Origin of the sequence: Planktothrix sp. PCC 11201 (genome assembly GCF_900009135.1) — a bacterium.
GTDB lineage: Bacteria > Cyanobacteriota > Cyanobacteriia > Cyanobacteriales > Microcoleaceae > Planktothrix.
On sequence record NZ_LT797709.1, the window covers coordinates 114,717 to 155,359 of the forward strand.

General features: G+C 40.7%; 37 protein-coding genes and 1 riboswitch (1 of these 38 only partly in view). Of the genes, 17 read left to right on the forward strand and 20 right to left on the reverse strand.

Features of this window, described 5'->3' with window-relative positions; translation table 11 throughout:
* Positions 1–407, reverse strand: the 5' portion of a protein-coding gene (locus tag PL11201_RS19125; protein ID WP_079680522.1) for an EF-hand domain-containing protein. The gene continues 157 nt to the left of window position 1, outside the view; only the first 407 of its 564 coding nucleotides appear in the window; its start codon is at positions 405–407; the stop codon falls past the left edge of the window.
* Positions 408–490: 83 nt separating this feature from the next.
* Here PL11201_RS19125 and PL11201_RS19130 point away from each other — a divergent pair, with 83 nt between their 5' ends.
* Positions 491–790, forward strand: a complete 300-nt coding sequence (locus PL11201_RS19130; protein ID WP_079680484.1) for a PepSY domain-containing protein — start codon at positions 491–493, stop codon at positions 788–790.
* Positions 791–950: 160 nt separating this feature from the next.
* Here the strand turns inward: PL11201_RS19130 and PL11201_RS26200 are convergent, their stop codons facing one another.
* Together PL11201_RS26200 and PL11201_RS19135 are read right to left on the reverse strand one after the other, a co-directional pair.
* Positions 951–1,061, reverse strand: a complete 111-nt coding sequence (locus tag PL11201_RS26200; protein ID WP_144017827.1) for a type II toxin-antitoxin system HicA family toxin — start codon at positions 1,059–1,061, stop codon at positions 951–953.
* Positions 1,058–1,297, reverse strand: a complete 240-nt coding sequence (locus PL11201_RS19135) for a type II toxin-antitoxin system HicB family antitoxin (RefSeq protein ID WP_079680485.1) — start codon at positions 1,295–1,297, stop codon at positions 1,058–1,060. Before PL11201_RS19135 ends, PL11201_RS26200 begins: the two co-directional genes overlap by 4 nt.
* Before the next feature lie 397 nt (positions 1,298–1,694).
* Between PL11201_RS19135 and gltB the strand changes: the two genes are divergently transcribed.
* Positions 1,695–6,293 (forward strand): glutamate synthase large subunit, encoded by a 4,599-nt coding sequence (gene gltB / locus PL11201_RS19140; RefSeq protein WP_079680486.1) that lies wholly within the window; start codon positions 1,695–1,697, stop codon positions 6,291–6,293.
* Between the two features lie 247 nt (positions 6,294–6,540).
* Here gltB and PL11201_RS26205 read toward each other — a convergent pair whose 3' ends face one another.
* The 6 genes from PL11201_RS26205 to cax form a co-directional block, all read right to left on the reverse strand.
* Positions 6,541–6,699, reverse strand: a complete 159-nt coding sequence (locus PL11201_RS26205; protein WP_144017828.1) for a type II toxin-antitoxin system Phd/YefM family antitoxin — start codon at positions 6,697–6,699, stop codon at positions 6,541–6,543.
* Positions 6,700–7,234: 535 nt separating this feature from the next.
* On the reverse strand, positions 7,235–8,128 hold the full coding sequence (gene argB, locus PL11201_RS19150) for an acetylglutamate kinase (protein WP_079680487.1): 894 nt from the start codon (positions 8,126–8,128) through the stop codon (positions 7,235–7,237).
* Between the two features lie 79 nt (positions 8,129–8,207).
* Complete coding sequence (gene mreD / locus PL11201_RS19155; RefSeq protein ID WP_079680488.1) at positions 8,208–8,747, reverse strand: rod shape-determining protein MreD; 540 nt, start codon at positions 8,745–8,747, stop codon at positions 8,208–8,210.
* A 49-nt stretch (positions 8,748–8,796) separates the two neighbouring features.
* A complete protein-coding gene (gene mreC, locus PL11201_RS19160) occupies positions 8,797–9,570 on the reverse strand; it encodes a rod shape-determining protein MreC (protein WP_079680523.1) in 774 nt (257 codons plus the stop codon).
* Positions 9,571–9,654: 84 nt separating this feature from the next.
* Positions 9,655–10,695, reverse strand: coding sequence for a rod shape-determining protein (locus PL11201_RS19165; RefSeq protein ID WP_079680489.1), 1,041 nt, complete (start codon positions 10,693–10,695; stop codon positions 9,655–9,657).
* Positions 10,696–10,996: 301 nt separating this feature from the next.
* On the reverse strand, positions 10,997–12,112 hold the full coding sequence (cax, locus tag PL11201_RS19170) for a calcium/proton exchanger (protein WP_079680490.1): 1,116 nt from the start codon (positions 12,110–12,112) through the stop codon (positions 10,997–10,999).
* Between the two features lie 150 nt (positions 12,113–12,262).
* Between cax and PL11201_RS19175 the strand changes: the two genes are divergently transcribed.
* Complete coding sequence (locus tag PL11201_RS19175; protein ID WP_079680491.1) at positions 12,263–13,726, forward strand: bifunctional orotidine-5'-phosphate decarboxylase/orotate phosphoribosyltransferase; 1,464 nt, start codon at positions 12,263–12,265, stop codon at positions 13,724–13,726.
* 169 nt (positions 13,727–13,895) lie between these two features.
* On the opposite strand, the gene PL11201_RS19180 is transcribed toward PL11201_RS19175, so the two are convergent.
* The gene (locus tag PL11201_RS19180; protein ID WP_079680492.1) at positions 13,896–14,282 is read right to left on the reverse strand and encodes a response regulator transcription factor; all 387 of its coding nucleotides are present in this window, start codon (positions 14,280–14,282) and stop codon (positions 13,896–13,898) included.
* Positions 14,283–14,980: 698 nt separating this feature from the next.
* Between PL11201_RS19180 and PL11201_RS19185 the strand changes: the two genes are divergently transcribed.
* From PL11201_RS19185 to PL11201_RS19195, 3 genes are all read left to right on the forward strand, one after another.
* Complete coding sequence (locus tag PL11201_RS19185; RefSeq protein ID WP_079680524.1) at positions 14,981–18,679, forward strand: PAS domain S-box protein; 3,699 nt, start codon at positions 14,981–14,983, stop codon at positions 18,677–18,679.
* 294 nt (positions 18,680–18,973) lie between these two features.
* Entirely contained in the window at positions 18,974–20,458 is a 1,485-nt protein-coding gene (locus PL11201_RS19190; protein WP_079680493.1) for a HEAT repeat domain-containing protein, read from the forward strand.
* 152 nt (positions 20,459–20,610) lie between these two features.
* Complete coding sequence (locus PL11201_RS19195) at positions 20,611–20,973, forward strand: hypothetical protein (RefSeq protein ID WP_079680494.1); 363 nt, start codon at positions 20,611–20,613, stop codon at positions 20,971–20,973.
* 107 nt (positions 20,974–21,080) lie between these two features.
* On the opposite strand, the gene PL11201_RS19200 is transcribed toward PL11201_RS19195, so the two are convergent.
* Positions 21,081–22,931 (reverse strand): DnaJ domain-containing protein, encoded by a 1,851-nt coding sequence (locus PL11201_RS19200; protein WP_079680495.1) that lies wholly within the window; start codon positions 22,929–22,931, stop codon positions 21,081–21,083.
* Positions 22,932–22,967: 36 nt separating this feature from the next.
* On the opposite strand from PL11201_RS19200, the gene hypE reads away from it, so the two are divergent.
* Complete coding sequence (gene hypE, locus PL11201_RS19205) at positions 22,968–24,014, forward strand: hydrogenase expression/formation protein HypE (protein WP_079680496.1); 1,047 nt, start codon at positions 22,968–22,970, stop codon at positions 24,012–24,014.
* A gap of 27 nt (positions 24,015–24,041) precedes the next feature.
* Positions 24,042–24,266 (forward strand): type II toxin-antitoxin system HicB family antitoxin, encoded by a 225-nt coding sequence (locus tag PL11201_RS19210; RefSeq protein ID WP_079680497.1) that lies wholly within the window; start codon positions 24,042–24,044, stop codon positions 24,264–24,266.
* A 47-nt stretch (positions 24,267–24,313) separates the two neighbouring features.
* Here the strand turns inward: PL11201_RS19210 and PL11201_RS19215 are convergent, their stop codons facing one another.
* Together PL11201_RS19215 and PL11201_RS19220 are read right to left on the reverse strand one after the other, a co-directional pair.
* Positions 24,314–24,793: an NC domain-containing protein gene (locus tag PL11201_RS19215; RefSeq protein WP_079680498.1), complete on the reverse strand. Its 480-nt coding sequence runs from the start codon at positions 24,791–24,793 to the stop codon at positions 24,314–24,316.
* Positions 24,794–24,914: 121 nt separating this feature from the next.
* Complete coding sequence (locus tag PL11201_RS19220) at positions 24,915–26,096, reverse strand: 5-(carboxyamino)imidazole ribonucleotide synthase (protein ID WP_079680499.1); 1,182 nt, start codon at positions 26,094–26,096, stop codon at positions 24,915–24,917.
* Positions 26,097–26,262: 166 nt separating this feature from the next.
* On the opposite strand from PL11201_RS19220, the gene PL11201_RS19225 reads away from it, so the two are divergent.
* The 6 genes from PL11201_RS19225 (at position 26,263) to PL11201_RS19250 (ending at position 33,231) form a co-directional block, all read left to right on the forward strand.
* Positions 26,263–26,832 (forward strand): Uma2 family endonuclease, encoded by a 570-nt coding sequence (locus PL11201_RS19225; RefSeq protein WP_079680500.1) that lies wholly within the window; start codon positions 26,263–26,265, stop codon positions 26,830–26,832.
* A gap of 100 nt (positions 26,833–26,932) precedes the next feature.
* Positions 26,933–27,097, forward strand: a riboswitch (cobalamin riboswitch).
* 79 nt (positions 27,098–27,176) lie between these two features.
* Positions 27,177–28,604 (forward strand): precorrin-3B synthase, encoded by a 1,428-nt coding sequence (gene cobG, locus PL11201_RS19230; RefSeq protein ID WP_079680501.1) that lies wholly within the window; start codon positions 27,177–27,179, stop codon positions 28,602–28,604.
* Between the two features lie 24 nt (positions 28,605–28,628).
* Positions 28,629–29,258, forward strand: a complete 630-nt coding sequence (locus tag PL11201_RS19235; protein ID WP_079680502.1) for a precorrin-8X methylmutase — start codon at positions 28,629–28,631, stop codon at positions 29,256–29,258.
* Positions 29,255–29,959 (forward strand): precorrin-2 C(20)-methyltransferase, encoded by a 705-nt coding sequence (gene cobI / locus PL11201_RS19240; RefSeq protein ID WP_079680503.1) that lies wholly within the window; start codon positions 29,255–29,257, stop codon positions 29,957–29,959. The genes PL11201_RS19235 and cobI overlap by 4 nt, the downstream gene beginning before the upstream one ends.
* Positions 29,956–31,440: a precorrin-3B C(17)-methyltransferase gene (gene cobJ / locus PL11201_RS19245; RefSeq protein WP_079680504.1), complete on the forward strand. Its 1,485-nt coding sequence runs from the start codon at positions 29,956–29,958 to the stop codon at positions 31,438–31,440. Before cobI ends, cobJ begins: the two co-directional genes overlap by 4 nt.
* A 78-nt stretch (positions 31,441–31,518) precedes the next feature.
* Positions 31,519–33,231: an EAL domain-containing protein gene (locus PL11201_RS19250; protein WP_159451564.1), complete on the forward strand. Its 1,713-nt coding sequence runs from the start codon at positions 31,519–31,521 to the stop codon at positions 33,229–33,231.
* Here PL11201_RS19250 and PL11201_RS19255 read toward each other — a convergent pair.
* Positions 33,228–33,827 carry a chorismate lyase gene (locus PL11201_RS19255; protein ID WP_234996778.1) on the reverse strand — a complete coding sequence of 200 codons (600 nt, stop codon included), beginning with the start codon at positions 33,825–33,827 and terminating at the stop codon, positions 33,228–33,230. The genes PL11201_RS19250 and PL11201_RS19255 overlap by 4 nt on opposite strands.
* A 93-nt stretch (positions 33,828–33,920) precedes the next feature.
* Here PL11201_RS19255 and rnhA point away from each other — a divergent pair, with 93 nt between their 5' ends.
* Positions 33,921–34,409, forward strand: a complete 489-nt coding sequence (gene rnhA / locus PL11201_RS19260; protein WP_079680507.1) for a ribonuclease HI — start codon at positions 33,921–33,923, stop codon at positions 34,407–34,409.
* A gap of 1 nt (position 34,410) precedes the next feature.
* Here the strand turns inward: rnhA and PL11201_RS19265 are convergent, their stop codons facing one another.
* Together PL11201_RS19265 and PL11201_RS19270 are read right to left on the reverse strand one after the other, a co-directional pair.
* The gene (locus tag PL11201_RS19265; RefSeq protein ID WP_079680508.1) at positions 34,411–34,803 is read right to left on the reverse strand and encodes a type II toxin-antitoxin system VapC family toxin; all 393 of its coding nucleotides are present in this window, start codon (positions 34,801–34,803) and stop codon (positions 34,411–34,413) included.
* A complete protein-coding gene (locus PL11201_RS19270; RefSeq protein ID WP_079680509.1) occupies positions 34,800–35,015 on the reverse strand; it encodes a hypothetical protein in 216 nt (71 codons plus the stop codon). Before PL11201_RS19270 ends, PL11201_RS19265 begins: the two co-directional genes overlap by 4 nt.
* 110 nt (positions 35,016–35,125) lie before the next feature.
* Between PL11201_RS19270 and PL11201_RS19275 the strand changes: the two genes are divergently transcribed.
* On the forward strand, positions 35,126–35,668 hold the full coding sequence (locus tag PL11201_RS19275; RefSeq protein WP_079680525.1) for a Uma2 family endonuclease: 543 nt from the start codon (positions 35,126–35,128) through the stop codon (positions 35,666–35,668).
* A gap of 111 nt (positions 35,669–35,779) precedes the next feature.
* Here the strand turns inward: PL11201_RS19275 and PL11201_RS19280 are convergent, their stop codons facing one another.
* Positions 35,780–36,460: a Uma2 family endonuclease gene (locus PL11201_RS19280; protein WP_079680510.1), complete on the reverse strand. Its 681-nt coding sequence runs from the start codon at positions 36,458–36,460 to the stop codon at positions 35,780–35,782.
* A gap of 100 nt (positions 36,461–36,560) precedes the next feature.
* Here PL11201_RS19280 and PL11201_RS19285 point away from each other — a divergent pair, with 100 nt between their 5' ends.
* Positions 36,561–37,130, forward strand: a complete 570-nt coding sequence (locus PL11201_RS19285) for a Uma2 family endonuclease (RefSeq protein WP_079680511.1) — start codon at positions 36,561–36,563, stop codon at positions 37,128–37,130.
* 147 nt (positions 37,131–37,277) lie between these two features.
* Here PL11201_RS19285 and PL11201_RS19290 read toward each other — a convergent pair whose 3' ends face one another.
* The 3 genes from PL11201_RS19290 to PL11201_RS19300 form a co-directional block, all read right to left on the reverse strand.
* Positions 37,278–38,042 (reverse strand): DUF4276 family protein, encoded by a 765-nt coding sequence (locus PL11201_RS19290; protein WP_079680512.1) that lies wholly within the window; start codon positions 38,040–38,042, stop codon positions 37,278–37,280.
* Positions 38,042–39,193 (reverse strand): AAA family ATPase, encoded by a 1,152-nt coding sequence (locus tag PL11201_RS19295; RefSeq protein WP_079680513.1) that lies wholly within the window; start codon positions 39,191–39,193, stop codon positions 38,042–38,044. Before PL11201_RS19295 ends, PL11201_RS19290 begins: the two co-directional genes overlap by 1 nt.
* 311 nt (positions 39,194–39,504) lie before the next feature.
* Entirely contained in the window at positions 39,505–40,455 is a 951-nt protein-coding gene (locus tag PL11201_RS19300; RefSeq protein ID WP_079680514.1) for a F0F1 ATP synthase subunit gamma, read from the reverse strand.
* Positions 40,456–40,643: the final 188 nt, after the last annotated feature.

The window sequence follows — 40,643 nt, forward strand, 5'->3', positions numbered from 1 at the left end:
TCAAACACACTGAAAAAAAGACGATGCTCTTGTTGTGAGATGTGACCATCACCGTCTAAGTCAATAATATCAAACAAAGTCTCTATTAAAGGGTCGTTGTAATCTGGATTTGAAACCGCTTTTTCTATGCTTTGACAAAATTCTTCAGGACTAACCTTACCATCTTCATCCAAATCCGCTTTAGACCAAAAATTCTCCCAAACATTAAGCCACTTAAACAACAAATCTTTGTGAATTTCTGAACCTAAATCCGCGCTACGGAGCTTGGCAAATCTCTCGGCAAAGATCTTAGCATCTTCTTTGCCAATGAAGCCCGAATTATCTGCATCCAGACAGTGAAAGTGATACAGTAACTTTTTTCTATGATATTCGCTTAACAATGCTTTTTCCTTTTGCTTAATTAACATACCTAGATTACCATAGAGGAGACAATTAGAGTACAATAGCATCTGTCAAAAAGTAAATTCTCGAAAAATCCGAGAGGTAATTTATGATTAAAAAAACAGGTTCGGGTTGTCTTTTATTGATATCTCTGTCATTTTTTAGCTTGATTTTGGGGATAGACAGTGTTCGAGCCGATGACGATCGAGACGCAACCCCAGAGGAAATTACTAGAATTAAACAGGTTTTGGCAGGTCAGGGGTGTTCATTTGATGATGATAATGATGTAGATTTTGAATTAAATCGCAATCGTTATGAAGTTGATGACGTGATTTGCTCCGATGGAAAGAGTTATGAGATTTACCTTGATCAAAACTTTAATATCATTTCCAAGCGTCAAGATGATTGAGTGTCAAAACATTAATATAGCAATCCTATTTGAGTTGTGATAAAAATCTGTAGGGGTTGGGTCTTCCAACCCTCTTGGTGCTTGGGTTAAGTCTCCCAACCCCTAGGATAAAATATTACAAACCCTACACGGATTGCTATAAGTACCTAAACAAAATTAATTACACATCCTCATACAGAGCATGACTCCCTTTTTGACGGTCAAAATAAAAACCTAAATTTTCGATAACTTTGATAAAGTCTTTAGCTTTGACACTGGGAAAATTACTCATGCTAAGATCCTTAATGGCTTAACAATTAAATCTTCTCTAGGAATTGACTGATGATCAGCCCTTAAACTTTCAATATATAATTCAATCGCTTCTGTAATATTATCGATCGCTTCTTCAAAAGAATCTCCTTGAGAATGACAACCTTTTAGAATAGGGCAAAAAGCATGATAACCTCCATCGGGTTCTTTTTCCAGAATCACTGTATAATTGTAAACTTGTTTATTATTGTTATCCATAAGTTTTTAACTTGTTAGTAATCTACCGACTTTTATCGGAGTATTATTCTATAACAATTCTAAATAGATTGTAAAATTATAGCAAGTCTAAATCAGTTGTACAAATAGCTGAAAATCCGAATCATCGTAGGGGGACGGCGGGCCCCGACCCTACACACCGAATTTGTGTCCATTTTTTAGGGTTAATAATCTTGATCATTCAGTCCCAACTTAGTCTAAATGTATACCAACAAACAGAACAATTTTTTGTTTTCCCCAACTCCCCTAACTCCCCCACAACTCCCCTGAACCAAGGTAAGCTGACATAATAGGTTTTTCCCTCCCTTAATGGGCCTTCGTTGCCCTCGGAGACTGTAAAGCTCTAGGTATCTACATTCATAACCTTAAATTGACTGTCATGAATACTCACAAATTCCCCGAAAAACAGGGTTTATACGATCCACAATTTGAACACGACGCCTGCGGGGTCGGGTTTATTGTGCAGATGAAAGGCAAACAGTCCCACGATATTGTCGAACAGGGGTTAACCATCCTCCTCAACCTCGACCATCGCGGCGCCTGTGGTGCGGAAACCAATACGGGTGACGGGGCGGGAATTTTAATGCAACTCCCCCACAAGTTCCTGAAAAAAGTGGCGGCGGCGCAGAATATTACCCTACCCGCACCCGGTCAATATGGCGTGGGGATGATGTACGCCTCCCCCGATACCAACGCCAGGGAAAGCGGTCGCCGAATTTTTGAGAAAATTGTGGCCGATGAAGGTCAACAGGTCTTAGGGTGGCGAGATGTTCCCACAGATCATTCTTCCCTGGGAAATACCGCTAAAATGAGTGAACCCTTCATGCAGCAGGTGTTTATTCAACGGGGTTCGGGTTTAATAGATGATTTGGCCTTTGAACGGAAACTGTATGTGATCCGTAAACGCGCCCATAGCGAGATCCGGGTGACTCAGGTGGACACCTATTTGTATTTGTCGAGTCTCTCCTGTCGCACAATGGTCTATAAAGGGATGCTGATGCCTGTACAGGTGGGTGATTATTACCCCGAACTCCATGATCCTGATATGGAAAGTGCCTTAGCGTTGGTTCACTCCCGCTTCAGTACCAATACTTTCCCCAGTTGGGAACGTTCCCACCCCTATCGTTATATTGCCCATAACGGCGAAATTAATACCCTGCGGGGCAATATTAACTGGATGACCGCCCGCCAGTCGATGTTGGAGTCGGAACTATTTGGGGAGGATCTGAAAAAAATTCAACCGGTGATCAATATTAATGGTAGCGACTCGACCATTTTTGATAATGCCCTAGAATTGTTAGTCTTGGCTGGGCGATCGCTTCCCCATGCGGTGATGATGATGATCCCGGAACCTTGGACGGCCCACGAGTCCATGAGTGATGAGAAAAAAGCCTTTTATGAGTACCATTCCTGCTTAATGGAACCCTGGGATGGCCCGGCTTCCATTGCCTTTACCGATGGGACGATGATGGGGGCTGTCCTCGATCGCAACGGTTTACGACCTTCCCGCTATTATGTCACTAAGGATGATCTCGTAATTATGGCGTCGGAGGCCGGAGTTCTCCCCATCGAACCGGAACGGGTGGCCCATAAAGGTCGGTTACAACCCGGGCGGATGTTCCTGGTGGATATGGAACAGGGGCGGATCATTACCGATGAGGAAATTAAAACCAAAATCGCCACGGAACAACCCTATCGGGACTGGATCAACCAGAATATGGTGGAATTGGCGAACCTCCCAGACCCCGATGTAGAGACGAGCCATGGCGCGTCTACAGAGGGCTTAGTCCAACTACAAACAGCCTTTGGTTATACCTTCGAGGATCTGCGCCTGTTATTAACCCCCATGGCCCGGGATGGGGTGGAAGCGGTGGGTTCCATGGGAACTGATACGCCCTTGGCGGTGTTATCCGATCGCCCGAAACTGCTTTATGATTATTTTCAACAACTGTTTGCCCAGGTCACCAACCCCCCCATCGACTCCATTCGGGAGGAGATTATCACCTCGGCGGAAACGACTATCGGGGCGGAACGCAACCTCTTAAAACCCGAACCGGAAAGTTGCCACCTGATCGAACTGAAAAGCCCAATTCTGAGTAACGAAGAATTAGCTAAACTTAAATTTGTGAATGGGGGCGGTTTTCAAGCCGTTACCCTGCCGATTCTGTTTAACCCCAAAGATGGGGTAAAAGGTCTTGAAGCGGTAATGGAGGGGATTTTTGCCCAGGCTGACAAGGCGATTGCAGGTGGGGTGAACCTGTTAGTTTTGAGCGATCGCGGAGTCAACCCGGAAAACGCCCCCATCCCGGCCCTGTTAGCGGTATCCGGTTTACATCACCATCTAATTCGTCAAGGGACTCGGACACGGGTAGGGATTATTTTAGAATCCGGTGAACCCCGAGAAGTCCATCATTACGCCCTGTTAATCGGTTATGGTTGCGGGGCAATTAACCCCTATATGGCGTTTGAAAGTATCCACGATATGATCGAGCAGGGATTATTAGTCGGTGTGGACTATAAAACCGCTTGCAAAAATTACATTAAAGCCGCCACAAAAGGGGTCGTTAAAGTGGCTTCAAAAATCGGGATTTCCACTTTACAAAGTTATCGTGGTGCCCAAATTTTTGAGGCTATTGGGTTAAATCAATCGGTGATTGATCGATACTTTAGTTGGACGGCTACTCGGATTGAAGGGGCTGATTTAGATGTTATTACTCAAGAAGCAATCTTACGTCATACCCACGCTTTCCCCAACCAACCCGGGGAGAAAACCCATACCCTAGATGTGGGGGGTGAATATCAATGGCGTAAGGAAGGAGAAGCCCATTTATTAAGCCCGGAAGCGATTCATTCCCTCCAGAAAGCGGTGCGTTTGGGAGATTATGAATTGTTCAAAAAATACGCCCAATTGGTGAATGAACAAAACCAGAAATATTTCACCCTGCGCGGGTTATTGCAATTTAAAGATCGTCAACCGATTCCTTTAGAAGAAGTCGAACCCATTGAAGCGATTATGAAACGCTTTAAAACCGGGGCGATGAGTTATGGATCGATTTCTAAGGAAGCCCATGAAACCTTAGCGATCGCCATGAATCGGATTGGGGGTAAGTCTAACACCGGAGAAGGTGGCGAAGACCCAGACCGTTACACCTGGACAAACGAACAGGGGGACTCGAAAAATAGCGCTATTAAGCAAGTCGCTTCCGGTCGGTTTGGGGTCACGAGTTTGTACCTTTCCCAAGCGAAGGAAATTCAAATCAAAATGGCTCAGGGGGCTAAACCCGGAGAGGGAGGACAACTGCCCGGACGTAAGGTTTATCCGCCCATTGCCAAAGTTCGCCATTCTACCCCCGGCGTGGGTTTGATTTCTCCTCCTCCTCACCACGATATTTATTCGATTGAGGACTTGGCCGAATTAATTCATGATCTGAAAAATGCTAATCGCCAGGCTCGGATCAGTGTGAAGTTAGTCTCGGAAGTCGGAGTCGGAACCATTGCCGCCGGGGTAGCTAAAGCCCATGCCGATGTGGTCTTAATCTCCGGTTTTGATGGGGGCACGGGTGCGTCTCCCCAAACTTCGATTAAACACGCCGGACTGCCTTGGGAGTTGGGGTTAGCAGAAACCCATCAAACCCTGGTGTTGAATAATTTGCGATCGCGCATTGCCGTGGAAACCGATGGTCAGATGAAAACTGGCCGGGATGTGGTGGTGGCGGCGTTGTTAGGAGCCGAGGAATTCGGCTTTTCAACCGCCCCGTTAGTCACCCTGGGTTGTATTATGATGCGGGTGTGCCACCTAAATACCTGCCCGGTGGGTATTGCTACCCAAAACCCCCAACTGCGGGAGAGTTTTTCCGGTGATCCTGAGTATACCGTTAATTTCATGAAGTTCATCGCCCAGGAAGTCCGAGAAATCATGGCTGAGTTGGGTTTCCGTAGCTTAACGGAAATGGTGGGACGCACGGATGTATTGGAAGGCAAGAAAGCCGTTGACCATTGGAAAGCCAAGGGAATTGACCTCTCTAAAATCCTTTATCAACCGCAAGTTGGGGACGATATCGGCCGTTATTGTCAAATTCCCCAGGATCACGGGTTAGATAAATCTATGGATATCACCGTGTTACTGGATTTGTGTAAACCTGCTATTGAGAAAGGTGAGAAGGTTGAAGCGACCCTACCGATTAAAAATATTAACCGGGCGGTGGGAACGATTTTAGGCAATGAAATCACCAAAAACCATTGGCACGGTTTACCGGAAGATACGGTGCATCTGCATTTCCAAGGCAGTGCGGGTCAAAGTTTTGGGGCTTTTGTTCCCAAGGGTGTGACGCTAGAATTGGAAGGGGATGCGAACGATTATGTGGGTAAGGGATTAAGCGGAGGTAAAATTATTATTTATCCTCCGGCAGTTTCCACTTTTATCCCTGAAGATAACATCATTATCGGTAACGTTGCCCTCTATGGCGCAACTCTGGGGGAAGTCTATATCCGAGGGTTAGCGGGGGAACGTTTTGGGGTGCGTAACTCCGGCGTGAATGCTGTTGTGGAAGGTGTGGGAGATCATGGTTGTGAATATATGACCGGAGGTAAGGTCGTTGTCCTGGGTGCGACCGGACGGAACTTTGCGGCGGGGATGAGTGGCGGGATTGCCTATATCTTCGATGAAAGCGGAGATTTTGCTACCCGTTGTAATCCGTCCATGGCGGATTTAGAAAAGTTGGAAGACCCGGAAGAAATTAATCAGGTTTACCAATTAATTGCTAAACACGCGGAGTATACCAAGAGTCAGAAAGCGCTGAAAATTTTGGCAAATTGGACGGAAATGATTCCGACATTTGTTAAGGTGATTCCCCGGGATTATAAGCGGGTTTTGGAAGCATTAAAAGAAGCGGAAAAATCCGGTTTAACGGGGGATGATGCGTTAACGGCGGCGTTTGAAGCCAATTCCCGTGATGTGGCGCGGGTTGGCGGAAGTTAAGTGTTAGAAACCAGGTTTCTCAGAGAAACTCGGTTTCTATTGGGTATGAGGTAGGGGTGGGTTCTCTCAGATTTAGAAAACCCCACCCTAATCTTAATAAACCTGCCCCCCTTAGTTGAATAAATATCAGGAAGGGCGGGTTTATTAAAATTTATGTGAATTAACAAAGATTGTCTCGAACCCGCCCCTACAAAGTGCTAAAATTTGGTTAAGTTAATTAGGAATTTTTAATATTGATGGATTTAAGCTAAGATAAATTTAATATTTGCTTAACTTCATCTAAATAAAAAGTAGGACTTTCTTGTTCTTTTTGTTGTGCTGTTCTTAAATCTCGTAAATCTTGTAAATCTTCTAACAGGTTTTGAATTTTAAGCAATTTTTCACTCAATTTAATCTCAAAAGACATGGGCTATATTTCCTTAGTCGTTCTTAATCTAGTATAGCGCGATGGGTTCCGCCCAGCAAAAGGCGATCGCATAGCTACCAACCCAAACATCATACTTTTTTAAAAATAGCGATCGCTCTCTATCTAACTCAAAACGGGATAAGTTATACTGAGACTATGTTTTAATTTGTACCCTAAGATCAATATAAAATAGGCTAAATATGAGCAATACCTATACCGCAATTATTAAACAAGATGGGAATTGGTGAATTGGCTGGATTGAAGAAATTCCAGGAGTGAATTGTCAAGAATCTTCCCGTGATCAATTATTGGCAAGTCTTAAAACTACGTTGGAAGAGGCATTAGAATTTAATCGCCAAGATGCTATTAATGCTGCCAATGGTAATTACCAAGAAGAAAAAATAGCGGATTGCAACTCAGCCTGAAAAAACAACATAAACCTGTAGGGGCGGGTTCTCCCAAATCTAGTAAACTTTACTCAGATATTAATAAACCCGCCCGACCCAACTGTTGTTATCTCTCTATCGGTGAATCTTTAACGCATAAATTCAGAAGCGACAATCATCGTCCCTATCCCCGAATCAGTGAAGACTTCTTGCAATAAAGCATGGGGAACACGACCATCTAAAATATGAGCCGCCCGCACACCTTGGGCTAAACTTCTGACACAACAATTGACTTTAGGAATCATCCCCCCGGAAACAATTCCTTGTTCAATTAATTGTCGGGCTTCCTGAATATTAACTTGGGCAATTAAGGTATCGGGATTATGATAATCCTCCAAAATTCCGGCTGTATCGGTTAACAGAATTAACTTTTCAGCACCCAAGGCCGCCGCAATTTCCCCGGCAACCGTATCGGCATTCATGTTATAAGCCTGTCCATCTTCATCCGTTGCCACACTAGAAACCACGGGAATATAACCACTACTCACCAAAGACTCTAAAAGTTTAGTATTCACACTACTGACTTCTCCTACAAAACCAATATCCGCTTGACCTTCGGGACGAGCTTTAATTAAGTTGGCATCCTTGCCACATAGGCCAACAGCTTCCCCTCCAGCCTGGTTAATCAAAGAGACAATTTCCTTATTCACCCGACCCACTAACACCATTTCCACTACATCCATGGTTGCGGCATCAGTGACTCGCAACCCATTTTTAAATTGAGGTTCAATTCCCAATTTAATTAACCAACTATTAATTTCTGGGCCACCGCCATGGACAACCACCACCCGAATTCCGACAAAAGATAGTAACACAATATCCTGCATCACCTTATCTTTCAGGCTGCTATCCTTCATCGCAGCCCCCCCATATTTCACCACAATTGTACGATTAGAAAACTTTTGAATATAGGGGAGAGCTTCACTGAGAATTTTAGCGCGAACTGCTGTATCTGTTTGGTCAAAATCGCTATGTTTAAGCATATAAGTTTCGGTGAGAGCGTGTAGAAGCGAGTTCCGTGAGAACTTTGTGAATTAACCCAACTCTCCACCAAACCCGCCCCTAAGATTTTAGTTGATTTGAGGTTTCCAGAAATGCCCACCAGCGATTAAGCGGCAGATAGATGACAGGAGTCCACAAACTACTCAAAATTGCTGTGGACAGTGCTACCCGTTGTTGGTATCGGAATAATTCATCTAAAGCCAAATATCCAAAACTGTTCAATTGAAAACCTCGGATAGCTTCCACTAAAATCGCCATCCCAAAAACCATCACAGCAACAGAAATAAAATCCTCTTGAATTTTTTTGATAATTCGTTTATAAATCACTACGGTTAAAAGACTAACAATCACCAAGGGAATAATATGGGAAGGAAAAGAAACTGTTAATCCATCTAAAATCAACCCACAGCATAAACCCCCAACCATAGCCTGTAAAAAAGAGCGTTTAATGCTCCAAGTCACCAGCCAAATTAACACCCAATTCGGGGTAATTCCAAAGAGTTCTAACCCAGGAATCCGAACCAAAGATAACCAAATACAAACCATTAAAGAAATAATGGTAATCATCAAATTTAAAACTTGATAAGGCTTAAAAAACATATTTAATCAGTTATCAATTATCGTTTATCAGTAATCAGTGTAAGAGCAATTAATTATCAATTACTGATTTTTGATTCGGATAAATAATCACCCATTCCACAGAAGGAATAGAGGCAAAAAACTCAACAATTGCTTCGGGGGATGGGGCTTTATTCATATCTACAGAAACGACTTTACCAATGGGCAAACCTTCAGGGACAAGCTGGCTATAACTAGAAGTAACAACCACATCTCCCACCTTAACTTTAGGATCACTTTCAAAAAATTCCATGATTCCTTGTTCGGTCGAATTTCCCTTGAGAAATCCCATATTGCGACTGCGACTAATCGTCACCCCAATGCGACTCATCGGATCACTCAAAAGCATCACTTTACTGGTACTAGGTGTCATACTAATCACCCGTCCAATTAATCCACCGGGAGCCACCACTAAATCCTGATTCCGAACCCCCTGCTGACTCCCACGACCAATAATAATTTGTTTCCACCAAGAATCGGCACTGCGACCAATCACAGGAGCCACAATTCCCTTACCCTGTTTTTTAGCAGCGACATAATTTAAAAGATCCTGAAGCTTTTGATTTTGGTTTTTCAGTTCTTGAATTTGAGCTTCCAACTGATTAATTCGAGGATCAATTTGTCGAACAATTCTTTCCTGTTCCGTTACGGTTGATGCCGATAAATGAAACGGACGAGTCACCCAATAGTACATTTCATATAAAGCAGCCCCTTGAGTTTGTCGCACTAACCAAGCGGCTAAAATTGCCAAACCCAGTAAAAAAAATTGATTCCGACTGCGACTCCACCAACTGCGTGTTTGCATACCAATTAAAATTAACTGTGAAGATAATTGATAATTGATAATTACTTTTTTCAGGGTCAATTATCAATTATCGATTATCAATTGTTACAGATTGCGGGAACTCCCAGTAAAAACCCGTTCCAACTGTTTGAAATTTTCTAATACCCGACCAGTACCTAACACCACACAACATAGGGGGTCAGCCGCAATATGGGTAATAATTCCGGTTTCGTGGCTAATTAAGGCATCAATGCCCTTGAGTAAAGCTCCTCCACCGGCTAACATAATTCCCCGATCAATAATATCAGCAGCCAGTTCTGGGGGAGTCCGTTCTAAAGTGCGTTTGACCGCATCAATAATAATTGATAGAGGTTCTGCCATACTTTCGCGCACTTCTGGAGATTTAATAGTCACGGTTCTAGGCAAACCTGATAATAAATGAATCCCCCGTACTTCCATAATCATTTCTTCATCGGCGGCGGGGTTGGGGTAAGCGGAACCCATCTTAATTTTAATATCCTCAGCCGTTTGTTCTCCAATCACTAAGTTATGAACTTTTTTCATATACAAAATGATGGCATCGTTGAGTTCATCTCCAGCCACCCGCACGGACTCGCTCAATACCGTTCCCTGTAAACTCAAAACGGCGACTTCCGTTGTCCCGCCCCCAATATCCACAATCATATTTCCTGTCGCTTCGGAAACGGGTAAACCCGCACCAATGGCCGCGGCCACAGGTTCATCAATTAGTCGGACGTCCCGCGCCCCAGCCTGAGAAGTCGCTTCAATCACCGCCCGGCGTTCTACTCCAGTTACTCCACTGGGAATCCCAATCACAATTCGAGGCGCAATCAAGGTTTTTCCCTCATTCACCCGCCGAATAAAGTGTTTTAGCATTTGTTCGGCTGCATCAAAGTCTGCAATCACCCCATCCCGCAGGGGTCGTAGTACCACTACATTTTCTGGAGTGCGGCCCAACATTTTTTTGGCTTCTTCTCCCACCGCCAACGGGATTTTTTCTAGTTTGTCAATGGCGACAACCGAGGGTTCTTGTAGTACAATGCCCTTACCCGATACATAAATCAATGTGTTAGCAGTCCCTAGGTCAATGCCCATGTCCTGCGAAAAACGACTAAAAAGACCCACTATTCTTTCCCTATAAAAAATTAACAGCAATCCTTTCGGAGTGTCCGTAAGGGCGACTAACCGATGAGAATTGTATTACGTTTTGGGTTGTGCGTCTAGTCATTACTATTTAGAATGCTGAGAACTTCAACCCAAAATTCCTCACCATCGGTTTCCGTGATCATACTTTTAGTTCGTCGGGTAGAAGACCGGATCAGGATTAAGCTGTACTGCATCTATGAATTGCGATCAGGAAATTGCCCGATGCTTGTGGGAGCATCCGGGATCCCTAGAATATACAGTTTAAATGCAGTACAGCTGATCAACCAATCCCCTCAATAATCGGATGGAAGTAAAACGCAATCCCCAAAACAGTATAAGCAGCCAAGAGTAATACCCCCTCTAACCAATCGGAACGGCCATCGGAACTGACGGAGTTAGCAATTAACACGGACACGGCAACGGCGATTAATTCAAAGGGGTTAAAGTTTAAATCCATCGGTTTCCCTAATATCCATCCGGCTAAAACCAACACGGGGGCCACAAATAAAGCAATTTGCAAACTCGAACCTAGGGCCACGGATACGGACAAATCCATTTTATTTTTCATCGCCACGGTAACGGCGGTGGCGTGTTCAGCCGCGTTACCAATAATGGGAACTAAAATCACCCCGGTAAATAGTGCTGTCAGTCCCAGACTAGAGGTAGCTTCCTCTAAAGTCCCCACCAATAATTCCGACTCGAAGGCTACAGTTAAGGTAGCCACTAACAAAACCCCAATCCACAGCTTTAAATTCACCTTTTCCGCCTCATGTCCGGCTTCTGCTGGGGTGATTACGCCATCTTCATCGTTTTCGGCCACTCCCACATCATATAAATAGGAGTGGGTTTTCATGGAAAACAGCAGGGTAAGAACATAAACTGTAATCAAAACCACCGCCACCGCCGCTGAGAGGGTTTGCATGGTTGATTCCTCAATGCCAATGGAGGTAACATCTACTGCCGTTGGTACTAAAATAGCAATGATGGCTAAATTCATCGCCGAGGCATTCAAACGGGCAATAACGGGCTGGAATTTTTGTTCTTTGAAGCGTAAACCTCCTAAGAACATGGATAAACCCATAACTAGGAGGAGGTTTCCCATAATTGACCCGACTAAACTGGATTTTACCACATCAATTAGTCCAGCATTCAGGGCGACAACTCCAATAATTAATTCCGTCGCATTCCCAAAGGTGGCATTTAACAACCCGCCTAAATTCGGGCCCAGGACAACGGCTATTTCTTCGGTCGCAGTTCCCATCCAAGCTGCTAGGGGAATAATCGCTAAAGCTGAAGTAACAAATACAAGAGTTGATCCCCACTCCAAAAAGTGACCCGCAATCGAAATCGGCACAAAAATTAACAGGGCTGAGAGTATGGTTTTGGTATTCAACATTTCAGTAATCAGTTATAGGATTGATCAGAGAACCTGTTGCCCCTAGAAGGCTATATCAACAAAGATTAATTTTTTAACTCGACCTTTCAGGCATTATAATTATAATCATCATCTGTAATCCCTGTCAATTATTAATAATTAACCTTTAAAATGAACTTTTTTAATCAATTATTAGCAGCAATTGAGCAACAAAATAGCTTGCTTTATGTTGCCTTGGAACCCGATCCCGATAGCCATATTTTTGAAACGGTCAATTGTGAGGGAATTGATGGTGATTCGGCGGATATTCTTGAACAGTGGCAGAATTGGCTAGGCTTTGTGATTCGAGAAACTGCGGAATTTGTCTGTGCCTATAAACTTTCTTTAGGGTTTTATTTAAGTTTGGGAATCCCTGGATTGAAACTATTAGAAAAAATATTAAAAGTGATTCCGCCTAATATTCCTATTATTTTAGACGCGAAATATAGCGATTTGAATTCCAGTACCGCCTTTGCTCGTTTTGTGTTTGAAGACTTAAAGGTTGGCGCTTGTACCTTAACTCCTTATGCTGGATTAGATCAAGTTGCACCTTTTTTAGTTTATCCTGATCAAGCGGTATTTATTTCCTGTGCCACGGCTAATCCTTCGGCTTCTATTATCCAAGAATATCCTCAATCTCAACAACCTTTATATTTGGAATTAGTTAAGGTCGCTCAAACTTGGGGAACTCCTGAACAATTGGGATTATTTGTGGGGATGGTACCGGATATGTTAGCCAAAATTCGTCAAGCCGCACCGGAACAATTTATCTTATTAGAAGGGGATGTAGCCGAAGAAAATGATTTAATGGATGTAGACGATTTAACCCCAATTTTAGCTGCTGGATTAAGTTTAAATGGCGATCGCTTATTATTACCCATTCCTCCTAAATTATTAGAAAAAGAAACCATCGGAACTGGAATCAAACAGTTAAGAGAGCAAATTAATATAGAACGACAACAGGTAATCAGAGGAAATCCCACCTGCGATTTATGGTTGCCCGATGTTTGTTTTTTAAGACATCAACCCCATCGAGATTTGATTTTACAATTGTATGATATTGGCTGTATTATTTTTGGGGATCATGTTCAATCATCGGGAGAAACTTTCCCCTATTATATTGACCTGAGACGGATTATTTCCACACCCCAAATTTTTCATCAAATTGTCGGAGCCTATGGAGATATTTTAGAAACCCTAAGTTTTGATCGAATTGCGGGTATCCCCTATGGTTCTTTACCAACCGCGACGGGGTTATCCTTAAGATTACAACGTCCGATGATCTTTCCGCGAAAAGAAGTGAAAGCCTATGGTGCGGGGCGATTAATTGAAGGACACTTTCAACCAGGGGAAACCATTGTGGTAGTGGATGATATTTTAATTACGGGCAATAGTGTGATTCAAGGAGCCGAAAAGCTAAAATCTGCGGGGTTAAACGTTCATGATATTGTGGTTTTAATTGATCATGAACGAGGAGTTAAAGAACGATTAAAGGATAACAATTATCAAGCCCACGCGGTCTTAACCCTTTCAGAAATCGCAGAAACCTTGTATGAAGCGAACCGAATTACAGAGGAACAGTTTAACTTTTTTTAAAGGGAAGTAGGAATTACGAAGTAGGAATTACGAATTACGAAAGGGTAATGGGGAATGGGTAATACTTCGACTTCGCTCAGTAACAGGGTAATGGGGGAATATAAGAAATAATATTACTAGATAGTCCTCTTTTTTTTAGTGTTTAGTGGGGATAGGCTTGAGGATTAATTTACTGGAGTTGTAGAACTTGGCCAACAACTTCCGATAACTTTTGAGCGTCAAAGGGCTTGGTAAGATATTCACTCGCCCCGGCTAGACGGCCTTGAACCTTATCAAAAGCACCGTCCCTTGCTGTTAACATAATAATGGGCAAATTCTGAAACTGAGGAATGCTGCGAACGGTGCGACAAAGTTCTAGGCCATCAATTCCCGGCATGGCTACATCCAAAAGTAAAACCGAAACGGCTTCATGGTAAATGGTGGATAAAGCATCCACAGCATTATCAGCAACAAGGACACGATATTCCTTCCCTAATGCCTGTTGGACGAGTCCTTGCATAACTCTACTATCGTCAACGGCTAAAATAGTGGGTATAGAACTTTGAGATACTGGCATAGTAATTCATGTTCGGTGAGTCGAGATGCCCTGCTCATCAGTAATCAAACCTATAAAAAATAGCCTTGATGACTGGATCTGAGTCCGACTATCTATTATTTTCATTATAGATGAAAAGTATTCGTTCGTTTTAATATAAACAATTCTATACTTTTAAGCCGGATAATCATGAAGAAATTTGATCAAATCTGTTTTCGGTGTTTTTGATTGATCTAACCTCGAAAACAATGGCTATTTTTGAATAGTACAAATAATTAAAAAGTAAAAATACCAAACTACAATTCCTAGACCCCCTGGTTGTCGTCGGTTTCGCTAATACGGAAAAAGCACAAAAAACCCTTTTTGGATGCCTTGCCAGAGTGGTTTGTGTCCGTAAAGATTTTTTGCATCAGCCGATATCACCAGTAGAAGTGGCTGCAACCTTTGTTAAGATTAAAGTAGATTAAAAAGGTTGTGTGAGATCAGGACGTTTGGACAAACAATGTCATACAGCTAGGGCGAGTCAAACAAAAGTCAGATGTCGGGTAACAGTTGAGGTGTTGAGGTGTTAAGGTGTTGAGGTGTTAGCGACTAACCCTTGACCCCTCAGTGAATACGAACATCTCATCCCAAAAAGCGAAATACCCGGTTGCTGATATCTAGCCACTCCCTTTGTATGGTGATTACCGATAATGAACGCAAGATTTTTAGGTCAAACCATGTTCAGCCCAGAGGGCAATAATCTTTCTCAGGTCATCCACAGGTTTGCTGAAATTCCCTTTGATGATTTGACTCACCTAGCGTCCCATCTAGCCCAGACGCCCATTGCTTTAATTACCTTTATGGATACCAGCCATCAGTGGTTGAAATCTCAGGTGGGTTTAACGGGAAAAATACACTCTTATTTGAATTTCTGCGAGTTTATTATTGAATTGCACTGCCAACTAGAATCGCTGACGGAGGATCAAGACGATCTCGATCAGTCCTTAACCCTGAACCCTCCTAAATCTACCTTAAAACTATCTCCAGAACCGATTATTATTCCCGATACCTGGAATGATCACCGGCTTTCTAACCAACCCTTAGTTAAACGAGAGCCTGGGATTCGGTTTTATTTGGGTCTTCCCTTGATCACCACCGATAACTTAATGGTAGGGATGCTGTCGATCATGGATTATCAGCCCCGGGAGCTACCACCAGAAACCATTAAGGCTTTACAATCCCTCAACCATCAAATTATTAGCCAAATTAACTTACACCGCCAACTGATTCACTCCCAAACCAAACTCAGTCAACTCGAAGATATTATTAATGAACGCAAGCAAGTTTGGGAAGTCGTTCGCCAAGAAAGGGACTTTGTTTGTGCGGTTCTCGACACCGTAAGTGCTTTGGTGATTGTCCTTGATCCCGAGGGTCGAATTATTCGGTTTAATCGAACCTGTGAACAACTGACGGGATATTCCGCCGAGGAAGTCGAAGGAAAAACCTTTGATGAGTTGGGGGTTAACCTATTGCCCTTAGATTCTAGTAGCCAACCAGCCCCTAGATCGTCGATAATGATTGAGTTTGATGAATCTCCCAAATCGATGGAAACTCAACATTCCCTTCCGCCGATCCCGAATCATACAAGTTTAAATGCTTGGGAAACGGAATGGATTCAGCCTAATGGCCGACGCCATTGGATTGCTTGGTCAAATACGGCTTTGTTTCAGGCGAATGGCTTGATCAAATATGTGATTGCGACGGGAATTGATATTACCGAACGCAGACAGTCCGAAGTGCGGATGGAATTGCTGGAAAGGGCAATTAAGGCCAGTCCTAGCGGAATTGTGATTAGCGATTTTACCGCCACCGATTGTCCGATTATCTACTGTAATCCCGCCTTTGAACGATTAACCGGCTATTCTCAGGAGGAAGTTTTAGGGCGCAATTGTCGGATGCTTCAGGGTGAGGATACTGATCCAAAAGAATTAGCCCACCTCAAGGATGCGATTACCCAACATCGGGAATGTAGCGTTACCTTAAAAAATTATCGCAAAGATGGCAATTACTTCTGGAATGAACTGTCAATTTCTCCGGTGCGCGATCGAGAAGGACGTTTAACTCATTTTATCGGAATTCAAACCGATATTACCCAACGCAAACAGTCTGAGGATGCTTTGCGCGAAAGCGAGGCTCGTTATCGGCTTTTGGCTGATCATGCGACGGATTTGATTTCTCGACATAGCAACGATGGCACATATTTATATGCTTCTCCGGCTAGTCAGCAATTATTAGGATATGCACCGGAAGAATTGATCGGGAAATCGGTCTATGACTTGATTCATCCCGAGGATTTGGCCGGGACTCAAGAAAAATATTCGCTATTGAGAAATTGTCAAGATATTTATACTGTCAGTTACCGAATTCGATGTTGTAATGGTGACTATATTTGGTTTGAAAGTACCTGTCATGGGTTGAGAAATCAGAACTCACAAGACATTGATGAAATTATTGCGGTTTCACGGAATATTACGGAACGAAAAGAAGCTGAAACCTTGTTGTTAGAGCGATCACGGCTTTCTCAATTGGAAGCAGAAGTGGGAACAGCCCTAGGACACGGGGGGTCAATTGCCACGATTCTCAGCCATTGTATACAGGCGATCGCCGATTATCCTGATGTGGCCGGGGTGGGAATCTGGACATTAAATCTGAATAGCAATCAATTAGAACTCCAAGCCAATGCCGGGTTAGCCGTTCATGAAGATAATATTACCGAAACCGATGTTTTAACCAGTTCCATTCCCTACCCCCTACCCCTAATGAAAAATCGGACGTTTGATTTTCCCTTGGTGGTGGAAGGTCGTCTGGTGGGGTTAATGGCAATTTGTAGCCACTCCACTCTCAATGACGAAGCCCGGGGGGTTTTGGGATGGGTAGCCAATGCTTTAGCCGTGGGTATTGATCGGGTGAAGGCGCGGGAAGAACTCCAAAGTCGCCGGGAAGGGTTATTATTTCGGTTGGCGAGTCAGATTCGGGATTCCTTAGATATTGATACCATTCTTGGAACTGCTGTGAGTGAAATTCGGGCTTTATTGCAGGTGGATCAATGTCATTTCCTCTGGTATATGCACATTCAACCCAATCAACAACCCAGTTTTACTGTCACCCACGAATCTCTAAATCCCAATTTATCCAATGGTTTGCAGGACTATCCCCCGGAACAAATCCCTCTGTTAGCCGAAAAAATTCGGATGGCTCAGACGATTAAAATTGATAATATTCACACCACAACGGTTTTAGATGAATCTACCAGAAGGTTTTTACAGGAGGCGGGTATTTTTTCCCTGTTGTTATTACCTTTGGAAACGCGCTCGGGTCAACGGGGAGCGGTAGTCTGTAATCATTATGGAGGATATCGACCTTGGCGGGACAGTGAGGTGGAACTTTTACGCGCGGTGGTGGATCAGTTAGCGATCGCTATTGACCAGGCAGAATTATATGCCCAAACCCGGGCCGCCGCCCTGGCTGCCCAAACCCAAGCCTTTCATCTGAGTGAAGCCCTACAGGATTTAAAACAAAAGGAATCCCAATTAATTCAAAGTGAAAAAATGTCGAGTTTAGGACAAATGGTGGCGGGAGTTGCCCATGAAATTAATAATCCGGTTAATTTTATTTATGGGAATCTCACCTATGCCAAGGAATATACTCAAGATATTTTAGAATTGCTGGAATTGTATCAGGAAATTTATCCGATTCCGACTCCTGCTATTCAAGCTAAAGGCGAAGAAATTGAATTAGAATTTTTAGTCGAAGATTTACCGAAAATTCTATCTTCGATGGAAATGGGAGCCGATCGGATTCGTCAAATTGTCGTATCTTTGAGAAGTTTCTCACGGTTAGATGAAGCCGAAATGAAGCCCGTCAATATTCATGATGGTATTGATAGTACATTATTAATCTTACAAAATCGTTTAAAACCTAAAGGGGCATCCGGTGGAATTGAGTTAATCAAGGAATATGGCAAGTTACCCAAGGTTGAATGTTATGCCGGACAGTTAAATCAAGTGTTTATGAATCTGATTGGCAATGCAATTGATGCCTTAGATAATCGACCCGAACCTCGAATTATTAAAATCACTACGGAGGTCATTCATCCGAATTTGACAGAACTCAAGGGGAAATTACCTCCTTTAGAACAGGTTAGAATTACAATTCGAGATAACGGCCCGGGAATTGAAGATAAGGTAAAAAATAGGCTTTTTGACCCATTTTTTACTACAAAACCGGTGGGCAAAGGAACGGGTTTAGGCTTATCGATTAGTTATAAAATTGTGGTAGAACAACATCGAGGGGAAATTCTCTGTTACCGAGATCAAGATAATTTTACGGCATTTGAAGTTTCTATTCCCATATTCCAAAAAGAACGGAATCAGTAATCACTCCTATTTGCGATCGCTTTTTCTCGGTAGTTGGTCAAGAGTTAAGTTAAAGGTGAATATAATTCTACAATTATTGGCCTGATATTCAGAGTTCAATCCTTGATAGGGACTGGACTGGTATTTGATTAATAGCCGTTTGGATCACTTTGCTTGTTTTTGGGTATAGTAGTATCGTATCAAAATAAGCAACCTATAGTTTATAGATTATAAACCCATATTTTGGGATTGATAATGCTTAACAGCTTATCTTGAGAGAACTGCGTTAGATTTCGATCAAATAGGAGTGATTTTATGGTTTTCGGCAATTTAGCGGTTATGTTAATTATTGGGGTCGTGGTTGGTGTAGGACTGGCCTACTGGTGGTTTGACCAACAGATCTCCAATCATAAAAATAGTACAGAAGAAAACAATCGTCGGCAACGAGAGGAACAGGAAAAATCACATCAGATTCGGATTCAACAAGCTGTTCAAGAGTCAGAACAGAAACATCAAAATCAACTTCAGCAAGCAATACAAACGTTAGAAAATCAATATCAAGCTCAAATCGAACGGATAAGTGTGCAGTTACAGGAGAAAGAGACTCAGGTTGCACAACTGAATCAATCGCTTTTTGAATCTGAAACTCAGGTTGCAAAAATTACAGAACAATTACAAGCCAGTGAAGCTCAAGTTGAAGAACTAGATCAATTTTTGACTGAGCATCGAACAGTTTTGGAACAAGTTACTGCTGAATTGGAAACAAGTCAAGCACAGGTTCGGGAACTGAGTCAATTTTCTGCCGATGAAGGAGTTGAATCGGAAATTTTACCAGAAGCAGTAACTCCAGCAACAGAACTAATCCTTACTTTGCCAGAAACATCTTTTGTTAAAGATGAAGTTTTAGAAACAGAACCGGAAGTTTTAGAATCTTCTCCTGTTGAAGAAGTTGTTACAGAATCTCCAGTTTTAGAGTCTCCTACTGTTGAAGAAGTTGTTACAGAATCTCCAGTTTTAGAGTCTCCTACTGTTGAGGAAGTTGTTACAGAACCTGCGGTTTCAGAGTCTCCTACCGTTGAGGAAGTTGTTACAGAACCTGCGGTTTCAGAGTCTCCTACCGTTGAGGAAATTGTTACAGAACCTGTGGTTTCAGAGTCTCCTGCTGTTGGGGGAATTGTTACAGAATCTCCGGTTTCAGAGTCTCCTGCTGTTGGGGGAATTGTTACAGAATCTCCGGTTTCAGAGTCTCCTGCTGTTGGGGAAATTGTTACAGAATCTCCGGTTTTAGAGTCTCCTACTATTGAGGAAGTTGTTACAGAAACCGCTACTATTCAAACAGAAAAAACAACATTACCTTCAACAAAACTCTCATCAGAGGAAGAATTAATTCAGCAAATTTCAGCAATTGGAGCATCGGGAAACTTTGCATCTATTAACACATTAACCGGATATTTACAACATCCTAACCCTCAAGTTCGTTATGCTATTGCTTCAACATTAGGAAAACTCACTGCTTCTGGTCGATTGAGTCGGGAAGTGCAACAAAGCATCCCCATTTTAACTCGATTGAGTCAAGATCTTGATCCGAGTGTTCGTCAAGAAGCGATTATTGCTTTAGGAAAGATACCCTCTCATCAAGTCATTCCGATCTTACAAAAAGCATTGCGAGATCCTCAAACTAACGTCGTACAAGCCGCTAGTTTAGCATTAAACAAATTCAAAGTTTATCGCGTCCGTCCTAAATCTCAACCGAAATCTCTAATGTTGAGAAAACCGAACATATATAGCAATCCTAAATAGATTGCAGTATTTTATTATAGAGGTTTGATATCCCAGTCAAACCCCTATAGTTTTGTTTTGTTTGGTGATAAACTTATAGTTTCCCTAGCGATGGGGAATAAAACATAAAGTTGTGATTTTTGTTAACAGTCAACTGATTTTTGGAAACAACAATGAAATTTCAAACATCCTTATTAGCGATCGCTTGTCTTGTTGGTGCAGTAAGTATTTCTTTACCTGTTCAAGCTAATTCCTTAGAGAGTACCTCCATGCAGATTGCTCAGTCTCGCACACCGGAAAAGACCTATATGACTCCCCAAAGAAATACTAACGAAATTGCTGTTCAAATTCAGGATGGAGAGTTTTTCTTTGCGGGAATGTTAAAGCGGACTTCGGGCAATAAATTCATGGCTCAAGATAAACGAGTTCGTGTGATGTACGATAAAGATACAAGTCGAGTCGTTGTGATCAATGTCGTTACAGGAACAGAATTTTATAACTATATCTTTTCTACTGCCAATGAGGGATCACTGTAAAAATTTTGTTATTTGATATTATAAATTATGATTAGCTAAAGAGGTTTCTAATTCTAACATAGTTTAGGCTTAATTTTGAGCTTTGCTCGGTGTTTTCTCCGCTAGTTCTAGTGTTTTGGCGATCCTGTTTTATGTGAATGCGATCGCACCTGTTGACTCCATTCATTTAAAAAAGTCTCATAGGCGTGATTAATTCTTTGCATAACAGCGATCGCTTCTGATTTAACGTTATAATCAGGATGATATTGTTTTGCTAATTGATAATAGGCTTGTTTGACTTGATTCGGTGTTGCCTTGGGATTTACCCCTAATACTTGCCACCAATTTTGATAACATTCGGATGCGATTAATTCTGGTAAACTCAATTGTTGATACCAGAGTTGTAAAATACCCTTTTGACTTCCACTAACCAATCGTTGACCATCGGGACTAAAAGCAACGGGAGAACAACCGGAGAGTGTTTGCAATAATTCTCCGGTTTTCCAATTCCATAATTTAACTGTTTGATCGACACTTCCACTCGCCAAAATTGTGCCATTGGGACTTAAAGCTAGGTCAAAAATAGCAGCAGAATGTCCGGTTAATGTCCGAATTAATTGATGATTTTTCCAATCCCAGACTTTAATTGTATTGTCAGCACTCGCACTGATTAAAGTTTGATCATCGAGACTGAATAAAACCGCAGTCACCCAGTTAGAATGCCCGGTTAGAACCATAGGATTTTCATGGGTTTTGATATTCCAAATTCTAATAGTTTGATCAGCACTACCACTGGCTACAAATTGACTCTTAGAACAGATAGCTACAGACCAAACTCCATCAGTATGTCCGTTCAAAATTCGTTTAGATTGTCCGGTTTTAAAATACCAAAGTCTAACGGTTTTATCGCCACTTCCACTAATTAAAATTTGATGATCGGGACTAAATACGAGGGACGTAATAATTCCCATATTTTTTTCAGGAAGATTCAGATCCAATAAAGTTCGATTCAGTTGTCGAGTCTGAAAATTCCAGAGGGTAATTCGACCATTAACACTCCCAGTGGCAACGATTTCTGAATTAGGACTAATGCCAACGGAATACATCTCATAGGGCATAAACCAAGTATATTTTTTCTTAACTGTATTAACATCCCAAATATGAATATTGCGATCATCACTGGCACTGATCAAAGTTTGACTATCGGGACTAAAAGCCACCGCATGAATTGAATCTTGATGTCCGGCTAAACGCTGTGTTTCTGTCCACATTAAATCCGGTGACTGGGGACGAATAACAAGATTATGATTTTCAATATTAGGTTTTTCTGTATTTTTTTGAGAGGATGATTTCTGGGGATCTTGAATATTTTGTTTAAGCTGTTTTAATTCATCTTCTAATTCTAAATCATTAAATTTTTGTTTTAATTTTTCTTCTTGAAATTCGGGAATGAGTTCCAAAACTTCTAATAACGCGGCGGTATAAAATTCCTGATCTAAAATCCGTTCTTCCATCCGGTCAAAGGCTTGAAACGCTGTTTCTCCGCTTCCAGCAGCATCAATTAATTGGGCAATTCCATATAATCCTAAGCCAACAATTCCGCCAAAAACCCCTAATGTTCCCATGCCAATTCCTACACCTGTTCCGGCAAAACCTAACCCCATTCCTCCCACAACGGAAGAAATTCCCATCCCAGAAATTGCCCCTAATCCTACTGCACCCCAAGCAATAGCATCCCCTTGATTAATGCCTCTAAATGCTCCATAAGTTGCAGCACCTGCCACCGCCCCCACACCCATTAAGGGCATCATTCCTAACCCAATTCCCCCAAAACTTCCCACCAGCCCCACACCACCAATTGTGCTATAAATTCCTGCCCCAGTCGCTGCACCAACGGTAACAAATGTTGTACCCGTGTTTAAGTTTTGAGAGAAATTATAATAACTTTTCATGATTTTTTGAAGTTCTGTAAATTTCATTATAGAATTGATAATAATTATATCAATAACCTCTCTATGACCTCTAATCCAGAGTTTAGTTTAACTTGTCCCATTCCAATTCAACAATACCCTCATATTTTACTCGCTCATGGCGGTGGTGGTAAACTGATGCGTCAATTAATTGACCAGATGTTTTTACCGACTTTTGGTCATCCGAATCAAGTGGAACATGATGCAGCTACCCTCCAATTAAATGGAAATAAAATAGCGTTTACAACGGATTCTTATGTCGTTAATCCCCTATTTTTTCCTGGGGGAGATATTGGTTCAATGGCTGTTCATGGAACCGTTAACGATTTAGCAATGGCGGGGGCTCGTCCTTTATATTTAAGTGTGGGTTTTATTTTAGAAGAAGGTTTACCGATTCAAACCTTATGGGAAATTATTCTATCGATGAAACAAGCTGCCGAAAAAGCTCAGGTTAAAATTGTTACGGGAGATACTAAAGTTGTTGATAAAGGCAAAGGAGATGGAATTTTTATTAATACATCGGGAATTGGAATCATTGAACATAATTTAACTATTAATCCCCTATCTGTTCAAGCGGGAGATGCTGTTATTATTAATGGAGATTTGGGGCGACATGGGATTGCAATTATGGCGGTGCGGGAAGGATTAGAGTTTGAAACAACTATAGAAAGTGATTCCGCCCCGGTGGCGGATGTGGTTTTAGAGTTATTAGAGGCGGGAATAGAAATTCACTGTTTACGAGATTTAACCCGGGGCGGTTTAGCCAGTACGTTAAATGAAATTGCTACTGCTGCTAAAGTTGAAATTGCAATTCAAGAAACAGCTATTAAAGTATTAGAAGAAGTCAAAGGAGCGTGTGAAATATTAGGATTTGACCCCCTTTATGTTGCTAATGAAGGGCGGTTTACGGTGTTTGTTCCTGAGAAAGATATTGAAAAAACCTTATCAATTTTACGGGCAAAAATTCCAGAAGCGGGTTTAATTGGTTGCGTTAAAACGACTTCAAATCCTTTAGTTACTATGGAAAGTACAATCGGAGCAAAACGGATTATTGATATGTTGAGTGGAGAACAGTTACCTCGGATTTGTTAGGGAGTTAATTACTAAGGAGACAGAAGAATGAAATACACAATTATTATTCAATGGTCTGAGGAAGATCAATGTTTTGTGGTATTTTTACCTGAATTTGAGGATATTATGCAGCCTTGTACCCATGGAAATTCCTATCAAGATGCTGTTAATCATGCAGAGGAGGTTATTGAATTATTAATTGAGAGTTATCAAGCAGAGGGTAAACCTTTACCCCATCAAAAAAATATAGGGAATTTTTGCCAAGTTGCTTAACTTTGTAGGATACTCCATTGTAGCCCACGCACCTAATAATACTTTATCTACAATTCACCCGCATCTCGTTTTCGCCAAAATTCATCGCGCTGTTTTTGCTGTTGTTTCAGTTTTTCTTTTCTAGCACTTTCTAAATCTTGATTTAACTTGTTAGCAATAGCCTGCTTTAACTGATGACTTTCATAACTGCGAACGGTTAAAACAGGTTGAACTAAAGAAACCGCTAAAGCTCCAATTGCAGTATGAATTTTGTCTTGAATTTGTCCTGAATATTGTTTACCTGTAATCACATACCAAGCAAACATTTCACAATTATTCCGATGAATATTATACTCTCCAAATCTTTGAGGATATTCTAAAATCCGTTGTTCTTGTTCCGGGGTTAATTCTGCTGCTTTGCCTTTATATTCAACGCCATTAGGCCCCCAACCGATTGAATTTTCAAAGGTTCCATCGGAAGAAATAAAATAATGTTTAGCAATTCCTAATGATGACTCAATAGGAATAGAATAGATTGAGTTTGCCATTTTTAATTAGTGACAATATTCCTTTGAATTAATAATATATTACTAAAAAAAAGCTGTGAATTGTTTTTTTGTTATAATTAGTAATAATTGGGGTTTGGTGCGTGGGCGGGACTTCTACATTCTAAGAATACCAAATAGATTCAATATTAGAGGCGATCGCATTTGCTTCTTGTTCTATGTTTTGACCATTTTCTGTGTGAATTAACACCGTTACATGACCTAGTTTTCGACCTGGGCGAGATGCGTTTTTACCATACCAACGAATGAAGGAATTAGGAATTTCTGCGATTTTTTGACGCTTTTCTAAATACTCACTATTAGCGGTTTCAAACCCCAATAAATTCACCATGATCGCCCCACTACATTTTAAAGCGGTATTGCCTAACGGTAAACCACTTACCGCCCTTAAATGCTGTTTAAATTGGGAAGTTTCACAAGCATCCAAACTAAAATGACCGGAATTATGGGTGCGGGGGGCGATTTCATTAACTAATATTTTACCTTCGGATGTTAAGAATAATTCTATCCCAAATACACCAATAACTTGTAAACTATTAAGTAGGGTTGTTGCGATCGCTTCTGCTTGTTCGGCTATAGTTTTATTAATATTAGCTGGAGCAATAACCCGATGACAAACTTGATTTTTCTGCACTGTTTCAACTATGGGATAAACTGCCACATCTCCCGCAACTGAACGGGCTGCAATCACCGCTAATTCCCGTTCAAAAGGAACAAACTTCTGTAATAACATGGGAGGATAATTGAATTTTGCCCAAGTTTTCGATAATTCCTCGGCATTTTTAATAATAAAAGTTCCCTGGCCATCGTAGCCATAACGACAGGCTTTTAAAACCACCGGATAACCCAAATTATGATCAATTACTTTACCATTTTCGGGGTTTAAAAGTTGAAATTCGGGAACGGGTAAACCGATTTTTTCTAAATAACTGAGTTGATCATATTTATCTAATAATAAAGATAAAGCTGATAAACGAGGACGAAAACAAACCCCCTGTTCCGCAAGTTTAGATAGGGCGTTTAAATCCACAAATTCATTTTCAAAAGTAATGACATCACAATGAGTTGCTAATTTTGCCGTGGCTGTGGCATCATCAATTTTGGCTAAAATAGTTTCTACGGCAAAAGGTACGGCGGGGTCGTCAGTTTGGGGGGTTTGAACAAATAAAGAAACCCCTAAAGATGAGGCTTCTATTCCCATCATCCAAGCCAGTTGTCCCCCTCCAATTACGCCAATTTTGGTCAGGGTTTGAGGTTGAATTGTGGAAGTAGATAGGGTGTTCATTTTTTAGCAATAGTTTCAACTTTATTTATTTTAACTGAATATAGCAATATTTATATTGAGCGTGATATTAATATAAAATTGAGTTACATTGAAGGTGAAATGCGCTCCTGCTTCAAGTGTATTTTCGGTAAGATCAGTTATAACAATCTCCTGGGACTTCTGCACCATGCCTGAAATGACCGTCAAAGACCTAGAGCGGATCGAGTCCGTCTTGTGTGAAGCTGGTTTGGACTATCAAATTGAACTGGAACAGGGTAATATCACCATTATGGGGCCATCAGATATAGTCGCCAGTGAAGTCTCCTTAGAATTTGCTCGTCAACTCAGTAATTGGGTGAAACCTCGTGGTTTGGGTCGTGTTTTTGACTCAGCAGGTGGGTTCATTTTACCAAATAGTGACCTAAAAGCACCGGATGTTACTTTTGTATTGCGCGATCGCTTGCTCAGAAGTGTGAGATATTTTGCGACCCTAGTTCCCGATTTAGTCGTTGAAGTCAAATCTCAAAGCGATCGTCTAAAAAAACTGCGAGATAAAATTAAAGTTTATATCCAACAGGGTGTTAAAGTTGCAATTCTGATTGACCCCGATACCTGTCAACTGGAAATTTACCGACCAGATCAGCCTGTAATTATATTAAGAAATGGTGATATTTTAACTGTTAGCGAACTGCTACCTGGATGGGAATTAATAGTTGCAGAAATCTGGCCTCCGGTATTTGATGAAGAGGATGTGTAATTAATTTTGTTTAGGTACTTATCTTAATTGGGTGCAGACACAGATGATACAGCGAGATTCCCCGATTAGGGTGAGGAGACCTCGCCCCTACATTTTTTTAACGCAGAGTGTCAACTGTGGTATAATTCCCTAGCTTGTTGTTGGGAAAGTCCGGTGAGATTCCGTTACTGTGCCGCAACTGTAATCAAGGAAAAAATAATTGAATTTTACTTTTTCAGCTTTTCCCTTGCGAGTCAGAATGCCAATTTCAAGCGGTTTAAGATTGGATAGAAACACGGTTTTAAACGAATAGAAAAAAACCAGTTTCTAACTCATTCTCTGCGTTGCATGGAGAAAAAACAACTGTGAATTGGTTAGTTAAAACAAAAGTTTGTCCGGGGTTATTTTATGGGACTCCCGCCCAAGATGGGTTTTTAATTCGCATCCGCACTCCTGGGGGATGGCTGAATACTCAACAGGGGAAATTGATTGCCCAACTACTCGAAGAGTGGGGAAGTGAAACCCTACAAGTTACAAATCGAGGGAATTTGCAAATTCGGGCGGTACAAACTTCCCCGAGTTTAGACGTATTTCAAACCTTACAAAACCTGGGGTTAGCCGCTTTTGATCCTCGGATCGATCACCTGCGGAATATTATGGCTAGTCCCACCGCCGGAATTGATCCTCAAGAATTAATTGATACTCGTCCATGGGTTGAAAAATTAGATTATTTTATTCAGAATCATCCCTCAATTCTTGAACTAAGTCCTAAATTTAGTATAGGCATTGATGGCGGGGGAAAAGTAGGAATTGGAACCCGTTCACCGATAGCTTGGGAACACCGTTATAATGAAATTCAACTCTTAGCAGTTGCTGTTGATTCTATCCATTTAACCTCTGATATTTACTTCCAGTTAGCCCTCGGAGGCGATAAAACTTTATATCCTACTTCAGTTTTTATTAAACCAGAAAACTGTTTAGTCGTAGTAGAATCTTTGGTTAATGTTTATATCGATTATGTGCGGAAAAATCCATCTCCAACCGGGAAAAAACCTCGGATGAAACACTTACTCAAAGATTGGGGATTGGAAAAATATATTCAATTGGTTAATGCTAATTTAGAACATCCCTTAACTCTAATTTATGACGCAGAAAAGACGGTTTTAACAACGTTAAATTCCTTACCCTCCCAACCCTATGCCCATTTAGGAATTCATCCCCAAAAACAAGCCGAATTATCCTATTTAGGCTTATCCTTAAAATTAGGAAAATTGAGTGCAGATCAACTCTTGGAATTAGTAGAAATCTCGGAAACCTTTGGGAGTGGTCAGTTACGCTTAACTCCTTGGCAGACTATTTTAATTCCCGATATTCCCAATCAAAAAATACCGGAATTATTCCCCAAACTCGCCCCATTCGGATTATCAAATTCTTTAGTCGATGCGGCAATTGTTGCTTGCGCGGGAAAACCCGGGTGTGCGGCGGCGGCAACGGAAACCCAAATCCATGCTTTAATATTAGGAGATTATCTCAAGGAACAGTTAAGCCTGAATTCCCCTGTGAATATTCATTTATCCGGTTGTGATAAATTATGCGCCCAACCGAGTCCGGCAGAAATTACACTTTTAGGAACAACAATTGAACAAAATGGCAAAATAGTTGAGGGGTATCAAGTTTATATTGGCAAGGGTCAAGACTCGTTAAACCATCAAGTTTGTGAGGGAAAACTGGTTGATATTCTTCCATTAATTAAGAAAGTTTGTATTGATCTCAATAAAACCCAACCAGAATAATTTTTTAAACATCAAACAATTAATATGTTAGATTACCTGCGAAATGGTGACGATATTTATAGAAAATCCTTTGCGATGATTCGCGCTGAAACCCCCTTAGAAAATCTATCGGAGGATTTAGCTCATGTAGCCGTGCGTTTGATTCATTCCTGTGGAATGACCGATATTGTTAAGGATTTAGAAGCCTCATCCGATGCGGTAAAAATCGGACGGGATGCCCTAGCTGATGGGGCTAAAATTCTTTGTGATTCTCAGATGGTTGCTAATGGGATTACCCGCAAGAGATTACCTCAAAATAATCAGATTATTTGTACCCTGAATCACCCAGAGGTTCCCGAAATAGCCCATCGAATTAATAATACCAGATCGGCCGCGGCTTTGGAATTATGGAAACCGGATTTAGCCGGGGCTGTCATTGCCATTGGTAATGCCCCCACCGCCCTATTTCGCTTACTGGAATTACTGGATTTAGGAATAGCAAAACCCGCCCTAATTTTGGGTTTTCCCGTGGGGTTTGTGGGGGCAGAAGAATCAAAAGCCGAATTAGCCGCCAATAGTCGCGGTGTTCCCTTTATCACCCTACACGGGAGGCGGGGGGGAAGTGCGATCGCCGCCGCCGCAGTCAACGCCTTAGCAAAGGAAAACGAATTATGAGCCCCTTAGGACGACTTTATGGATTGGGTATTGGCCCGGGAGATCCCGAATTACTCACCCTCAAAGCCCACCGCATTCTAACCACTGTCCCGGTCATTGCCTATCCGACCCTAGAAAATGGCAAGGTTTTGGCCCGGGCGATCGTGGCTGATTTTATTCGCCCCGATCAAATTGAAATTCCCATGCCCCTCCCCTTTAGTGTGGAGCGCAGTTCCCAACCCTATTATGATATCGCGGCCGACAAGATTGCCGAACAGTTGAGTCTGGGGCGAGATGTGGCGGTGCTCTGTGTGGGCGATCCCATGCTGTATGGCAGTTTTATGTATATCTTTAATCGCCTCGCGGGGCGGTTTGCCATTGAAGTTGTCCCCGGAATTTCTTCGGTGATGGCCAGTGCCGCCATGTTGGGCGTGCCGATCACCTATCGCAATGATGTTTTTAGCATTATGCCCGGCACATTGGAAGCGGACATTTTGCGCGATCGCCTTTCCAAAGTTGACGCTGCTGCTATTATTAAATTAGGCCGACATTTTGCGAAAGTTCGGGATATTTTGCTGGAATTAGGATTATTAAATCGCGCCCTTTATATCGAAAGAGCGACTTTACCGAATCAAAAAATTATTCCGATTACTGAAGTTGATCCCGAAGCCGTTACCTATTGGTCATTAATTTTAGTTCCGAGTACCACCCAACCCCAATGAAACCACCCGCTATTATTATTCTAACAGAAACCAGTATAAAAGTTGCTCGGGAAATTCAACGGGTAATCGGTTCATCCATGATTTATGGTTTAATTCATCGGACTCAATCGGCGGATTTAACCTATACAAATTTTGGGGAAACGGTGCGAGAATTATTCCAAACCGGAACACCGATAATTGGAGTTTGTGCGGCGGGAATTTTAATTCGGACAATTGCTCCTTTATTGATGAATAAAAATACCGAACCTGCGGTTTTAGCGATCGCGGAAGATGGTAGTGCTGTTGTGCCTTTATTGGGGGGTTTACAAGGAGTTAATGATTTAGCCCGTCAAATTGCCTCAGCCCTGCAAATTTCCCCGGCAATTACCACCAGTGGCGAGATTAGATTTAAAACTACATTATTATCTCCCCCTGCGGGTTATCAATTAGTTAATCCCGATGATGCTAAAACTTTTATTGCTGATTTGTTGGCGGGTGAAACAGTAAAATTAATCGGTGCAGCCGACTGGTTAGAAAAGAGTCAGTTACCCTTTGCCACCGATGGGAAATTAACTATTGAGATTCGAGATTATAATAGTTTGGCATTAGCAAAACCGAGTTTAAATTGTTTGGTTTATCTGTTGGATCAGGGAAAATCAACGGAGGAGGAACAGGATTTTTACCCCACTATCCTAGGGTCAGAAAACCCTATTTCCCAGCCAGAAACCGGGCTAAATCCTGGCAAATTAGCGATCGTGGGAACGGGGCCAGGTGCAGCCCGTTGGATGTCTCCAGAGGTGCGAGAGGTGCTGGAAACCGCAACGGATTGGGTGGGTTATAAAACCTATTTAGATTTAGTAGAATTTCTGCGGAAACCGGAAATTATTCGCCGTGAATCGGATAATCGGGTGGAATTAGATCGGGCGGAAATGGCTTTAGATTTAGCGGCTCAAGGTCGGTCGGTGGTGGTCGTTTCTTCCGGTGATCCGGGAATTTATGCGATGGCGGCGGCGGTGTTTGAGGTATTAGAAAAAAGGGCAAAACCAGCATGGGAAACCCTGGAGATTCAAGTGTGTCCGGGAATTTCAGCCATGCAAGCGGCGGCGGCGAGTGTGGGCGCGCCCTTGGGACATGATTTTTGTACAATTTCGTTATCCGATATTCTTAAATCTTGGGAAACCATTGCTAGGCGAATTGAGTTAGCGGCAGAGGCGGATTTAGCGATCGCATTTTATAACCCAGTTTCTCAGGATCGGACTTGGCAACTTTCCCAAGCAAAAGAGATTTTATTAAGGTGGCGATCGCCCCAAACCCCAATTATTTTAGCGCGTAATTTAGGACGAAAAGGGCAAACTGTGACGATCAAATTCCTAGAACAATTAACTGTTGAAGATGCCGATATGCGGACAGTTATTTTAATCGGATCAAGTAAAACTCGGATGATTCAGCAAGGATATAAAACATGGGTTTATACCCCACGTTACTATAGTGATCGGATTTGATCGGTATCTCAAATTTCTGATCCATAGGTAATAAGATTAATCTTGAACTCAAATTCAAAAAATTACATGAGTTTTACCATGCTAGATGAAATCATTAATCTTCAAAATGCAATTATTCCTATTTGTGCGATCGTAACACCGGATACGCCTCTGTTGGAAGCATTAATGATCATGAATCAAACCCATACAAAACAGTGCTTAATCCCCGAATTACCCCATCCGACTGAAAATTTAACTTTTTATTCTCAGCCTCCCGGATGTCTATTGGTGATGGAAGATGAAGAATTAGTGGGCATTTTAACCGAAAGAGATACGGTAAAATTAGCTGTTCAAGCGGAAAATCTGTCTCAAATAACGGTTAAACAGATTATGACACAACCCGTAATTACCTTAAACCGTGAAGAATTTACGGATGTATTTGTGGTTCATAATATGATGCGTCGTTTTCAAATTCGTCACTTACCGATTCTGAATGAACAGAAACAAGTTTTAGGGTTAATCACATTAAGCAGCTTGCGACAGGTTTTAAATCATCACCATTTTTTGAGGTTTCGCCAAGTTTCAGAAGTGATGACTCGTCAGGTTATTACAGTTGATCCCTTAACTTCTATTCGTGAGATTGCGACAATTTTAGCTCAATATAATATTAGTTGTATTGTGGTTGTGGTTGAACAAGAAGGCACATTCTACCCCGTCGGAATTGTCACCGAACGAGATATTTTACAACTGCAAGCCTTGGAACTTAATTTACAAAATCTCACCGCCGAAGCGGTGATGAGTTCTCCTATATTTTCAATTCAATCTACAGAATCTCTATCAACAGCACAACAAATTTTACAAAAACATAAAATCCGCAGATTAGTAGTTGTCAATGAACGGGGAGAATTACAAGGAATTATCACCGAGAGTAATTTAGTTCAGGTTTTAGATCCTTTGGAACTCTATGGGATTTTAGAAATATTAGAACGAAAAGTCAATCAATTAGAAGAATCTCGAATTTCATTGCTCAAAAAACAAGATTTTGAACTCGCTCAAGCCCTAGAAAATCAGGAGTTCAGTCTTTACTATCAACCTCAAATAGATTTAAAAACCGAGGAAATTGTTGGTGCAGAAGCATTAATTCGGTGGATATCTCCTGAAAAGGGGAATATTTCGCCGATTGAATTTATCCCGATTGCTGAAAATACAGGTTTGATTGTGCCTTTAGGGAAATGGGTATTAAAAACTGCTTGCACCCAAGCGGTTGCTTGGAAACAGGTGGGACTTGCAGCCATGGAAATTGCGGTTAATATTTCGGCTCAACAGCTTGAAGATGAGAACTTCGTATCCGATGTGATATCAATATTAACACAAACAGGTTTAGAACCCCAGCGATTAAAATTAGAATTAACCGAAAGTGTGCTAGTTCATAATATTAATTTAACCTTAGAAAAATTTAAACAGTTACAGGAATTGGGCATCGAAATTGCCATTGATGATTTTGGCACGGGTTATGCTTCTTTAAGTTATATTCAAAACTTTTTATTTGATATTTTAAAAATTGATCGCTGTTTTATTAAAGATATTACGCAAAATAATAAAAATTCAGCGATTGTTTCTGCGATTATTCGACTAGCCCGTCAACTGAATTTTAAAGTCATTGCTGAAGGGGTAGAAACGGAGTTAGAACGAGAGTTTTTAACTCAACAAGGTTGTGATTTTATTCAAGGGTATTTGATTAGTCCTCCTCTGCCCTTTGAGCAATTCTGTGATTTTTATTTCCGCTATTCTGAGAAAATTAAGCAGAATTAAACCTCTCCAGTTTCTCCTAAATATCGGGTTAAATAGGGAGAAAAAACTTCATAAATCAGGGTTAAGGGTTTGCCATGATGCCAGAATAAATAATGACGTCCCCAAAACGGCCCGGATTCTCCAAAGGCTAATTCTAAGGCTTTGCTATCCCCATAATAAATTCCCTGCACGTCCCGATAAAGTTCCGTTCGCAACCGTGCTAAACTCGCCCAGATGGGCAAAGATCGGTTTTGTAAATATTCATCAACGTGACTGGCTTCCCACCAAGAGGTGGCGTAGGCTAACCGTTGTCCCGATGCGGTTCTTAACCAGACTTGACGGCGGACACGGGGGCCAGGAACCGCTAAAATCTGTTCTGGGGCGTTATCCGTGCTCAAACCAATGGCTGACATATCAATCACATCAACCTCTGTGGGTTCCCCCGTCAAAAGTTGCAGATGTCGAGTCGGAGAACCATCGCCCAGCATTAGAATTTGCCAAGGGGGAGAAAGTTGACTATGGGGTAGTCCTTGTTTCACAATGGCTTCATCCCCCTGCCATCGACACTTAAGACGATGCCAAGCTGTGGGTTGAGTAACGGGTTCTAGTCTTCTAATACTGGCGGTCAAGGCTCTTTACAAAACTTAATGTATATTTATTGTTTATGATAGCGCCACAATGGTCATCTGTCGGGTTTTAGGGATTAGTTTATGAATGACGGTTTAAAAGAGGTGACAATTTATACCGATGGAGCCTGTAGTGGCAATCCCGGGCCAGGAGGATATGGCGTGGTCTTAATGTCTGGCCCCCACCGCAAGGAATTATCGGGAGGATATCAACTCACCACTAATAATCGCATGGAATTAATCGCGGCTATTGTCGGATTAGAAGCCTTGAAATTTACCTGTGCGGTTAATTTATATACGGATTCTCGCTATATAGTTGATGCGATGAATAAAGGATGGGCGAAGAAATGGCAGAAAAATAATTGGAAACGCAGTCAAAAAGAATCGGCTAAAAATCCTGATTTGTGGGAAAGATTACTCACTATATCAGAACAACATCAAGTGCAATTTTTTTGGGTGAAAGGTCATTCGGGAGATGAAGAAAATGAATGTTGCGATCGCTTGGCAGTAAAGGCTTATCAACAACCGGATTTACTCCCGGATTTAGGTTATGAAAAGGCTGTTGATGAGTAGATCAAGGCTGGTTTTCGACATAAGGATAAGCCAAAATTTTACTATCCATTGTCACTAAAGGACAATCATAAACCCTGGCACTGGCAACGATAATCTGATCTGCTGGGTCTCGATGAAAATTACCCGGAAGTTGAGTAGATTCTACACAAATTCTAGGCGTTAGATTTAGAAGACTTATTCCGGGATAAATTAGTGCCTGATCCAGCCATTCATCCACAGGACAAGGTAGCATTAACCGACTTCGTTCAACCAACTTCGCAATCTCCCAACAGGAAATTATACTGATACCTAAGCCTTGAAATTCTTGCTCTTGGATATACTGCTTATAATCCTGTGGGAGTTGAGAATTGTCATGCACCCACCACACCCAAATATGGGTATCTAGTAAAATCATTGTATAACTTCCCAATCCTCTTGAGCTACGGGTTTCATCGGCTCAAGATACTCTACAGTTGTTCCACGCAAAGCATATTTTTTTTGTTCAGATCCCTTCCCCTGTCGAGACAGAATAATAATTTCTACCTCCTCACCCGAATCAAAGGGTAAATTTTCTAAGGTTAGTGTTTTATTATCTGTGATTGTTGCTTCAATACGATGTGCCAGCATGATGTATATTCTCACATAATATGTTGAGTAAAACTAAGATCTGATCACATTATATCCTCAAAATTTTATATAATAATATTTGTCAGTCCTGCAAAGGCGAATCAATGAATATGGCGATCGCAACTGTAACCGAAACTGAAACCTTTTCCCTAGAAGACTTTATCGCAAATCCTCCCGATCATCAAGAGTGGGTGGATGGACAATTGGTGGAGAAAATCGGAATGACCATTAAACATAGTCGGATTCAATCGAGATTAGACTTTTACTGGAGAAATTACATCAATGAGTCGGGACAAGGGGGAGAAACAATGGTCGAACTTCCCTGTCGCACCTTAAAACAAGGGCGACGTCCTGATGTTTCCTATCTCACACCGGAATTATTAACAGAGTTTGGGGAGTTTCCCACCTTACCCCAAAGTCCCCCCCTTCTAGCTGAAATTGCATCTCCGAGTGATGCGGCGGAGGATTTATTTGCTAAAGCCAGTGAATATTTAGAGTCCGGTTGTCGGGAAGTGTGGTTAGTATTTCCTGAGAATCATCGCGTTTTAATTATTACTGAAAATCAGACCTGGGCGTTTAAATCCGGTGATATTATTAATACACAAATTATTTTATTAGGATTTAGCATTAGCATTAATGAATTATTCAGTTAACTTTGGTAGTAAGCCCTTCAGGGCTGAATCTGTAATTTATTAACCTAAATTATTTTAATAAAAATCAAAAAGTTGGGTTATTCTATCCGTTAACCCAACTTAAAAACGGGTTTAAAGCTGTTCAGGATCAATTCCTAATTCTCGGAGTTTAGCTGCTAACTTATCAGCACGTTGAGTTTCATTTTTTGCGACTTCTTCAGAAGTTAAAACCAGTTCACCTCCAGAATTAAAAAATCGCAATTTATTCTCAAAAACTCCTAAAAATAGTTCTAACTGTTGACTCCATAACCACCCGTTTTCATTCGGTGAAATCGGTTGATATTGACCCTCAACAATATGAAACCCTGCAAACTCTAAAGAATTAGGATCAAACCAAAAATAATCAGGAGTACGGAAAACATCCTGATAGATTTCTTTTTTCAGTCCTCTATCCGTATCCGCCGTTGTTTTTGATAACATTTCAATAATCACATTCGGATATTTGCCATCTTCTTCCCAAACTACCCAACTATTACGCGGTTTACGTTCTGTTCCAAGGACTACAAAAAAATCTGGCCCGCGAAATTCCTCTGATTTTTTTTGACGCTGACTATAATAAATAGTCAGATTTCCAATAGCATAGAAATCATCTCGATTTTGCCATAACCATTCTAAAGAGTTCAATAAAAGTAGAATTTGGCGGAGATGGAGTTCGCTTTCCAAAGGTGGCTCCTGACTTAATAAATCACTGGGCGGAAATTGCACTTCATCGAGAAGTGTTGGCGTTTGAATTTGTGCTTCAACAATAGACATGATTGCATCTCCGTTAGGAGGATTGTTTTTTATTATAGTTGAAAAAAATAGCGATCGCTTATAATTATTTTAATATCAAATTACCCTAAGATGAATAACCATGACCCAATTCACCTTAAACTTAGAAACTATTGATCTGACCGATGAACAGTTTTTTCAACTTTGTCAGAATAACCGAGATTTAAGATTTGAACGCAATTTCAACGGAGAATTAGTAATTATGTCACCCGCAGGTGGAGAAACAAGTAATCGAAATGCTGGATTAACGGCACAACTTTGGATCTGGAATCAACAATATAAATTAGGCAAAGTCTTTGATTCTTCAGGCGGATTTAAACTTCCTAATGGTGCAGATCGTTCACCCGATGTGTTGTGGATATCTTTAGAAAAATGGCATAATTTAACTTCCGAACAACGTCAAAAGTTTTTACCCTTATGTCCCGATTTTGTCATTGAGTTACGTTCTCCGAGTGATAATCTAAAAAACCTTCAAGCTAAAATGAAAGAATATCGAGAAAACGGAACTTTTTTAGGATGGTTAATCGATCCTCAAACCAAAACTGTAGAAATTTATCGACCCAATCAAGAAGTAGAAATATTAGAAAATCCCTTAACATTATCAGGAGAAAATATTTTACCTAAATTCACCCTAAACTTAGAACAAATTTGATAAACCTCATTGTTGTGCTTCAGCGCAATCAAAAGACTATAATAAAAACAATTAATCTTAATCTCCTCGTTTCTAGGTTCTACCTAAGATTCTGATATTTTTTGATTCTCTCATGCCCAAGTTAGAGGGGGCTTTAGGTCAGTATAATTATTGGGGTGGGTCGGTTAAGACTGACTCTATAGTTTTTTCTATATTTAGATCACTACCAATTTTGTTTTTAATCATTTTACAAAAATTTAGAAAAGATTCAAATGTTTTTAAATGATTAGTTGTTTCAACTCTCTTAATTATTTCTTTCAAGTAAAATTCTTTCACTGCATTACCTGGTTTTGTTTTTTTATATGTAGTATTGTTAGCTAAAAATAGAGCTTTTAAGTATCTTTCATGAAATTTAGCATGATTATATCGGATGGTATCAAAATTACCCATTAATTCTGGATCAAATTGAGATACATCATAATATTCTTCATAATCTGATAAAGGATAGCCTGAGTATTGCAATTTCAAAGAAGTAGGATTTTTTGGGTATAAAAATATTTCTCGATTGCCAAGTAACCATGTTTCAAGACAACGATTTTGGATAATAATTATAAGTTGTGTCTTACCTAAATTTATATTACTTTCTTGTATATAATTTATAATATAATCTTGCCTTTCAGTTACAGTTTCTTCATCAGCATCTACACAAAGAACTAAATAGTCATAATTATTTGTTTCCTTAATTTTATCAATTGCATTATCAATAAGATCGTGTAAAATCTTAGGATAACCTTTTCCACTAATAATATAATAGTTATTTTTTTGTACTTGATCATGGTAGCTGACTTTTTTCAATTCAGGGATTAAATATTTCAGCCATTCGGGATAAATTATTTTTTCTGTATCGCCTTCTACTAAAAAATAAATATTCATTAATCCTCCAAATCTTCTTCATCTTCAAGAATATTAATTAAATCAATAAAAGCTTTTTGCCTAGATGCAGAAATATGAAAATCTTCTGCTTTTTTAACAGTTACTAAGCCTCCATGACGAGTAACTATTTTCCAGTATCTAGGGCTAATATTATTAATTATGTAAGGATGATGACTTGTAATCATAAATTGCAAATCTTCCCTTTCTAAAATTAACTCCGTTACACTATCAATACAATTAACACCTAAACTATTTTCAAATTCATCAATTAGGATAACACAGTTATCAGGAGATAAATATAATTCGCTAATATACATTAACGTTTTGAACATTCCTGAAGATATATTATGTTGTCTAATCCAAAGTTCAATATCTTTTTCCTTGATTTTTATAAGAATAGCTTCTTTTAAAATATCAGCTAAAGCTAAAGGAAGTTCATCCTGATTAAAAGGTTCAACTTTGATGTCTTCAACTTTCTTAAAAATTTCTATAAATACTGACTTAATTCTATTAAAAGTTTCCGGTATATATCTGTAAACTAACGCCAATTTAATTGGTAATGGCAATTCAGTATTTTTAATTTCTGACAAATCACAATTTTCATATTTTTTCAAAATATGAGTAGGAAGTCTTAAAATATCTTCGTTGTCTAAATACTTAGCTGATTCGGTTTCTATGATTTTATCAAATTCTTGTTGTACTAGCTTAATATTTTCTTCTTCACTTAGTAGTTCAATTATACTTTTGAAAGGAGATAATTTAAAAGGAGATAATTGATCTTGAAAAATTATCCCTTTTTCTTGTGTTCTTTCAATTATAGATTTTTCATTTTTAGCTAAATATTCATATATAATTTTACATTGATCCTCTTCATCAGAATCAGTCTTTATAATTATATTATTTTGTCTAGTTTCAAATTTCCCACGCCAACGATATAAATTCTCGTCCTGAGTTACAAATGTTACATCCCAACAAACTCCATTTAGAGAAATTCCATTAGCAATCATTTTAAGACGATTAATTGCCTTCAGTATTTGTGTCTTACCAGCGCCAGATACACCAACTAACAAATTAAGATTAGATGAAAATTCAATAAAATTAAGTTTCCATTGGTATTCTTTATCTTCATACTCTAATTTTTTAAGCTTCATAAAAGTTTTTCATTAAATCATAATGTGATTGACTTCTAGTCATTGTATCAGATGACTACAAAATTATCATGATTTTTTAGGGGAGTTAAGGTGTGATCGCTCTTTTGGGTGTAGGGTAGTTGATGGTGCGTGTTGATGTGCGATGCCGACAAGCGGTGGCTACGCTATCACCCTCAGTCGAACTCACGTTAATTTTATCCTATAAATCAGGGTCAGAAACCCGGTTTCTTGGAATTGTGCGTAAGTCTAAAAAAAATAAGGTGAGTTACAAATTTCGTAAACCCACCTGAAAATCAATATTGAATCAAAGATTAACCCTTCAAAGCTTCTGCACCACCCACCACTTCCAGAAGTTCCTGGGTAATGGAAGCCTGACGAGCTTTGTTGTAGGATAAAGTCAGAGATTTAATTAAATCTCCAGCATTTTCACTGGCATTACTCATCGCCGTCATCCGGGCGGCTAACTCACTGGCAATAGATTCTTGCCAAGCGCGTAACAATTGGTTAGTTAAAAACAAAGGTAATAACGCATCCAAAATCTGAGCCGGATCTTGTTCAAAAATCATATCTCTGGGTAAATCCGTCAGAGTATTTTTGACTTTCTCCCGTGTGACTTCAAATTGACCATTTTTAGTCGTCAAACGGAAAATCTCATCATCTTGAGGTTCCAACCCTTGAGGATCAAGGGGTAACAGGGTTTGAATCACCGGACGAGAAGCAATTAACGAAACAAATTTCGTATAAATTAACTCAATTCTATCCAATTCCCCGGATAAAAATAAATCCAGAAGATTGTCCGCAGAATCCCGAACTCTATCTAAGGCTGGATTTTTTTCAGGATTTTCTACCGTTGCGCGGATAGGAGTATCCCGTCTTTGGAAATATTGAATCGCTTTGCGTCCTACCAACAAATAGGTGCATTCAACACCCTCGGCTTCTAACTCTTTAGCGCGAGTTTCAGCCCGTTTAATCACGCTACTATTATAAGTACCGCACAAGCCCCGATTACCAGCAATCACCAATAATCCGACCTTTTTGACTTCCCGTTGTTTGAGTAGCGGTAAATCTGCTTCTTCAAATTTCAAACGGGATTGTAACCCATAAAGAATTCCGGCTAATCGATCGGCAAAAGGGCGGGAGGCCAAGACTTGTTCCTGGGCACGACGCACTTTGGCTGAAGCAACTAGACGCATTGCTTCTGTGATTTTTTTGGTATTTTTAACCGAATCAATGCGATCACGGATCGCTTTTAAATTTGACATAGTTTTGTCTATAGCAGGGAACGGGTAACAGAGAACAGGTTTCACCAGTCAAGGTTGGCTGCATCAGTCTTTATCAAACACTTTTGGGCGCGACTGCTATAGCAATCCGTGTAGGATTTGTGATAAAAACCTGTAGGGGTTTGGTCTCCAAACCCTCTTTGCGCCTGGGTTTGGAGACCAAACCCCTA

Bases quoted from the DNA above. Each gene is read 5' to 3' on its own strand.
- PL11201_RS19130 (WP_079680484.1), top strand. From the start codon at position 491: ATGATTAAAAAAACAGGTTCGGGTTGTCTTTTATTGATATCTCTGTCA.
- PL11201_RS26200 (WP_144017827.1), bottom strand. From the start codon at position 1,061: ATGAGTAATTTTCCCAGTGTCAAAGCTAAAGACTTTATCAAAGTTATC.
- PL11201_RS19135 (WP_079680485.1), bottom strand. From the start codon at position 1,297: ATGGATAACAATAATAAACAAGTTTACAATTATACAGTGATTCTGGAA.
- gltB (WP_079680486.1), top strand. From the start codon at position 1,695: ATGAATACTCACAAATTCCCCGAAAAACAGGGTTTATACGATCCACAA.
- PL11201_RS26205 (WP_144017828.1), bottom strand. From the start codon at position 6,699: ATGTCTTTTGAGATTAAATTGAGTGAAAAATTGCTTAAAATTCAAAAC.
- argB (WP_079680487.1), bottom strand. From the start codon at position 8,128: ATGCTTAAACATAGCGATTTTGACCAAACAGATACAGCAGTTCGCGCT.
- mreD (WP_079680488.1), bottom strand. From the start codon at position 8,747: ATGTTTTTTAAGCCTTATCAAGTTTTAAATTTGATGATTACCATTATT.
- mreC (WP_079680523.1), bottom strand. From the start codon at position 9,570: ATGCAAACACGCAGTTGGTGGAGTCGCAGTCGGAATCAATTTTTTTTA.
- cax (WP_079680490.1), bottom strand. From the start codon at position 12,112: ATGTTGAATACCAAAACCATACTCTCAGCCCTGTTAATTTTTGTGCCG.
- PL11201_RS19175 (WP_079680491.1), top strand. From the start codon at position 12,263: ATGAACTTTTTTAATCAATTATTAGCAGCAATTGAGCAACAAAATAGC.
- PL11201_RS19180 (WP_079680492.1), bottom strand. From the start codon at position 14,282: ATGCCAGTATCTCAAAGTTCTATACCCACTATTTTAGCCGTTGACGAT.
- PL11201_RS19185 (WP_079680524.1), top strand. From the start codon at position 14,981: ATGTTCAGCCCAGAGGGCAATAATCTTTCTCAGGTCATCCACAGGTTT.
- PL11201_RS19190 (WP_079680493.1), top strand. From the start codon at position 18,974: ATGGTTTTCGGCAATTTAGCGGTTATGTTAATTATTGGGGTCGTGGTT.
- PL11201_RS19195 (WP_079680494.1), top strand. From the start codon at position 20,611: ATGAAATTTCAAACATCCTTATTAGCGATCGCTTGTCTTGTTGGTGCA.
- PL11201_RS19200 (WP_079680495.1), bottom strand. From the start codon at position 22,931: ATGAAATTTACAGAACTTCAAAAAATCATGAAAAGTTATTATAATTTC.
- hypE (WP_079680496.1), top strand. From the start codon at position 22,968: ATGACCTCTAATCCAGAGTTTAGTTTAACTTGTCCCATTCCAATTCAA.
- PL11201_RS19210 (WP_079680497.1), top strand. From the start codon at position 24,042: ATGAAATACACAATTATTATTCAATGGTCTGAGGAAGATCAATGTTTT.
- PL11201_RS19215 (WP_079680498.1), bottom strand. From the start codon at position 24,793: ATGGCAAACTCAATCTATTCTATTCCTATTGAGTCATCATTAGGAATT.
- PL11201_RS19220 (WP_079680499.1), bottom strand. From the start codon at position 26,096: ATGAACACCCTATCTACTTCCACAATTCAACCTCAAACCCTGACCAAA.
- PL11201_RS19225 (WP_079680500.1), top strand. From the start codon at position 26,263: ATGCCTGAAATGACCGTCAAAGACCTAGAGCGGATCGAGTCCGTCTTG.
- PL11201_RS19235 (WP_079680502.1), top strand. From the start codon at position 28,629: ATGTTAGATTACCTGCGAAATGGTGACGATATTTATAGAAAATCCTTT.
- cobI (WP_079680503.1), top strand. From the start codon at position 29,255: ATGAGCCCCTTAGGACGACTTTATGGATTGGGTATTGGCCCGGGAGAT.
- cobJ (WP_079680504.1), top strand. From the start codon at position 29,956: ATGAAACCACCCGCTATTATTATTCTAACAGAAACCAGTATAAAAGTT.
- PL11201_RS19250 (WP_159451564.1), top strand. From the start codon at position 31,519: ATGCTAGATGAAATCATTAATCTTCAAAATGCAATTATTCCTATTTGT.
- rnhA (WP_079680507.1), top strand. From the start codon at position 33,921: ATGAATGACGGTTTAAAAGAGGTGACAATTTATACCGATGGAGCCTGT.
- PL11201_RS19265 (WP_079680508.1), bottom strand. From the start codon at position 34,803: ATGATTTTACTAGATACCCATATTTGGGTGTGGTGGGTGCATGACAAT.
- PL11201_RS19270 (WP_079680509.1), bottom strand. From the start codon at position 35,015: ATGCTGGCACATCGTATTGAAGCAACAATCACAGATAATAAAACACTA.
- PL11201_RS19275 (WP_079680525.1), top strand. From the start codon at position 35,126: ATGGCGATCGCAACTGTAACCGAAACTGAAACCTTTTCCCTAGAAGAC.
- PL11201_RS19280 (WP_079680510.1), bottom strand. From the start codon at position 36,460: ATGTCTATTGTTGAAGCACAAATTCAAACGCCAACACTTCTCGATGAA.
- PL11201_RS19285 (WP_079680511.1), top strand. From the start codon at position 36,561: ATGACCCAATTCACCTTAAACTTAGAAACTATTGATCTGACCGATGAA.
- PL11201_RS19290 (WP_079680512.1), bottom strand. From the start codon at position 38,042: ATGAATATTTATTTTTTAGTAGAAGGCGATACAGAAAAAATAATTTAT.
- PL11201_RS19295 (WP_079680513.1), bottom strand. From the start codon at position 39,193: ATGAAGCTTAAAAAATTAGAGTATGAAGATAAAGAATACCAATGGAAA.
- PL11201_RS19300 (WP_079680514.1), bottom strand. From the start codon at position 40,455: ATGTCAAATTTAAAAGCGATCCGTGATCGCATTGATTCGGTTAAAAAT.